At 72.3% G+C, this 49,511-nt stretch carries 33 protein-coding genes (1 of these 33 only partly in view); 10 read left to right on the top strand and 23 right to left on the bottom strand.

The window, feature by feature from the left end:
• Positions 1-93: 93 nt before the first annotated feature.
• From AB0878_RS27770 to AB0878_RS27730, 9 genes are all read right to left on the bottom strand, one after another.
• Positions 94-5,391, bottom strand: coding sequence for a type I polyketide synthase (locus AB0878_RS27770; protein ID WP_366583176.1), 5,298 nt, complete (start codon positions 5,389-5,391; stop codon positions 94-96).
• Positions 5,388-21,239 carry a type I polyketide synthase gene (locus AB0878_RS27765; RefSeq protein WP_366583175.1) on the bottom strand — a complete coding sequence of 5,284 codons (15,852 nt, stop codon included), beginning with the start codon at positions 21,237-21,239 and terminating at the stop codon, positions 5,388-5,390. The genes AB0878_RS27770 and AB0878_RS27765 overlap by 4 nt, the downstream gene beginning before the upstream one ends.
• Positions 21,240-21,347: 108 nt before the next feature.
• Positions 21,348-22,544, bottom strand: coding sequence for a cytochrome P450 (locus AB0878_RS27760; RefSeq protein WP_366583174.1), 1,197 nt, complete (start codon positions 22,542-22,544; stop codon positions 21,348-21,350).
• Positions 22,541-23,809 carry a methylaspartate mutase gene (locus AB0878_RS27755; RefSeq protein ID WP_366583173.1) on the bottom strand — a complete coding sequence of 423 codons (1,269 nt, stop codon included), beginning with the start codon at positions 23,807-23,809 and terminating at the stop codon, positions 22,541-22,543. The genes AB0878_RS27760 and AB0878_RS27755 overlap by 4 nt, the downstream gene beginning before the upstream one ends.
• A complete protein-coding gene (locus AB0878_RS27750) occupies positions 23,806-24,294 on the bottom strand; it encodes a cobalamin-dependent protein (RefSeq protein WP_366583172.1) in 489 nt (162 codons plus the stop codon). Before AB0878_RS27750 ends, AB0878_RS27755 begins: the two co-directional genes overlap by 4 nt.
• Positions 24,291-25,505 carry a type III PLP-dependent enzyme gene (locus AB0878_RS27745; RefSeq protein ID WP_366583171.1) on the bottom strand — a complete coding sequence of 405 codons (1,215 nt, stop codon included), beginning with the start codon at positions 25,503-25,505 and terminating at the stop codon, positions 24,291-24,293. The genes AB0878_RS27750 and AB0878_RS27745 overlap by 4 nt, the downstream gene beginning before the upstream one ends.
• Positions 25,502-26,953, bottom strand: coding sequence for an AMP-binding protein (locus tag AB0878_RS27740; protein ID WP_366583170.1), 1,452 nt, complete (start codon positions 26,951-26,953; stop codon positions 25,502-25,504). The genes AB0878_RS27745 and AB0878_RS27740 overlap by 4 nt, the downstream gene beginning before the upstream one ends.
• A 170-nt stretch (positions 26,954-27,123) precedes the next feature.
• Positions 27,124-27,513, bottom strand: a complete 390-nt coding sequence (locus AB0878_RS27735; RefSeq protein WP_366583169.1) for a type II toxin-antitoxin system VapC family toxin — start codon at positions 27,511-27,513, stop codon at positions 27,124-27,126.
• Between the two features lie 5 nt (positions 27,514-27,518).
• Complete coding sequence (locus tag AB0878_RS27730; RefSeq protein WP_366583168.1) at positions 27,519-29,018, bottom strand: AMP-binding protein; 1,500 nt, start codon at positions 29,016-29,018, stop codon at positions 27,519-27,521.
• A 131-nt stretch (positions 29,019-29,149) separates the two neighbouring features.
• Between AB0878_RS27730 and AB0878_RS27725 the strand changes: the two genes are divergently transcribed.
• Positions 29,150-29,395 carry a phosphopantetheine-binding protein gene (locus AB0878_RS27725; RefSeq protein ID WP_220243495.1) on the top strand — a complete coding sequence of 82 codons (246 nt, stop codon included), beginning with the start codon at positions 29,150-29,152 and terminating at the stop codon, positions 29,393-29,395.
• Here the strand turns inward: AB0878_RS27725 and AB0878_RS27720 are convergent.
• Entirely contained in the window at positions 29,388-30,341 is a 954-nt protein-coding gene (locus tag AB0878_RS27720) for an ACP S-malonyltransferase (RefSeq protein WP_366583167.1), read from the bottom strand. The two genes, AB0878_RS27725 and AB0878_RS27720, sit on opposite strands and share 8 nt — an antisense overlap.
• Complete coding sequence (locus AB0878_RS27715; RefSeq protein WP_366583166.1) at positions 30,334-31,272, bottom strand: proline iminopeptidase-family hydrolase; 939 nt, start codon at positions 31,270-31,272, stop codon at positions 30,334-30,336. Before AB0878_RS27715 ends, AB0878_RS27720 begins: the two co-directional genes overlap by 8 nt.
• A gap of 271 nt (positions 31,273-31,543) precedes the next feature.
• Here AB0878_RS27715 and AB0878_RS27710 point away from each other — a divergent pair, with 271 nt between their 5' ends.
• From AB0878_RS27710 to AB0878_RS27700, 3 genes are read left to right on the top strand one after another with little or no spacing between them, the layout of a single operon-like run.
• Entirely contained in the window at positions 31,544-32,791 is a 1,248-nt protein-coding gene (locus tag AB0878_RS27710) for a nucleotide disphospho-sugar-binding domain-containing protein (protein WP_366583165.1), read from the top strand.
• Positions 32,782-33,900, top strand: coding sequence for a sensor domain-containing protein (locus AB0878_RS27705; RefSeq protein ID WP_366583164.1), 1,119 nt, complete (start codon positions 32,782-32,784; stop codon positions 33,898-33,900). Before AB0878_RS27710 ends, AB0878_RS27705 begins: the two co-directional genes overlap by 10 nt.
• A 17-nt stretch (positions 33,901-33,917) precedes the next feature.
• Positions 33,918-34,571: a response regulator transcription factor gene (locus AB0878_RS27700; RefSeq protein WP_366583163.1), complete on the top strand. Its 654-nt coding sequence runs from the start codon at positions 33,918-33,920 to the stop codon at positions 34,569-34,571.
• A gap of 462 nt (positions 34,572-35,033) precedes the next feature.
• Here AB0878_RS27700 and AB0878_RS27695 read toward each other — a convergent pair whose 3' ends face one another.
• The 4 genes from AB0878_RS27695 to AB0878_RS27680 all read right to left on the bottom strand — a co-directional run bounded on the left by AB0878_RS27695 (position 35,034) and on the right by AB0878_RS27680 (position 38,569).
• Positions 35,034-35,201, bottom strand: coding sequence for an acyl-CoA carboxylase subunit epsilon (locus tag AB0878_RS27695; RefSeq protein WP_366583162.1), 168 nt, complete (start codon positions 35,199-35,201; stop codon positions 35,034-35,036).
• A gap of 11 nt (positions 35,202-35,212) precedes the next feature.
• Positions 35,213-36,814 (bottom strand): acyl-CoA carboxylase subunit beta, encoded by a 1,602-nt coding sequence (locus AB0878_RS27690; RefSeq protein ID WP_366583180.1) that lies wholly within the window; start codon positions 36,812-36,814, stop codon positions 35,213-35,215.
• Complete coding sequence (locus tag AB0878_RS27685; protein WP_366583161.1) at positions 36,780-37,541, bottom strand: alpha/beta fold hydrolase; 762 nt, start codon at positions 37,539-37,541, stop codon at positions 36,780-36,782. The genes AB0878_RS27690 and AB0878_RS27685 overlap by 35 nt, the downstream gene beginning before the upstream one ends.
• 173 nt (positions 37,542-37,714) lie before the next feature.
• Positions 37,715-38,569 (bottom strand): LysR family transcriptional regulator, encoded by an 855-nt coding sequence (locus AB0878_RS27680; RefSeq protein WP_366583179.1) that lies wholly within the window; start codon positions 38,567-38,569, stop codon positions 37,715-37,717.
• 128 nt (positions 38,570-38,697) lie between these two features.
• Here AB0878_RS27680 and AB0878_RS27675 point away from each other — a divergent pair, with 128 nt between their 5' ends.
• A complete protein-coding gene (locus tag AB0878_RS27675; protein ID WP_366583160.1) occupies positions 38,698-39,402 on the top strand; it encodes an SDR family oxidoreductase in 705 nt (234 codons plus the stop codon).
• A 62-nt stretch (positions 39,403-39,464) separates the two neighbouring features.
• Positions 39,465-40,301 carry an alpha/beta hydrolase gene (locus AB0878_RS27670; protein WP_366583159.1) on the top strand — a complete coding sequence of 279 codons (837 nt, stop codon included), beginning with the start codon at positions 39,465-39,467 and terminating at the stop codon, positions 40,299-40,301.
• Here the strand turns inward: AB0878_RS27670 and AB0878_RS27665 are convergent.
• From AB0878_RS27665 to AB0878_RS27655, 3 genes are all read right to left on the bottom strand, one after another.
• A complete protein-coding gene (locus AB0878_RS27665; protein WP_366583158.1) occupies positions 40,288-40,767 on the bottom strand; it encodes a hypothetical protein in 480 nt (159 codons plus the stop codon). The genes AB0878_RS27670 and AB0878_RS27665 overlap by 14 nt on opposite strands.
• An 84-nt stretch (positions 40,768-40,851) precedes the next feature.
• The gene (locus AB0878_RS27660; protein WP_366583157.1) at positions 40,852-41,544 is read right to left on the bottom strand and encodes a GNAT family N-acetyltransferase; all 693 of its coding nucleotides are present in this window, start codon (positions 41,542-41,544) and stop codon (positions 40,852-40,854) included.
• Between the two features lie 98 nt (positions 41,545-41,642).
• Entirely contained in the window at positions 41,643-42,122 is a 480-nt protein-coding gene (locus tag AB0878_RS27655) for an SRPBCC family protein (protein WP_366583156.1), read from the bottom strand.
• Positions 42,123-42,236: 114 nt separating this feature from the next.
• On the opposite strand from AB0878_RS27655, the gene AB0878_RS27650 reads away from it, so the two are divergent.
• Complete coding sequence (locus tag AB0878_RS27650; RefSeq protein WP_366583155.1) at positions 42,237-42,965, top strand: VOC family protein; 729 nt, start codon at positions 42,237-42,239, stop codon at positions 42,963-42,965.
• Here AB0878_RS27650 and AB0878_RS27645 read toward each other — a convergent pair.
• Together AB0878_RS27645 and AB0878_RS27640 are read right to left on the bottom strand one after the other, a co-directional pair.
• Positions 42,943-43,887 carry a LysR family transcriptional regulator gene (locus tag AB0878_RS27645; RefSeq protein WP_366583154.1) on the bottom strand — a complete coding sequence of 315 codons (945 nt, stop codon included), beginning with the start codon at positions 43,885-43,887 and terminating at the stop codon, positions 42,943-42,945. The genes AB0878_RS27650 and AB0878_RS27645 overlap by 23 nt on opposite strands.
• A gap of 45 nt (positions 43,888-43,932) precedes the next feature.
• Positions 43,933-45,648, bottom strand: a complete 1,716-nt coding sequence (locus AB0878_RS27640; RefSeq protein WP_366583153.1) for a DUF6461 domain-containing protein — start codon at positions 45,646-45,648, stop codon at positions 43,933-43,935.
• A gap of 100 nt (positions 45,649-45,748) precedes the next feature.
• Here AB0878_RS27640 and AB0878_RS27635 point away from each other — a divergent pair, with 100 nt between their 5' ends.
• Positions 45,749-46,219, top strand: a complete 471-nt coding sequence (locus AB0878_RS27635; protein WP_366583152.1) for a GNAT family N-acetyltransferase — start codon at positions 45,749-45,751, stop codon at positions 46,217-46,219.
• Here the strand turns inward: AB0878_RS27635 and AB0878_RS27630 are convergent, their stop codons facing one another.
• The 3 genes from AB0878_RS27630 to AB0878_RS27620 all read right to left on the bottom strand — a co-directional run bounded on the left by AB0878_RS27630 (position 46,220) and on the right by AB0878_RS27620 (position 48,121).
• Complete coding sequence (locus AB0878_RS27630; RefSeq protein ID WP_366583151.1) at positions 46,220-46,621, bottom strand: hypothetical protein; 402 nt, start codon at positions 46,619-46,621, stop codon at positions 46,220-46,222.
• 136 nt (positions 46,622-46,757) lie between these two features.
• Positions 46,758-47,678: an NADP-dependent oxidoreductase gene (locus AB0878_RS27625; protein WP_366583150.1), complete on the bottom strand. Its 921-nt coding sequence runs from the start codon at positions 47,676-47,678 to the stop codon at positions 46,758-46,760.
• Positions 47,675-48,121: a nuclear transport factor 2 family protein gene (locus tag AB0878_RS27620; protein WP_366583149.1), complete on the bottom strand. Its 447-nt coding sequence runs from the start codon at positions 48,119-48,121 to the stop codon at positions 47,675-47,677. The genes AB0878_RS27625 and AB0878_RS27620 overlap by 4 nt, the downstream gene beginning before the upstream one ends.
• A gap of 93 nt (positions 48,122-48,214) precedes the next feature.
• Here AB0878_RS27620 and AB0878_RS27615 point away from each other — a divergent pair, with 93 nt between their 5' ends.
• Complete coding sequence (locus tag AB0878_RS27615; RefSeq protein ID WP_366583148.1) at positions 48,215-49,042, top strand: LysR family transcriptional regulator; 828 nt, start codon at positions 48,215-48,217, stop codon at positions 49,040-49,042.
• A gap of 122 nt (positions 49,043-49,164) precedes the next feature.
• On the top strand, positions 49,165-49,511 hold the 5' portion of the coding sequence (locus AB0878_RS27610; RefSeq protein ID WP_366583147.1) for an FCD domain-containing protein. Its footprint extends 340 nt past the window's final position; the window shows 347 of its 687 coding nt (coding positions 1-347); it begins with the start codon at positions 49,165-49,167; its stop codon lies off the right edge, out of view.

The following is a 49,511-nucleotide window of genomic DNA, read 5'->3' as shown; positions in this document are numbered from 1 at the left end:
CCCCGAGCGTCGAGCGCCGCCCGCTCCGCTCCCCCGGACACGACGACGGGCCGCCCACAGTTTCCACTGTGGACGGCCCGCTTCTCGTTGTCGCTAGTGTGCGCCGAGCTCCTCGTCCAGCATCGCGAACAGCTCGTCCGCGCTGGCGTCTTCGACCTCGTCGTCCCCGGAGAACTCGCCCACGACGGACTTCAGCCGGTCCACGACCTTGCCCCGCACGTCGGCGTCCGCGCTCCGCAGCGCCGCCACCAGCTCCTCCACGCGCACCTCGACGTCGGACGGGCCGTCCGCCACGGACTCCGCGAGGAACTCGGCCAGCACCTCCACCGAGGGGTAGTCGAAGATCAGCGTGGCCGGCAGCCGCAGCCCGGTCACCACGTCGAGGCGGTTGCGCAGCTCGATCGCCGTCAGCGAATCGAAGCCCAGCTCGATGAACCCCTTGCGCGGGTCCACCGCACCGGCGTTCTCGTGGCCCAGCACCACCGCGGCCGTGCCACACACCAGGTCCACGACGGCCCGCGGGCGTTCTCCCGCGGGCAGCGAGGAAATCCGGCCCCACGAGTCGTCGACCACCTCGGCCCGGCGTCGCGTCGACCGTTTGACCAGCCCCCGCAGCATCGCCGGCACGCTGTGCGCGTCGGCCCGCAGCCCGGACAGGTCCAGCCGCACCGGCACCAGCGCCGGTTCCGTGGTCCCGAAAACGGCGTCGAACAGCTCCAGACCGTCCGCAAAGGACAGCCCGAAGACGCCGGAGCGGGCCATGCGGATGAGGTCGGTGTCGCCGAGCTCGCCGGACATGCCGCCCTCGGACCACAGGCCCCAGGCCAGCGAAACGCCCGGCAGCCCGGCTGCGACGCGGTGCTGCGCCAGCGCGTCGAGGAACACGTTCGCCGCCGAGTAGTTCGCCTGGCCGGCCGCGCCCAGCGTGCCGCCGGCAGACGAGTACAGCACGAAGGCCGCCAGGTCCATCGACGCCGTCAGCTCGGACAGGTGCCACGCGGCGTCGATCTTGGGCCGCAGCACCGCGTCCATCCGCTCCGGCGTCAGTGACAGCAGCACACCGTCGTCGACCACCCCGGCCGTGTGGATCACCGCGGACAGGGAAACCCCGTCCAGCAACGAAACCACCGCGTCACGCGAAGCCAGATCGCACGCGACCAGCGAAACGGAAGCTCCCAGCTCTTCCAGCGACGCCACGAACTCGGGCGCGCCCGGCGCGTCGAGGCCGCGCCGGCTGGTCAGGAGCAGGTCCCGCACGCCGTACGACGTCACCAGGTGCCGCGCGATCAGCTTGCCCAGCACGCCGGTCGCGCCGGTGACCAGCACGGTTCCGCCGAGCTGCACCGGCTTTTCATCCGGCACGAACTTGGCCAGCCGGTGCACGAGCACCTGGCCGGCACGCACGGCGACGCCGGGCTCGTCCGCGTACATCGCCCCGAGCACCTCGGCGACCGGCACCGGGCCGCCGTCGAGGTCCACGATCAGGAAGCGGTCCGGGTACTCCAGCTGCGCCGTCCGCACGACACCCCAGAGCGCCGCGTGCGTCAGGTCGGCCACCGCCTCGTCCGGCCGGGTGCCGATCGCACGCCGCGCCACCACGACCAGCCGTGACGCAGCCAGCACGTCCTCGCCGACCCACGCCTGGGCGAGGGCCAGCAGGCGGTGCACGGCTTCGCGCGCTCCGGCCGGCGTGGCGACCTCGGGCGCGGCGAACGGCACGAACACCACGTCCGGCACGGCGTCACTACCGTGGATCCCGGCGACCAGTGCTTCGAAGTCCGCGAAGGTCTTCCCACCGAGACCGAAGACGTCCTCGCCGAGCACCGCCGACGTCACGGCCGCGGCCGGCTCACCGGACCACGCCGGCCATTCCACGCGGAACAGCGAGTCGTCCACCGCCGAACGCTCGGCCGCCGCGAACGCGTCGTCCGCGATCGGCCGCAGCGCCAGCGATTCCACGCTCAGGACCGGCGACCCGCTCGGGTCGGTGGCCGTGAGCGACACCGTGTTCTCGACGTCCGACGAGATCAGTACCCGCAGGCTCGACGCGCCGCCGGCGTGCAGCGACACCCCGGACCACGCGAACGGCAGCACCGGCTTGTCCTCCGTCGGCCCGGCGAGGCCGATCGTGTGCAGCGCGGCGTCGAGCAACGCGGGGTGCAGGCCGAACGCTTCGGCGTTCGCGTGCTCGGGTACCGAGACCTCGGCCGCCAGCCGGTCACCCACCCGCCAGACGCGGCGCAGCCCGGCGAACACCGGGCCGTAGTCGAAGCCCTGGGCGGCGAGGTCGTCGTAGCGGCCGGTCACGTCGATCTCGGCCGCGCCCGCGGGCGGCCACTCGGCGGCTTCCGGCCGTGCGTCCACAGTGGACGAAAGGCGGCCGCTACCGTGCTGAACCCACTCGTCAGCGCCTTCGGCCTGCGAGTAGATGCCCAGCGTTCGGGTGCCGTCCTCGTCCTGGGAGCCGACCGTGACCTGCAGCCGCACCCCACCCTGCGCGGGCAGGATCAGCGGCGCGGCCAACGTCAGCTCGTCGAGCCGCGCGCAGCCGACCTCGTCGCCGGCCCGCACGGCCAGCTCCACGAACGCCGTGCCCGGGAACAACGCCGCCCCCTGCACCACGTGGTCGGCCAGCCACGGCTGCGCGCTCAGCGAAAGCTTGCCGGTGAGCACCACACCACCCGAGTCGGCCGCGACCACCACGGCACCCAGCAACGGATGCCCGGCCTCGCGCTGGCCGACCTCGGCCACGCCCCGGACGCGGGCGCCGGTCGGGTTGTCGAGCCAGTAGCGCTTGCGCTGGAACGCATACGTCGGCAGCTCCACCCGGTGCGCGCCGGCGTAGAACGCCTCGAAGTCGACGGGCACCCCGGCCGTGAACAGCGTCGCGACCGCCGTGGCCGCACTCTCGGCCTCCGGCCGGTCCTTGCGCAGCACCGGCACGAACGTCGCCCGTTCGTCGCCGGCCAGGCAGCTCTGCCCCATCGCGGTGAGCACCGCACTCGGGCCGACCTCGACGAACGTGGTCACTCCGTCAGCCAGCACCGTGCGCATCGCGTCGGCGAACCGCACGGCCTCGCGCACCTGCCGGACCCAGTAGTCCGGAGTGGACAGATCGCCACCGGCTGTGGTCACGACGGGAATCGCCGGCGCCGAGTAGTTCACCTGCGCCGCCACCGTGGCGAACTCCGCCAGCATCGGCTCCATCAGCGGCGAGTGGAACGCGTGCGACACGCGCAACCGCGACGTCCGCGCGAACTTCTCCGCGACCGCCAGCACCGCGTCCTCGACCCCGGACAACACGACCGAATCGGGCCCGTTCACCGCGGCGATCCCGACGCCGTCGATGAGCCGGATCTCGTCCTCCCGCGCCTGCACCGCGACCATCGCGCCGCCACGTGGGAGCGCCTGCATCAGCCGCGCCCGCGCGGCCACCAGCCGGCACGCGTCGGCCAGTGAGAACACACCCGCGCAGTGCGCGGCCGCCAGCTCGCCGATCGAATGCCCGACCAGCCGATCCGCCCGCACGCCCCACGTCTCCAGCAGCCGGAACACCGCGACCTCGACGGCGAACAGCGCCGGCTGCGTGTAGCCGGTCTCGTCGAGCTTGTCCGCGTCCGCCAGCAGTTCGCGCAGCGGCGTGTCCAGGTGCGGATCCAGCTCGGCGGCGACCTCGTCCAACGCGGCGGCGAAGACGGGATGGGCCGCAGCCAGCTCCAGGCCCATCCCCGCCCGCTGCGCGCCCTGGCCGGTGAACAGGAACGCCGTTTTCCCCGGCGCCGCAACACCTTCGACAATTCCGGCCGGCGCGCGCCCGGCGGCATACTCCGTCAACGCCCGCACGGCACCCGCGCGATCGGCCGCCACGACCCCGGCCCGGTACTCGGCCAACGTTCGCGTGGTCACCAACGAGAGCCCGATGTCCGCCGCCGACCCCGAAACCTCGGCCAGCCGGCCCGCCTGCGCCCGCAGCGCCTGGGGCCCAGTGGCCGAGAACAGCCACGTCACGGGCCCGCCCTCGGCCGAAGGCTCGGGAGCCGGGTCACCCTGCTCCACGATCACGTGCGCGTTCGTCCCGCTGATCCCGAACGAAGACACCGCGGCCCGCCGCGCGCGCCCGGTCTCCGGCCACGCCCGCTCGTCGGCGAGCAGCGCGACCGTGTCGTCGGACCAGTCGACGTGCGGCGACGGCTCCTCGGCGTGCAGCGTGCGCGGCAGGACACCACGTCGCAGCGACTCCACCACCTTGATCACACCGCCGACGCCGGCCGCGGCCTGCGTGTGGCCGACGTTCGACTTGAACGAGCCGACGTACAGCGGCCGTTCGGGCGTCGTCACCTTGCCGTAGGTCGCGATCAGTGCCTGTGCCTCGATCGGGTCACCCAGCTTCGTGCCCGTGCCGTGCGCCTCGACGAAGTCCACATCGGACAGTTCGAGCCCGCCGTCGGCCAGCGCCGCGCGAATCACGCGCTGCTGCGCCGGGCCGTTGGGCACCGTGATGCCGCTCGATGCGCCGTCGGAGTTCACCGCGCTGCCGCGCAGCACGGCGAGCACGTGGTGACCGTTTCGGCGAGCGTCCGAAAGCCGCTCCAGCAGCAGCATCCCGGCGCCTTCCGAGCAGCCGACGCCGTCGGCGCCGCTGCCGAACGCCTTGCAGCGCCCGTCGGAGGACAGCCCGTGCTGCTCGCTGAAGTACACGAACATGTCCGGCGTCACCATCACCGTCACGCCGCCGGCCAGCGCCAGGGAACACTCGCCGCGCCGCAGCGCCTGCGCCGCGAGGTGCATGGCGACGAGCGAAGAGGAGCACGCCGTGTCCACCGACACCGACGGACCTTCGAGCCCGAGCGTGTACGAGACGCGCCCGGAGATGAGGCTGCCGTCGCTGCTGCCCGCGCCGTAGTCGTGGTACATCACGCCGGTGAACACGCCGGTGCTGGAGCCGCGCAGCGTCGCCGGCACGATCCCGGCGCGCTCCACCGCTTCCCACGCCGTCTCCAGCAGCACGCGCTGCTGCGGGTCGAGCGTGAGCGCCTCCCGCGGCGAGATCCCGAAGAACTCCGGCTCGAAGTCGGCGGCTTCGGGCAGGAAACCGCCTTCGTTCGAGTACGTCGTGCCGGGCCGGGAACCGCTGGGGTCGTGGATCGACGCCGTGTCCCAGCCGCGGTCGGCCGGGAACTCGCCGATCGCGTCGACGCCGCCCGCGACCAGCTGCCACAGCTCGTCCGGAGTCGTGACGCCGCCGGGGTAGCGGCAGCCCATGCCGATGATCGCGATCGGCTCGTGCAGCCGGGCGGAGAGCTTCTTGTTGTCCGCCTTGAGCCGTTCGTTGTCCGTCATGGACTGCCGCAGCGCGGCGACGATCTGCTCGGTCGACGGGGACTGGGTCACCGGGACTCACCTCGTTCGTCGGTCTGGTCGCCACCCATCGCGGAGCGGACCAGGTCGGCCAGGTCCATCGCCGCGACTGCGGACGCGGCTTCGTCGTTCTCTTCGAGCACACTGTCCTCTTCGGACTCCGGCAGCAGTTCCGCCAGGAGGTGGCGGGCCAGCGGGAGCGGGCTCGGGTAGTCGAAGATCAGCGTCGCCGGCAGCCGCAGCCCCGTCGCCGCCCCGAGCCGGTTGCGCAGTTCCAACGCCGCCAGCGAGTCGATGCCGAGGTCTGTGAAGCCCTTCTCGACCCCGACGGCCGAAGCGTCGTCGTAACCCAGCACCGCCGCCGCGTGCTCGCACACCAGCTGCAGCGCCGCCGCTTCCCGCTCGCTCGCCGCCAGCGCGGTGACCCGATCGGCGAAACCGGCCTCGGGTGCGGCGGTCACCGCGGCCGTCGCCGCCCGCCGGGACGGAGCCGTCAGGAGGCCACGCAGGAGCGGGGCCACGCGGTCGGCTTCCTTCAGGTCGGCCAGCTCCACCGGCACGAGTGCCGGCCGCCGCGCCGCGAGCGCGGCGTCGAACAACGCCAGCCCGTCTTCCGCGGTCAGCTCGGCGACGCCGTACCGGGCGATGTGCGCCAGGTCGACCTCGCCGTCGGTGCCTTCCCACGGACCCCAGGCCAGGGCGGTCGCCGGCAGGCCCTGTGCGGCCCGGTGCTCGGCCAGCGCGTCGAGGAACACGTTGCCCGCCGCGTAGTTGGCCTGCCCCGCGGCCAGCAACAGGCCGCCTGCCGACGAGTAGAGGACGAACGCCGCCAGGTCCCGCGACGCCGTGAGCTCGTGCAGGTGCCAGGCCGCGTCGACCTTCGGCCGCAGCACGGTCTCGACCTGCTCCGGAGTGAGGGCGCCCAGCACCGCGCTGTCCATCTGCCCGGCCGCGTGGACCACGGCGGTGAGCTTCGGCAGCGTCTCCAGCAGCCCCGCCAGGTCGGCGCGGTCGGTGACGTCGCACGCGGCCACGGTGACCTTCGCGCCTTGCCCCGCGAGTTCCTCGACCAGCTCCCGCGCACCCGGAGCGTCGAGGCCCCGGCGGCTCGTGAGGACGAGGTCGCGGGCGCCGCGGGCGACCAGGTGCCGGGCCAGCAGCCCGCCGAGCAGACCGGCGCCCCCGGTGATCAGCACCGTGCCATCGGGGTTCCACTCGACCGGCTCGCCGATCTCGGTCACCCGCACCAGCCGCGGCACCCGCACCTCACCGGCACGGACGACCGCCTCGGGCTCACCCGAAGCCGCCACCGCGGGCAGCGCCTGCGCGGACTCCGCCTTGCCGTCCACGTCGACCAGCTGAATCCGGCCCGGGTTCTCGGCCTGCGCGGCCCGCACCAGACCCCAGACCGGCGCCTGCGCCAGGTCCGGCGTGTCCGCCTCGACCGCACCGCGGGTGACGACCAAAAGCTTGCCGTCGTCGAACCGGCCGAGCCAGTTCTGCAGCAGCGCCAACGTCTTCCGCACCGTCGCGTGGACGCGGGCCGGCACGTCGCCGTCCTCGGTCGCGACCGGCAGCACCAGCACGTCGGCCGCCACCGGCTCGGCGTGCACGGGCAGGCCCAACCCGAGATCGTCGGCACCCAGCACGGCCCAGCCGTCGATCGACGGCGCCAGCCGCACACCCGACGCGGGCGACCAGTCGATGCGGTAGAGCGAGTCCGGCACCTTCGCGCCGAGCTGGCTCTCCGACACCGGCCGCGTGACCAGCGACTCGATCCACGCGACCGGCGCACCGGCCGCGTCGGCGAGCGCCAGCTCGGCCCCGTTCTCCGTCTTGCGCACCCGCACCCGCAGCGCCGTGGCACCCGCCGCGAACAGTGAGACCGCGTTCCAGGCGAACGGGATCGTCGTCTCGGTCAGCGCCTTCGGGCCGCCCGGCACGAGGAAGTCCGTCGCGCCCAGCGCGGAGTCGAGCAGGCCCGGGTGGAGGCCGAACTCGCCGGCCGCTGTGCCCTCGGGCAGCGCCACCTCGGCGAACACCTCATCCTCGTGCAGCCAGACCGCGCGGAGGTTCCGGAACGTCGGGCCGTAGCCGAAGCCGAGGCCCGCGAGGTCGTCGTAGAGCCCGGTCAGGTCCACGGCCTCGGCGCCCGCCGGCGGCCAGGCCGCCAGGTCGAACTGCGCCGCCGGAGTTCCCGTGGTGAGCGTGCCCGCCGCGTGCTGCGTCCAAGCACCGCGCTCAGCGGCTCGCGAGTGCACCGAGAACTCCCGGCGGCCACTGGCGTCCGGAGCCCCGACGACCACGCGCAGGTCCACGCCGTCTTCGGGCAGCAGCAGCGGTGCCTGCTGGGTCAGCTCTTCGAGCAGGCCCGCCCCGACCTGGTCGCCGGCGTGCGCGGCCAGCTCGACGTACGCGGTGCCGGGCAGCATCGTGCGGCCCATCACCACGTGGTCGGCCAGCCACGGCTGCGTCGCCGTGGACAGCCGGCCCGTGAGCACCGCGCCGCCGTCGGGCAGCTCCACCAGCGCACCCAGCAGCGGGTGCGCGGCGGACTTGGCGCCCAGCGAACCGACGTCGCCGGTGCCCTTGGTCGCGTCGAGCCAGTAGGACTTGTTCTGGAACGCGTACGTCGGCAGGTCCACAGTGGACGCACCGCGGCCGGCGAACAGCGCCCGCCATTCGAGGGCCGTGCCCCGCGAGTACAGCGTGCCGAGCGCGGTGAACAGCGTGGTCACCTCGTCGCGGCCGCGCCGCATCGCCGGCACCTGCACCACGCGGTCCGGCCGTTCGGCGGCCGCGGTGTCGCTCTCGCGGGCCATGCCCGTGAGGACCGCGTCCGGGCCCAGCTCCACGAACCGCGTGACGCCGGCGCCCAGCAAAGTCGTGATCCCGTCGGCGAACCGCACGGCCTCTCGAACGTGCCCCACCCAGTAGTCGGGCGAGCACAGCTCGGCGGCCGTGGCGATCCGCCCGGTCACGTTGGACACCACCGGAATCGCCGGGGCCGAGTAGCTGAGGCCCTCGGCAACCGCGCCGAACTCCGCCAGCATCGGCTCCATCAGCGCCGAGTGGAACGCGTGCGACACGACCAGCTGCTTCGTGCGGCGCCCGGCGTCGGAGAACGTGGCCATGGCCGTCCGGACCGACGCTTCCGGCCCCGAGATCACGACCGAGCGCGGCCCGTTGACCGCGGCGACGTCCACTTCGGACGGCAGCGCAGCGCGCACCTCGTCCTCCGTGGCCGCGATCGCGGCCATGGCGCCCCCGCTCGGCAGCGCCTGCATCAACCGGCCGCGAGCGGCGACCAGCGTGCAGGCATCGGCCAGCGACAGCACCCCGGCCACGTGGGCCGCGGCGAGCTCACCGATCGAGTGCCCGGCCACGTAGTCGGGCGCGGCGCCCCACGACTCCACCAGGCGGTAGAGCGCGACCTCGATCGCGAACAGCGCGCACTGCGTGTAGGCGGTCTGGTTGACCAGCTTCCCGTCGTCGGAGCCCTTCTCGGCCCAGATGACCCGCTTGAGCGGCACGTCCGTCTCGGAGAGACCGCGGATATCGCCGTCGAACAGGCCGCAGATCTCGTCGAACGCGCCGGCGAACACCGGGAAGGCCTCGTACAGCCCGCGGCCCATGCCCGGCTGCTGCGCGCCCTGCCCGGTGAAGAGGAACGCGGTCAGGTCGGCCGCGCTGATCGTGCCGGTCACGGTGCTCGCCGGGGTTCCGCCGGTGGCGAGCCCGTCGAGTGCCTTCAACGCGGCCTCGCGGTCTGCGGCCAGCACCACCGCGCGGTGGTCGAGCGCCGCGCGACCGGTGGCGAGCGAGTACCCGACGTCGGTCAGGTCCAGCTCCGGGTTGGCCCGCAGGTGCTCGGCGAGCCGGGCGGCCTGGTCGGCCAGCGCCTGGCCCACCGATCCCGCGAGCGGCAGCGGCACCACCGGCAACGCCGGAGCACTGGCGCGCGGCGCCTCCACAGTGGACGGCGGCGCCTCCTCGATGATGATGTGCGCGTTGGTCCCGCTGATGCCGAAGGACGAGACCCCGGCACGGCGCGGCCGCCCGTTCGGCAGCCACGGCCGGGCCTCGGTCAGCAGCTCGATGTCGCCCGTCGTCCAGTCGACGACCGGCGACGGCGCGTCGACGTGCAGCGTCCGCGGCAGCAGGTTGTGCCGCAGCGCCTGCACCACCTTCATCACGCCGGCCGCACCACCGGACGCCTGCGCGTGACCGATGTTCGACTTCACGGAGCCCAGGTACAGCGGGTGTCCCTCGGGCCGGTCCTGGCCGTAGGTCGCGAGCAGGGCCTGCGCCTCGATGGGGTCACCGAGTCTCGTGCCCGAACCGTGCGCCTCGACCGCGTCCACTTCGGACGGACGCAGTCCACCGGCGGCCAGCGCCGCGTGGATCACGCGTTCCTGCGAGGGGCCGTTCGGGGCGGTGAGCCCGTTGGACGCGCCGTCCTGGTTCACCGCGCTGGAGCGCACGACGGCGAGCACCTCGTGGCCGTTGCGCTGCGCGTCGGACAGCCGCTCCAGCAGGAGCAGGCCCGCGCCCTCGGCCCAGCCGACGCCGTCGGACGCGGCGGAGAAGGACTTCGAGCGGCCGTTGGGCGAAAGCACCCCCTGGCGGCTGGAGTCGACGAACAGGTCCGACTGCGAAAGCACCGTCACGCCGCCGGCCAGCGCCAGCCCGCACTCGCCGGCCCGCAGTGCCTGCACCGCGAGGTGCAGCGTGACCAGCGAAGACGAGCACGCCGTGTCCACCGTCATGCACGGACCTTCGAGCCCCAGCAGGTAGGAGATGCGACCGGAGACGACCGCGCCGGAGCTGCCGTTGGGGATGTAGGCGGCGACGTCGGCGGGCGCGCCGGGGGCCCGGCTGCCGTAGTCGTCGTACATGGCGCCGGTGAAGACGCCGGTCAGGCTGCCGCGCAGCGCGGTCGGGTCGATGCCGGCGCGTTCGATGGCCTCCCACGCCGTCTCCAGCAGCAGCCGCTGTTGCGGGTCCATCGCCATGGCCTCGCGCGGGCCGATGCCGAAGAACGCCGGGTCGAACTCGGCGGCGTCGTGCAGAAACCCGCCCTGGTTGGCGTAGGTCTTGCCACGCTTGCCGCGTTCGGGGTCGTAGATGCCCTCGGTGTCCCAGCCGCGGTTGGTCGGGAAGCCGCTGACCGCGTCGACCTCGTCGACGAGCAGCCGCCACAGGTCCTCGGGCGACCGCACGCCGCCGGGGTAGCGGCAGGCCATGCCGACGATCGCGATCGGTTCCTGCATCGAAACACCGGCGGCGTTGGTGCGCGTGGTCGACTTCTTGGTGACCGCGCCGAGCAGCTTGCCCTTCACGAAGTCGGCGACGGCCTTGGCGGTCGGGTGGTCGAAGATGAGCGTCGCCGGGAGCGAGAGCCCGGTGGCGGTGCCAAGCAGGTTGCGCAGCTCCACCGCCGCCAGGGAGTCGAACCCGAGCTCCTTGAACGCCCGGGTGCCGTCCACTTCGGACTTGTCCGCGTAGCCGAGCACGGTGGCCACCTGCGTGCGGACGAGATCCAGCAGCACACGGTCGCGCTCGCTCTCGACCAGGGCGGCCAGCTCGTTCGCCAACGCGTTGTCCGCGCTGGCGGCCTTGGTTTTGGCGACACGGCGGGCCTTCGGCGGCACGAAGCCGCGCAGCAGAGCCGGCAGCTCGTCCGTGCGCGCCTTCAGCGCGGGCACGTCGACCCGCAGCGGCGCGACCACAGCGTCTTCCGTGGCCACCGCGGCGTCGAACAACGCGAGTCCCTGCTCCGCGGTGACCGCGGGCAGGCCCAGCCGAGCCATCCGGGCGAGGTCGGCCTCGGCGAGGTCGCCGCCGAGGCCGGTGTTCTCGGCCCACAGCCCCCACGCCAGCGCCGTCGCCGGCAGGCCCGCCGCGTGGCGGTGCTGTGCGAGGCCGTCGAGGAACGCGTTGGCCGCGGCGTAGTTCGCCTGGCCGGCGGGCAGGACCTGGCCGCCGGCGGAGGAGAACAGCACGAACGCGGACAGCTCACGCGAAGCGGTCAGCTCGTGCAAGTGCCAAGCGGCGTCGACCTTGGGCTTGAGCACGGAGTGCAGTTGGTCCGCGGTCAGCGAGTCGAAGACCCCGCTGTCAGCCGTGCCGGCCGCGTGAACCACAGCGGACAGCCGCGGCAACGCCTCGAGCAGCTCCGCGATGGCGGCGCGGTCGGCGACGTCGCACGCCGCGACGGTGACCGTGGCGCCGAGGTCCGTGAGGTCGTCGGCCAGCTGCGCGGCACCCGGGGCATCGAGGCCGCGGCGGCTCGTCAGCACGAGGTCGCGCACGCCGTGCTCGGCCACGAGGTATCGCGCCAGCAGGCTGCCGAGCCCGCCGGTACCGCCGGTGACCAGCACCGTTCCTTCGCCGAACGGCGAGACCCCGGTGGTCTCGGTGCGGGCGTACCGCGGCACGAGCACCGAACCCGCGCGGACCGCGGACTCCGGCTCCCCCGACGCGACCGCGGACGCGATGTCGCCGGGCGTGGTGGCGGTGTCGGCGTCCACGAGGAACACCCGGCCCGGGTGCTCGGCCTGCGCGGCGCGCGCCAGACCCCAGAGGGCGCCTTCGGTGACGTCCACTCCCGCGCCGCCGGCCGCCGTCGCGGAGTGCGTGACGACCGCGAGTTTCGTGCCCGCGAACCGCGGCTCCGCCAGCCAGGCCTGGATTTCCGCCAGCAGCCAGGCCGCGTGCTCGCGGGAGACCTCCGGCACCGCACCTTCGCGTTCCGGGACCGAGAGCGTGACCAGCTCCGGCACCGGCTCACCTCGATCGACGGCCCCGATCAGGTCCGCGAACCCGGCGTAGGTGGCGGCCACCCCGACCCGGCCGCGGCCGACGGCCACGACGGCAGTGGCGGCCGCCGGTGCGGTGCCGGGCTGCCAGGCGATCTTCAGCAGCGAACCGTCCACAGTGTCCGGTGCGGCCGAGAGCTCCTTCTGCACCGGCCGCGAGACCAGCGACTCGATCGTCGCGACCGGCCGGCCCTCGCTGTCGGCCACCTCGATGGCCGAGAGCTCGTCGCCGTCCAGCCGCACGATGCGCACCCGCAGGACCGCGGCGCCGACCGCGTGCAGCGTCACGCCGTTCCACACGAACGGAAGCAGCGTCGCGCCGCTCGGGTCGCCGAGGAGGTCGGCGTGCATGGCGGTGTCGAGCAGTGCGGGGTGCAGGCCGTAGGCGCCGGCCGTGGCCGCGGCCGGTTCCGGCAGCGCGACCTCGGCGAACACCTCGTTGCCCCGGCGCCACGCGGCCTTGAGGCCCTGGAACGCCGGACCGTAGCCGTAACCGCGGTCGGCGAGCAGCTCGTAGGCGCCCTCCACCGGGATCACGCTCGCCCCCGGCGGCGGCCATTCGGTGAGCCCGGCGGGCTCGGGCCGGGCGACGGCCGAGAGCGTGCCGAGCGCGTGCTGCGTCCACTCGCCCTCGGTGTCGGCCGGGCGGGAGAACACGGTGACCGGACGACGGTCGTCGGCGGCCGGGCCGACCACGACCTGCAGCGCGACCGCACCGTCGGGCGGCAGGACGAGCGGTGCCTGCAGCGTCAGCTCCTCCACCACCGGCAGGCCGACCTGGTCGCCGGCCGCGACGGCCAGCTCCAGCAGACCGGTGCCGGGCACGAGGATCGCGCCCTTCACCACGTGGTCGGCCAGCCACGGCACCGACGCGGCCGACAGCCGGCCGGTGAGCACCGTGGTGTCCGAACCGGACAGCGGCACCACCGCACCCAGCATCGGGTGCGCCAGCGGCTGCTGGCCGACGGCCGTGACGTCGCCGGACGGCGTGGCGTCGAGCCAGTAACGCTTGTGCTGGAAGGCGTACGTCGGCAGGTCGAGGCGCACCGGACCGTCGCCGAGCAGCAGGCCGAGCTTGGCCGCACCCCGCGCGTGGAGGCGGCCGACGGCGGCGAGCGCCGTGCGGACCTCGTCCTGGTCGCGCCGGCCGAGCGGGACGAACACTGTGTTGCCGTCGCTGTCTTCGGCGCTCTGCGGCCCGAGCACCGACAGCACGCTGTCGGGCCCGAGCTCGAGGAACGTCCGGACGCCGCTCTGTGCCAGCGTCTCGACCGCCGCGCCGAAGCGCACGGTCTCGCGGACGTGCGTGACCCAGTACTCCGGCGAGCGCAGCTCCTCGTCGGTGGCCACGCGGCCGGTGACGGTGGAGACGATCGGGATCCGCGGCGCCGCGTACGTGAGCCCGGCGGCGACCGCGGCGAACTCGTCGAGCATCGGGTCCATCAGCGGCGAGTGGAACGCGTGGCTCACGCGCAGCCGGCGCGTCTGGATGTCGCCGGCCAGGCGCTCGATCTCCGCGACCACGTCGGCGGCACCCGAGACCACCACGGCGGCGGGCCCGTTGACGGCGGCGATGCTCACGTCGTCGTGCCCAGCCAGCAGCTCGCGCACGGTCGCCTCCGGCGCCGCGAACGCGACCATCGCGCCCGGCCGCTCCGAAAGGGCCCCCATCAGGCGGCCGCGGGCGGCGACCAGCTTGGCGGCGTCGTCGAGCGAGAGCACCCCGGCGACGTGCGCGGCGGCCAGCTCACCGATGGAGTGGCCGGCGAGCGCGTCGGGGACGATCCCCCACGACTCGGCGAGCCGGAAGAGGGCGACCTCGACCGCGAAGAGCCCGGTCTGCGTGTACTGCGTCTGATCCAGCAGCCCACGGTCGGCGAGCGCAGTGGTGCCGAAGACGACGTCGCGCAGCGGCACGTCGGTGTGCCGGTCGACGGCCGCGCACACCGCGTCGAAGGCCTCGGCGAACACCGGGTAGGCCTCGGACAGCTCGCGGCCCATGCCCACGCGCTGCGCGCCCTGGCCCGAGAACAGGAAGGCGAGCTTCCCGTCGGTGACCTGGTCGGATGCGGCCTCACCGGTGGCGACGGCGTCGAGCCCGTCGGCCAGCTCGGCCACCGTCCCGGCGACGACCACCGCGCGATGCTCCAGCGAAGCCCGCGTCGCGGCCACCGAACGCGCGATCTCCGCAACCGCGGCGTTCTCGTGCTCGGCCAGCCACGACCGCAGCCGCACCGCCTGCCCGCGCACCGCGGCGGCGGACCGGCCGGACAGCGCGACCGGCACCACGGCCTGCGTCTCCGCCGGCTGCGCGCGCTCGATCTCGGGAGCCTGCTCCAGGATCACGTGGGCGTTGGTGCCGCTGATGCCGAACGACGACACGGCCGCACGCCGCGGGTGGCCGTCGGCCGACCAGTCCTGCTGCTGAGTGAGCAGCCGCACCGAACCCGCCGCCCAGTCGACCACTGTGGACGGACGGTCGACGTGCAGCGTGCGCGGCAGCTGCTCGTGCTGCATCGCCAGGACCATCTTGATGATGCCCGCGACACCGGCGGCGGCCTGCGTGTGGCCGATGTTGGACTTGATCGAACCCAGCCACAGCGGCTCTTCGCGCTCCTGGCCGTAGGTGGCCAGCAACGCCTGAGCCTCGATCGGGTCACCCAGCGTGGTGCCGGTGCCGTGGCCTTCGACGGCGTCCACTTCGGACGGCGTGAGCCCGGCGTCGGCCAGCGCGCGAGTGATCACCCGCTGCTGCGAGGGACCGTTGGGGGCGGTGAGGCCGTTGGACGCGCCGTCGTGGTTCACCGCGGATCCGCGCAGCAGCGCGAGGACCGGGTGACCGTTGCGGCGGGCGTCGGACAGGCGCTCGACGAGCAGCATGCCCGCGCCCTCGCCCCAGCCCGTGCCGTCGGCCGCGTCGGCGAACGAGCGGCAGCGACCGTCGGCGGAAAGGCCGCGCTGGCGGGAGAAGTCGACGAAGGTGTCCGGAGTGGACATCACCGTGACCCCGCCGGCGAGGGCGAGCGTGCACTCGCCGCGGCGCAGCGCCTGCGCCGCCCAGTGGAGGGCGACCAGCGACGACGAGCAGGCCGTGTCGACCGTGACCGTCGGGCCTTCCAAGCCCAGCGCGTAGGACACGCGGCCGGAGACGACGCTGGCGAGGCTGCCGTTGCCGAGGTAGCCGGCGATGTCGTCGGACACCGTGCCGAGCCGCGTGCCCCAGTCGTGGTACATCACACCGGCGAAGACACCGGTCGCGCTGCCGCGCAGGGAAACCGGGTCGATGCCGGCGCGTTCGAACGCCTCCCAGGACACCTCCAGCAGCAGCCGCTGCTGGGGGTCCATGGCGGCGGCCTCACGCGGGCTGATCTCGAAGAAGTCGGCGTCGAACTCGGCGGCGTCGTGCAGGAAGGCGCCGTGCTTGACGTAGGAGTGGCCGGGCTTGCCGGGCTCCGGGTCGTACAGCGCGTCGACATTCCAGCCGCGGTCGGCCGGGAACGGCGTCAGCGCCTCCTCGCCGTCGGCGACCAGCCGCCACAGGTCCTCCGGCGTGGTCACACCACCCGGGTAGCGGCAGGCGATGCCGACGATCGCGATCGGCTCCTCCGGGTCGGCGGTCGTGACCGGCGCGATCGGCCGCGTCGGTGCGAGCCCGGCCAGCCGGCCGACGAGGTACTCGCCCAGCGCCCGCGGCGTCGGGTAGTCGAAGACGAGCGTGGCGGGCAGGCGCATGCCGGTGACGGAGTCGAGGATGTTGCGCAGCTCGACCGCGGCCAGCGAGTCGAACCCGATCTCGCCGAACGGGCGGGCCGGGTTGATCGCGTCGGCGCTGTCGTGGCCGAGTACGGCCGCGACGTGCGTGCGCACCAAGTCGAGCACCGCGCGGTCGCGGTCGGCCTCACCGAGGTGGGCGAAGCGGCCGGCGAACTGCTGCTCCGGCGTCAGCTCACCGGAGACGACCGCGGCGGCGGCCCGGCGACGACCGGCGGGGGCGAGTCCCCGCAGCACGGCCGGGACGTCCTCGCCCCGGGCCCGCAGCGCGGACCGGTCGATGCGCGTCGGCACCACGGCCGGCGCGCCCGAGGCCAGCGCCGCGTCGAGCGCGGCCAGGCTTTCGGCGACCGTCAGCGGCGCGAGGCCGAGCCGCGCGATGCGGCTTCGGTCCACTTCGGACAGCGTGGTCCCCATGCCGAGGTCGCCGTCCCACAGGCCCCACGCGAGCGACGTGGCCATCTTGCCTTCGGTGCAGCGGTGCTCGGCCAGCGCGTCGAGGAAGGTGTTGCCGGCCGCGTAGTTCGCCTGGCCCGCGCCGTCGGCGAGACCCGCCGAGGACGAGAACAGGACGAACGCGGAGACGTCACCGACCAGCTCGTGCAGGTGCCAGGCCGCGTCGACCTTCGGCGCCAGCACGGCGTCGAGCCGCTCTTCGGTCAGAGCGCCGATCATGGCGTTGTCCAGCACACCGGCGGTGTGCACGACGGCGGACAGCGGCTGCTCGGCCTTCTTCAGCGCGGCGGACAGCGAGCGCCGCTTGCTCACGTCGGCGGCGGCCACGGTCACGCTCGCGCCCAGCTCGCGCAGGTCCGCGACCAGCTCGGCCGCGCCCGGGGCGTCGGCACCGCGGCGGCTGACCAGCAGGAGGCTGCGCACGCCGTGGTTCGTCACGAGGTGGCGCGCGACCTGCGCGCCCAGGCCACCCGTGCCGCCGGTGATGAGCACGGTGCCCTCGGCGGACCACGCCGGCCGCTCGGCGTCGCCGGTGAGCCGCACCAGGCGGGCCGCGTGCACCGCGTTGCCTTCGATGCGCAGCTCCGGCTCCCCCGAGCCGAGCGCGGTGGCGAGCGTCGCCGCCGTGACCGCGCCTTCGATCAGCACCACGCGGCCCGGGTGCTCGGCCTGAGCCGAACGCACGAGGCCCCGCACCGCGGAGTCGGCCAGCTCACCGCGAGTCAGCACGACCAGCCGCGAAGACTCGTAACGCTCGTTCTCCAGCCACTGCCGCAGCACGGCCAGCACGCGGTGCGCGGCCTGCTTCGCGGCGGTGGCGACGTTCTTGCCCCGCACCGAAACGGGCAGCAGCACGGCCTGCGGAACGTCCACCAGCGACACCAGCGCGTCGGCGACCGGCACGTCGAGGCCGGCGACCGAGCCGAGCGCGGCGAGCGTCGGCAGTTCGGCGCCGGACGTGACCGGCGTCCACTCCACGGTGTAGAGCAGGTCCCGCGCCTGCGTGCCGAGATCGGCACCGCGCACGGCCCGCGAGCGGAACGACTCGACCGACAGCACCGGCGCGCCGGCCGGGTCGGTGATCTCCAGCGTGACCCCGCCGGTGGCGGGCGACGTGATCCGCACGCGCACCTCCGTGGCGCCCGACGCGTGCAGCCGCACGCCGGTCCACGCGAACGGCAGCCGGATCTCGTCGGCCTCCCGCGCTTCGCCCGGGGCGAAGTCGGTGGCGTGCAGCACGGCGTCGAGCAGCGCCGGGTGAATGCCGAACGCGGCGTCCTTCTCGGCGGGCAGTGCGACCTCGGCGTACACGACGTCGTCTCGCCGCCACGCCGTGCGCAGGCCCTGGAACAGCGGGCCGTAACCGTAACCCTGCTCGGCCAGCTCGCCGTACAGCTCGGCGGTGGCGACGACCTCGGCCCCGGCGGGCGGCCACTCGGTCAGGCTCGCCGGCTCCACGACGGGACCGGTCGCGAGGACACCCACGGCGTGGCGGGTCCAGGCGGCGTCGGCGTCGTGGTCGGGACGCGAGTGGAACTCGATGGTGCGGCGGCCGTCCTCCTCCGGACCGACCACGGCCTGCAGCGCGACCCCGCCGGACTCCGGCAGCGCGAGCGGCGCCTGCAGCGTCAGCTCGTCGAGCACCCCGCAGCCGGCCTGTTCGCCGGCGTGCAGCGCCATCTCGACGAACGCCGTGCCGGGCAGCACCGCGGTGCCGGCGATGGTGTGGTCGGCCAGCCACGGGTGCGTCCTCAGCCCGACGCGGCCGGTGAACACGAGCCCGTCGCCCGCGAGGCCGATCTCCGCGGCCAGCAGCGGGTGGCTCGACGCGAGCTGGCCGAGGTCGGCCGCGTCGCCGTGCGAAACGGGAGCGGTGAGCCAGAAGTGCTTGCGCTGGAAGGCGTACGTCGGCAGATCCACGCGGCGGGCCGGGCCGAAGAACGCGGTCCAGTCGACGGCCACGCCGCGCGTGTGCAGCTTGCCCAGCGCACCGGCGAGGGTGGTGACCTCGGCGTGGTCGCGGCGCTGCGCGGCGGTGAAGGTGATGGTGTCGGCGTGCGGGCCGGTGGCGGCCATCGCCGAAAGGACGGCGTCGGGGCCGACCTCGATCGCGGTCGTCACGCCGGCTTCGGCCAGCGTCGCCACGCCGTCGGCGAAGCGCACCGCGCGGCGGACGTGCCACAGCCAGTAGCCCGGTGAGCACAGCTCCTCGGGCTTCGCGAGGCGGCCGGTCACGTTGGACACCACCGGAATCGCCGGCGGCGCGTAGTCCACGACCTCGAGGATCTCGCGGAACTCCGCCAGCATCGGCTCCATCAGCGGCGAGTGGAACGCGTGCGACACGCGCAGCTCACTCGTCTTGCGGCCCTGCAGCCGGAACACGGTGGCGACGTCCTCGACCGCGTCGCGCTCACCCGAGACCACGACGGACGACGGTCCGTTGACGGCCGCGATGCTCAGGCGGTCGTTGAGCAGCGGCTGCACCTCGTCTTCGGTCGCGGCCAGCGCGACCATCGCGCCTCCCTCCGGCAGCGCCTGCATCAGGCGACCCCGGGCGGCGACGACCAGGCACGCGTCGGCCAGCGACCAGACGCCGGCGATGTGCGCGGCGGCGAGCTCACCGATCGAGTGGCCGAGCAGCACGTCGGGCTTGACGCCCCACGACTCCAGCAGCCGCGCGAGCGCGACCTCGACGGCGAACAGGGCGCACTGCGCGTACTGCGTGTGGTTGAGTTCGTCGGCGTTGTCCCCGAAGAGTACGTCGCGCAGCGGCTGGTCCATCTGCACGTCGAGGTTGTCGAGGGCCTCGTCGAAGACCTCGGCGAACACCGGGTACGCGAGGTAGAGCTCCCGGCCCATGGCCAGGCGCTGCGAACCCTGGCCGGTGAACAACATCGCGAGCTTGCCCGGCGTGCGCTCGCCGGTGACCACGGCGGCGTCCTGCTCCCCGGCGGCCAGCGCGGCGAGCCCGCGGACGGCGTCGGCGGTGTTCTCGGCGACCACCACGGCGCGGTGGTCGTGCGCGGCACGCGTGGTGGCGAGGGAAAACCCGAGGTCCGCAAGGTTCTCGGACTCCACAGTGGACACCAGCTTGGCGGCCTGCGCACGCAAGGCGTCCTCGTCCCGAGCGGACACCACCAGAGGCACCACCGGCAGCTTCTCGGCCGGCGTTTCCTCAGCTTCGACGGCCGGGGCCTGCTCGATGATCACGTGGGCGTTGGTGCCGCTGACCCCGAACGACGACACCCCCGCGCGCCGCGGCCGCTCGACCGGCGGCCACTCGCGCGCCTCGGTCAGCAGCTCGACGGCGCCGGCCGTCCAGTCGACGTGCGGGGTCGGCGCGTCGACGTGCAGGGTCTTCGGCAGCACGCCACGGCGCATGGCTTCGACCATCTTGATCACGCCGGCCACACCGGCGGCGGCCTGCGTGTGGCCGATGTTGGACTTGATCGAGCCCAGCAGCAGCGGCGTCTCGCGCTCCCGCCCGTAGGTGGCGAGCAGCGCCTGCGCCTCGATCGGGTCCCCGAGCCGCGTGCCGGTGCCGTGTGCCTCGACGGCGTCCACTTCGGACGGATCAAGTCCGGCATCCGCCAGCGCTCGCGTGATCACGCGCTGCTGCGAAGGACCGTTGGGCGCGGTGAGGCCGTTGGAGGCGCCGTCGGAGTTGATGGCCGAACCGCGGACCACGGCGAGCACGGTGTGCCCGTTCGCCACGGCGTCGGACAGCCGCTCCAGCACGAGCACACCCACGCCCTCGGCGAACCCCGTGCCGTCGGCCGCCGCGGCGAACGCCTTGCACCGACCGTCCTCGGCGAGGCCACGCTGACGGCTGAACGCGGTGAACGTGCCGGGTGCGCCCATCACGGCGACACCGCCGGCGAGCGCGAGGTGCGTCTCGCCGCGCCGCAGCGCCTGCACGGCGAGGTGCAGGGCCACCAGGGAACCCGAGCACGCGGTGTCGACCGTCAGCGTCGGGCCTTCGAGACCCAGCGAGTAGGCGACGCGCCCGGAGACGACGCTCGGCGCGTTGCCGGTGAGGAGGTAGCCGTCGAGGCCGTCGGGAGCTTCGTGCAGACGCGGACCGTACTCCTGGGCCTCGGCGCCGATGAACACGCCGGCGGGCGTGCCGCGCAGCGTGGTCGGGTCGATCTTCGCCCGCTCCAGCGCTTCCCACGCCGTCTCCAGCACGAGCCGCTGCTGCGGGTCCATCGCCGACGCCTCACGCGGCGCGATGCCGAAGAAGCCGGCGTCGAACTCACCGGCGTCGGGCAGGAAGCCGCCGGACGCGACGTAGCTGCTGCCGGGCCGGTCTGGGTCCGGGTCGTAGAGCTTGCCGAGGTCCCAGCCGCGGTCGGTCGGGAAGCCGCTGATCGTGTGCACTTCGTCCGCGACCAGCTGCCACAGCTGCTCGGGCGAAGCCGCGCCACCCGGGTACCGGCAGCCGATGCCGACGATGGCCACCGGCTCGTCGTCGTTGCCGCTGCGCGCGCTCAGTCCACTGTCGACGGTCTCCTCCCCGAACACCTGCGCGTGCAGGAACCGCGCGACGGCGGCCGGGGTCGGGTGGTCGAACGCGAGCGTCACGGGCAGGTCGAGCCCGGTGGCGTCGGTGAGCTGCGCGTGCAGCTCCACCGCCGCCAGCGAGTCGAACCCGTGGTCGGAGAACGCCTTCTCCGGGTCGAGGACGGCCGGCACCTCCGGGAGCACGGCCCGGAGCGCGGCCCTGGTGGCGCTGTGCACCACGTCCGCGACGAACGCCGCCCGATCGCCCGGCGGCAAGTGCGTCAGCCGCTGGCCGAAACCGGATTCCGGATTCTTGTCTAACTCACGCATAACGCACTCCACCGCTGTAGCAAGGCAGCATTCATGGTCGTCGGAGGGATCGTAAGTCGGCTCAGTGCCGGCCCGGATCCCCAGAAAAAGCCGCTAGGGGCAGGGAAATCACCACGCGATGCGCAGGAGCGAAGGCCCGCGCACGATCACGCCGTATTCCCACTTCACGCCTTCCCGCCCGTCCGCGAGCCGCAGTTCCGGGAAGCGCGCGAGAATCGCCTTGAGCGCTTCCTGCAGTTCCAGGCGCGCGAGCTGCGCGCCGATGCAGTGGTGCGGGCCGTGCCCGAACGCCACGTGCGGGTTGGGGCTGCGGGTGAGGTCGACGGTGTCCGGGTTCGCGAACACCTCCGGGTCGCGGTTGGCCGCGTGCAGCGCCGGCAGCACCGGGTCGCCCGCGCGCACCACGACGTCGCCGAAGCGCACGTCTTCGGTGGCGTAGCGGGCGAACATCGCCGCGGTGTTGATCGGCACGAACCGCAGCAGTTCCTCGACGGCGGTCGGCATCAGCTCCGGGTCCGCACGCAGCTGCGCGAGCAGTTCCGGCTGGGTCAGGAGGGTGAACAGGAAGCTCGGCAGAGCCGTGGACACCGTCTCCACGCCACCGGTGAGCAGGCCCGCGCCGGCGATGGAGATCAGCTCGTTCTCGGTGAGCTTGTCGCCGGCGTCGCGCGCATAGACCAGCGCGCCGAGCAGGTCGTCGGTCGGCTCCTCGCGCCGCTGCGCCACGAGCCCGGCGACGTAGCTGTCGAGCTGGTCACCGTAGACGTCGAGCACGTCGCCCTTGGCCGTGGCGTCGCTGACCAGCGCTTGGGTCCACTCGCGGAAGATCTTGTGGTCCTCCTGCGGCACGCCGAGCAGGTCGCAGATCACGGTCACGGGCAGCGGGCGCGCGAGCTCCTCGACGACGTCGGCCGAGTCGCCGCGCGCGACCATGCCGTCGAGCAGGTCGTTCACGAGCGTTTGCACGCCTTCGCGCATCTGCTCGAGCCGGCGCGCGGTGAACGCCTTCGACACCAGGCGGCGCAGGCGCGAGTGGTCGGGCGGGTCCATGCCCATGATGCCGTCGCCCATCTGCTGGCGGCGCATCCGCGGCTGGTCGAGACCCTGCGCCAGCTCACGGCTGAAGCGCTGGTCGGTCATCACGAGCTTCACGTCGGCGTACTTGGTGGCGAGCCACGCCGGTTCGCCGAAGGGCATCTGCACCCGGCTCATCGGCTCTTCGCGCTGCAACGTGTGGTACAGCTCGGAAACGGAGATCTCCTGCATGTCGAACGGGTAGGCCCGGACGGTCCGGCGCGTACTCATCGCGAATCCCCTCCAATCGCGGTCATCGGCTGCTCCAATGCCTGGGCGTCGTGGGTGTGCTGCACGTACGAGAGCGCCGACATCAACGTCGACGAGGTGATCGCGCCGCCGGGACCGCGCTCGACCACGCGGCGCAGCGGCAGGGAACCGAGGTCGGACCAGCAGAGCCGGCCGGCCGGGTCGAGGTAACTGCGGGCCTGCCCGGCGTTGTCCGGGTGCAGGCAGAACGGCACGTCGAGCAGGCCGCGTTTGAACGCGACCACGATCGCCCGGCCGAGGTCTTCGTGGCTGTTGAGCACGGCGTCGACCAGCGCGTAGGCCTCGCGGTAGACCTGGTTGTCCGCCTCCACGGCGACCTTCCTGGTGCCGCGCACGGCGCCCGCGTGTTCGAGCGCCTGCACGTTCTCCGCGACGGTCGGGATCCGGTGCGCCTCGGCGACGGTCTTCACGATCAGCCGCTCCGAGCCGGTGCTCAGCGCCAGCTCGGCCGCCGTGCCGAGCAGGCTCAACGAGCCTTCCGGCGTGCGCGGGAACAAGCCCATGTACGCGTAGATCACCACGTGCCACGACGCGCCGGGGAGCAACTCGGTGCACAGCCGGCGCAGCGCCGCGACGGCTTCCTGGTCCTGGCGCAGGTTGGTCTGCTGCGCGTAGCTCACCGAGATGCTGCGCAACCCCTTGCGGTAGAAGAACAACGCCTCCAACGCACTGAGGGCCACGAGCTCGCTCGGCGGGCAGAGCTGGCCCATCATGCAGCCGCCGAACGTCTCCAGGTGCGCACGGCCGCCGGGCAGCTCGGCGTCGGCCAGCAGTTCACAGCAGTACGACCAGTTGCGCACGGACTCGTCCAGTGGCGTGCGGCTGTAGGGCAGGCAGTAGGACACCGGCCCGCCCTCGGTGGCGTGCAGGCCGGCGGCGAGCATCGCGCGGAAGATGTCCGCCGGGCGGGCCGAACCATGGCGCACCTGCACCGGGAAGTCCGGGCCTTCGAGGCCGTCGAGCATCGCTCGGGTGACCTCGGCCGGGTGGTTGACGATGGGGTAACCGTTGAGTGCGATGCCGTGGGCCAGCGCGTGCGCGACGGAATCGGTGTCGCCGACGCGGGTGTAGCTGTCGAGCGTGACGGTGCCGACGGTCGTGGCGGCCGCGTTCCTGGTCGCCGCGAGCCCGGCGCGCATCGCCACCGGGTCGGCGAACCCCATGCGGGGTTGCACGACCAGCTGCCCGGCCGCGTGCCTGCTCGCCACGAACTCTTCGAAGCTCACACCCCCTCCACCCGCACGGGGAGCTGGGCGGAGCCGGCGGTCAACGTCGCGGCGAACCGGCGGAAGGACGCGTTGTTCTGCTGGTCGTCGAAGACCCCGTCGAAGCCGGCGAGCAGCAGCCGCGCCGTCTCCTCTTCGGTGAGCGGACCGCCGACGCCGAGCTTGCCGCCGATCACCACCGGCAGGGCCCGCAGCTCGGGAAAGGACCGCAGGCGCTGGATCACGCGCAGGCCGTCCTGGTAGCCGTGGCCGTTGACGCTGCTGAGCACGAGCATCGTCGGGAGCCGGCTGAGGCATTCGGACTCCAGCAGCTCGTCGGGCACGCACGCGCCGAGGTTCACCACGTCGAAGCCGAGCTCGCCGACCAGCAGCTCCAGGTACACGAGGTTCCACGTGTGCGAGTCCGACGCCATGCTGCTCACGATCACCGTGCGCGGCGGTTCCGTGACCACGCCGCCGCGGTAGGCGTTCATCTCCTCGCTCACGGCGAAACCTCGTACGCGCGCTGGTAGTCCAGCCGCGACACGGACACGACCTCGTCGCCGCGCACCACGACCTCCGTCGGCGCGGGCCGGCCGAGGAAGCTGATCAGGCTCGCTGTCACACCGTATGCACCGACGTTCGGCACCGTCACCACGTCGCCGGGCGCCAGCTCGGGCAGCTTCGCGGCCTTCGCGAGCGAGTCACCGGGAGTACACAGTGGACCGACGAGGCTACCGGTCTCGCCGTTCGGATCGGTGTCCTCGATGCCGACGGCCGCGGGCAGCAGCCGGCCGATGCCGGACAGCCCGCCGACGACGTTGATGCCCGCGTCGAGGATCACGAACCTGCTGCCGCGGCTCTCCTTGACGTTCACGACCCCGGCGAGCAGCGAGCCGCAGCTCCCGGACAGGTACCGGCCCGACTCGCAGGCCAGCTCGACCTCCCCCGTCCGCCATTCCGGCAGGTACAGGTCCAGCAGTTGCTCCAGCCCGGCGCGCAGCTTCGGGTAGTCGGTGCGCGGTCCCGGCACCGCGTACGGCGAGGAGAAGCCGCCGCCGATGTCGAGCAGCTCCAGCGGCAGGCCGGCCTCCTGGTGCAGCTGCGCGGCCGACTGCAGCACGAATTCGTACTCGCCGAGCAGGCTGTCCTCGTCCTTCGCGTTGCTCATGGTGAAGAAGTGCGCGCCGGCCACGCGCGTGCCGGGCACGGCCTTGAACGCGGGCATCAGCGACGGCAGCGTCTCGGCGTCGATGCCGAACTGCGAGGGCCGGCCCATCATGCGGATGCCGGTCGACGCGCTGCCTTGCGTGGTGTTCACGCGCAGCAGGCACGAAGCGACCACACCGTGCTTCTCGGCTGCTACGCCGACGTGCTGCAGGTCGGTGAGAGACTCCACGGAGAACAGCCGCACGCCGGTCGCGATCGCCTGCTCCAGCTCGGCGTCGGTCTTGCCCGGGCCGGTGTAGAGGATCTCGCTCGGGGCGAAGCCCGCCTGCAGCGCGTTGGCCAGCTCGCCGGTGGAGCTGATCTCCGCGCGGCAACCACCGTCGTGCAGCTCTCGTGCGATTTCGGGGTGCGGGTTGGCCTTCAGCGCGTAAAAGACCTGGAAACCCTCGGGCAGCAGGCCGAACAGCTGGTCGCGCGATCGGGCGACCACGTCGAGGTCGTAGACGTAGGTGGGGGTGCCGAAGCGTTCGGCCAGGGACTCGGTCATTTGCGCGCGCCTTCCACGAGCAGGGCCAGTTCCTTCGTGGCGTTCTTGCCGTGCGCCGTGAGCGGGAACTCGTCGACGACGTGACACAGGGACGGGACCTTCTGCGGTTCGAGGCGCTTCGCCAGCTCCCGCAACACGGTCGTGGGCGGCAGGTCGGTCTCGACGCAGATCGCGAGGTCACGCGTGTCGCTCGGCGGGATCGCGCCGGCCGCGCGGACGCCCGGGATGTCCATGGCGGCCGCCTCGATCTCCAAAGTGGACATCCGGATGCCCTTGCGCTTGAACATGTCGTCGCGCCGGCCTTCGAAGTAGAGGTAACCGTCGGCGTCGAGACGGCCGTAGTCGCCGGTGTGCAGGCGCAGCTCGCCGGTCGCCTCGTCGCGGCGGAACGCGCGCGCGGACAGCTCCGGTGCACGCCAGTAACCCGGCATCACGTGCGGTCCGGCGGCCACGATCTCGCCGATGTCTCCGGCGGGCAGCTCCGTTCCGTCGGCGGCGAGGATGAGCACGGACGTGCCCGGCAGCGGCAGCCCGGACGCGCCGGGCCGCTGGTCGTCCTCCTCAGGCGGCATGATCGTGATGCGCTTGCACTCGGTCTGGCCGAACTGGCGCACCACGCGGGCACCGGGGAACGCGGCGCGCAGCTGCGCGATCGTGCTCTCGGGCAGCGCGGCGCCGGTGTTGGTGAACAGCCGCACGGGCGCGGCCGGCTCCGTCTCACGGCCGGCGAGGGTGGCGATCATCGTGGCGAGTGACGGCACGATGGGCACGATCGTCGCGCCGACCTCGCGCATCCGCTGCAGCAGCCGCAGGTCGGACTCCGCGTCGGCGAGCACGATCTCGCTGCGGCCGAGCGTCGAGAGCAGGACCTTGTAGAGGCCGTAGTCCCAGGACATCGGGAAGCGGCAGAACACCACGTCGTCGCCGCGGTAGCCCAGCACGGCCTGGATCGCGCCGGCCGCGAAGGTGACCTGGCGATGCGGGCCGATCACGCCCTTGGGCGCGGCGGTGCTGCCGGAGGTGTAGATGAGCACGGCGACGTCGTCGGGATCGACGTCGGTCGCCTCCACGTGTTCGCCGTAGCCGGCTTCGACCTCGGTCCACAGTAGACTGTAGTTGTCGTTGGTGATGGTGAGCACCGGTTCGGCGTTGGCCACCACCGAGTCGAAGTGGAACGCCTTCATCGCCGGGTTCACCGGCACGAACACCGCGCCGCGGCGCGTGGTGCCGAAGAACAACGCGACCAGCTCACGCGTGGTGGGCAGCTGCACGACCACCCGGTCACCGCGCCCCACCCCGCGCCGGGCGAGCACCACCTCCACCGCGTGGCTCCACGCGGCCAGCTCGGCGTAGGTCCACGCGCCGGCCCGGTCGCGCACGGCCGTCGACCCGGGTGCGTCGGCCACCGCCTCGTCGAGCAGGGAATGGACGAGCGAAGTACCGTTCACGACTGCTCCCACCAGAACTCGAGAACCGGGGCCTCGATCCGCCCCTCGACTCCGGGAAAACTAGCCGCGGCGGCGCGCGTGGCCACACCCCTAACCGCCCCTAAGCGCGCACGCCAAAACGGCCTGCCGCGCCCGGAAACCCAGGCGTAGCAGGCCGTTTCAGACGGGCTTCAGCTCAGCGCTTCGAACCCCGCGACCGGCACGACGCCGTCGAGGTCACGCGCGAGCTGCTCGTCGAGCGTCACGAACGCGTCGCCGTGCAACCGCGTCAACGCGACATACTCGGCGACGTACGTGTCCGCCCAGCCGAGTTCTTCGGCGACCTGCCACGCCGTCGCCTGCAGCACCCGGTCACCGAGCAGCCGGATCTTCAACGCCCGCACGCGATCGAGCCGCACGGCCGCGTCCTTCTTCGTCAGCTCACCGCGGCGCACCTGCGCGTAGAGCGCGGACAACGCGTGCGAACGGATGAGCGTGGGCGCCAGCAACCGGTGCCCCACCACACCCTGCTCCTCGGCCAGCCGCAGCGCGACCTCCGGCCCGATCACGTACTTCGCCACGCCGGTCAGGCTACCGGTGTCAGCAGCCCTTCCGCCTCCGCTGCCAGGGCTTTCCGGTCGATCTTCCGGTTCGAGTTCAGCGGGAACTCGGCGACGTGGCGGTAGTGGCGCGGGATCACGCCCTCCGGCAGGACCTCGCGCAACGCGCGCACCAGCTCGATCACCGGCCGCTCGCCGCCGGTGTAGAAGACGAACAGTTCCGTGCCGGCGTCGCCGGAGACGCCGAGGGCCACGGCGTCGCGGACGCCGGTCGCGCGCAACGCGTGTTCGACCTCCGTCAGCTCGATCCGCCAGCCGAGCACCTGCACCTGGGAGTCGAGGCGGCCGAGGTAGGCCAGGTCGTCGCCGAGCCGCCGGACGCGATCGCCCGTGCGGTAGAAGCGGCGGCCGCCGCGGTCGAGGAACCGGCCGTTTTCGTCGGCCGGGTCGAGGTAGCCCGGGGTCAGCTGCGGACCCGCGATGGCGAGTTCACCCTCTTCCGCTTCCTCGACGTCATCCTCGCCGAGCAGCAGGTGGTCGTGGCCCTCGTGGACGGCGCCGATCGGCACCACCCCGTTGACCGCGACGCGCGGCGTCTCCACGTCGTCCCAGCGGTAACCGGCGACGGTGATGGTGAGCTCGGTGGGGCCGTAGAGGTTCTCCGCAAGCGAGTTCACGGCCGCGGCGCGCCAGTCGGCCGTGTCGCGCACGGTGAGCGCTTCGCCCGCGAAGAAGCTCCACCGCAGGCCGGGCAGCGCACCCGGCTTGAGCCCACCCGTGCGGCGCACCAGGTCGATCGCACTCGGCGTGGAGAACCACACCGTCAGCCCGCTCTCCGCGGCGAACGCCGGCAGGTCGCGGTAGGCGCGCCCGGGCAGCACCACCGCGGGCGCCCCCGCGCCCCACGCGCAGAACAGGTCGAACATCGCGCAGTCGAAGTTCAGGTCGAAGGTCTGGGAGAACACGTCGTCGGGGGTGAAGTCGTAACGCGCGTCGAGCAGGCCGAAGTAGTGCTCGGTCGAACCGTGGCCGATCCGCACGCCCTTGGGCCGGCCGGTGGAGCCGGACGTGAACAGGATGTACGCGGAGTCCTCCGGCCGCACCTCCCGCGGCGCGGCCAGACCCTGCGCCCGCGTCTGAAGGGTGAGCACGGGAACCCCCCGCGCGCCGAGCACGTCCGCCGGCAGCGCCTGGCCGCGTTCGTCGACCACCAGCGCGTCGACCCCCGCCGCCTCGACCATCTGCGCGGTGCGGGCCGCCGGGAAGTCGGGCCGCAGCGGCACCACCGTGGCGCCCGCGTACAACCCGGCCAGGATCCCCGCGTACGCGCTGATTCCCTTGCCCGCCAGCACCCCTACGGTGCGCGCCCCCGCGTCGGCCAGCGCGCCGGCCCAGAGCAGCGCCTGCTCGTGGAGCCGGCCGTAGCTCAGCTCCTGGTCGCCGACCCGGACGGCGGTGCCGTTCTCGGAAAGCGCCAGGCCACGCAGGAAGCGCGAGTGCAGCCCGCCGGTGAAGCTCGTATCCATCGTCTTCCTCCGCGTTGAATAGGGGTCCCGATGCGTCGATCCGGAACGGCGACGCGAGGTAGAGTCCAAAACCGAACCGGGCGGTCGGTTTTCCTGCCTGGTAGATACCGATCTAGCCATCCGGAGTAGTCATGTGGGACAGCTCTTTCGACGAGACCCTTCGCACGTTCCTCCCGTTCCTCCCCGCCGAGGAGGCACTCACCGCCGAGACCCCGCTGCGGGAGTACGGCCTCGACTCACTCGCGACTGTGGAACTGCTCGCCGTGCTGGAGCAGAACTACAACGTGCGCTTCGAGGACGACGCCCTCAACCTCGAGACCTTCGAGAACCCGGGCCGGCTCTGGGCCACGCTCGCCGAGCTGCAGCCGGCTAGCTGACCCGCGAAGGTCCTGCGCCCCGCCTCCGGGGTTGCAGGGCCAGGCGCGGGTTCACCGTGACCACCTCGAAGCGGCTCGTGGTCGCGCGGACGCGGCCGAACAGCGTGTCCGGGCCGGCCACCCAGAGCTTGCGCACGCCCAGCTGTTCCAGGGAGGAGACGACGTGCGGCCACCGCAACGGCTTGACGATGCTGTCGAGCAGCATCGTGCGCACCTGCTCCCCGGACCGCAGGATCGAGCCATCCTGGTCGGCGACGATCGGGAGCAGCGGGTCGTGGAAGTCGAGGTCGCCGATGACCTCGTCCTCCGCCTTCCGCCGCAGCGCCGCGAAAGCTCGGGAGTGCAACGGCGGACGCATGGTGTACAACGACAACCCGCCCATGCTGCGCACGGTCTGCTTGAGCCAGTCGAGGTTCCGCTCGCGCAACGAGACCATGTAGAAGTCGTGGTCGATGTAGCACGAGATGTCGGACCACTCGCCGCGCCCGTCGAGGTCGTTGAGCGCGTCCAGGAGCTTCTCCTCGGGCGTGCGCACGAACGAGTGCGTGACCACGTCGGTGTACTCGGTGGCGAAGAACTCGGTGAGACAACGCGCGAGCTCCGCGGTCATCCAGACGGCGTCGGGGAACGTCAGCGCGCCGGCGTACACACTGGCCGGCTTCTCGCCGAAGCTCGGGCCGGTGCAGTAGTCGGGGCTGATGTCGTACTCCTGCTCGGCCCACTCGGCGAGCGCGAGGCACGTGAGCATGAACCCGACCTGGGCGTATTCGGAGTAGTCGCCCTCCGTCTCGCGGAACCGGTCGACCAGCGAGTAGCCGAGCCGGTCGTTGGCCTCTCCGATCAGGCGGCGGGCGAACGGGTTGATGAGCAGGAACTTGCCGAAGTCGGCGAAGCGGCAGGGGCTCATCCCGGGGAAGACCACCGCCGATCCTCTGGCCTCATCCATGGCTGGTTGCCTCACTTTCGGCGTTGGCGGCGGGGTGGACTTCCTGCAGGAAGCTCAGCAGGACCTCGTGGAACCGTCCGGGTTCCTCGAGGTGGGGAACGTGGCTGGAGTCCTCGAAGATCTCCCAGCGTACGTCGTGGATCCGGTCGAAGTAGGGCTGGACGGTCCTGGGGGTGGCTTCGTCGTGCCGGCCGGAGATGAGCAGCGTCGGCACCTCGATGTCGTCGAGCTCGTCGATCACGGAGTGGTCCTTCAGCGTGCCGGTGACGGTGAACTCGCTCGGCCCGTTCATCACGGAGTAGACGGTGTTGTTGTCCGCCATCTCCATGAACGAGGCCAGGTAGTCGCCCGGCCACGGCAGCACGCGGCAGACGTGGCGGTCGTAGAACACGCGCATGGCGTCGAAGTACTCCTGCGTGTCCGTGGTACCAGCGGCCTCGTGCGCCCGCAGCTGCTCGTCGACGCCGGGCGGGAGCTGCGCCCGGAGCACGTCCATTTCGGAGCGCCAGAGTTCGTACGACGCGGGCGAGTTGGCGATCACGAGCCCGCGCAGCCCGTCGGGCCGCTGCGCCGCGTGGCGCGCGACGACCAGGCCGCCCCACGACTGTCCGTAAAGGACGTAGTTGTCCTCGATGCCCAGCCGGTGCACGAGGTTGTCGAGCTCGTCGCCGAACAGCTCGGGCGTCCAGAAGTCCGCGCCCTCGGCCGGCAGCCGCGTGGAACCGCCGCTGCCGAGCTGGTCGTAGTGCACCACCGGAAACCCGTGCTCGGCGAGCGAGCAGAGGTTCAGCAGGTAGTCGTGCGTGCTGCCCGGTCCCCCGTGGACCACGACGACGGCGGGCAGCTCGCCGCCGACGACGCCGGTGACCCGGTACCACGTGCGGTGCTCGCCGAAGGGAACCCAGCCCTTCGCGGTGGGCGCCACGGCCATGCTCATCACCTCGTTCGTTTCCCTCGGCCGGCGGGTGGTTGCCGCCGGACCCACGTTCATGTCTAGCCGCACCGGCGTCGTCGTCACCAGCCCCTAAGGGGCGTCTAAAGCCGGTCTAAGTCTTCGTTCTCCTTAGTCCACAAGGACTTTTCGAGGCAAGGGCGGTAGGGGTGCGCGACCCCTAGCGGCGCGTTGCCGGGTCGGCCGCGCGCGGCGTCCGCACTAACGTTTTTCCCGCCAGCAGGTCGAGCCAGTTCGGAGAGTGCGTCCCATGCGAGTCATGTTGATGGTCTTCCCGACGAGGACGCACGTCTACAGCATGGCGCCGGTCGGCTGGGCGCTCGCGGCCGCCGGCCACGAGGTGCGGTTCGTCGGCCAGTGCAACCCGCGCGAGGTGGCCTCGTTCGCCGAGACCGGTCTCGACGCGATGTGGTTCGGCACCGAGCTCGACATCGCGCGCCACCGGCAGCTGCAGGTCGAGGGCAACAACGCCATGCAGGGCGAGTTCCGCATCTCCGAGAGCCGGCCCGAGCGGTACACCGAGGAGTACGTGCGCAACGTCTACGAGCACTGGGTGGACGTGTTCCGCTGGACCACGCCCGATTCGCTGCTCGACGAGCTCGTGCGCTTCGCGCGGCAGTGGCAGCCGGACCTCGTGGTGTGGGACCCGATGATCTACGCCGCGCCGATCGTCGCGCACGCCATCGGGGTGCCGCACCTGCGGATGATGTACGCGATGGACCAGACGGCCCGCATCAACGCGCAGTACCGCGACCTGCGGTCCGACGCGCCGGATCCCTTCGTGGACTGGATGTCGGGCGCGGTCGCGCGGTTCGGCGCGGTCTACGACGAAACCCTGCGCCACGGCGTGAAGACCATCGACTGCCACCCGTCCTACCTGCGCTACGACGGCGTCGACGTCGACTACCTGCCGGCGCGGTTCATCCCGCAGAACAAGCCGATGGCGATCCCGCGCTGGGTGCTCGAGAAGCCGGCGCGCCCGCGGGTGATGCTGACGCTGGGGATCTCCAACCGGCAGGTGCTGGGCGTCGAGGAGACGTCGGTGTCCGACCTGCTCGACGGCCTCGCCGACCTCGACGTCGAGGTGATCGCGACGCTCAACGCGAGCCAGCTGGCGTCCGTGCGGAAGGTGCCGGACAACGTGCGCGCGGTCGACTTCGTGCCCATGAACGAACTGCTCGCGAGCTGTTCGGCCATCATCCACCAGGGTGGCGGCGCGACGATCGGCAACGCCGTGGTCAACGGCGTGCCGCAGCTCGTGATCCCCGGCACCACGTGGAGCGAGCGCGGTTCGGCCGTCGCGCAGGTCAAGCGGGGCAACGGGTTGCTGGTGGACCTGGAGGACGTCACACCGGGGAGTGTCCGAAAAGGACTGCTGAGACTCCTGGAGGAACCGTCGTTCCGCAGCTGCGCCCTGGAGGTCCGCGACGAGATGCTCACGACGCCGACGCTCGACGACCTCGTGCCCGAGTTCGAACGGATCGCGCGATGCCGGTGACACGGCGGCCCCACGCGATCCGCACGATCGGGTTCCTCATCGTGAACTTCCCGGTCCGGATCTTCGCGTTCGTGGTCGTCCTCGTGTCGATGATCGTCGGGGTCGCCACGACGATGCTGTGGGTGGGCATCCCCCTCTCGCTGATCGCGACGGGCGTGATGCGCAGCTTCGCGGACTTGGAGCGGAGGTCGGTGCGGACGTTGCTCGGTGTCGAAGTGGCCCAGCCGCGGCGGAAACAGCCCAACGGCAACGGCCTGCTGGCGGCGTGGCAGGCGCGGCTGGTGGACCCGGTGACGTGGCGCGAGCTCGTGTTCGTGCTCGTGGCGATGCCGCTGGGGATCGTCGAGTTCGTGGCCGGGATCGTCTCGGTGGCGGTGCCGCCGTTCGGGATCTTCGTGGCGCCGCGGATCGGGGCGCTGCACGCTGAGTTCACGCTGTCGATGCTGGGTCCGGACCGCACGGCGCAACTGGAGGAGCGCACGCAGCACCTGCAGCACTCGCGGGCGCGCGGCGTCGACGCCGTGGAGGCCGAGCGCAAGCGCATCGAACGCGACCTGCACGACGGTGCGCAGCAACGGCTTGTTGCCGTCGCGATGAGCTTGGGGCGCGCGCAGCTGAAGCTCGACTCCGACGATTCCGCGGCCGTGCGCGAGCTCATCGGCGCTGCGCACGCCGACGCCAAGCTGGCCGTGTCCGAGCTGCGCGACCTCGCCCGCGGGATCTACCCGCCGGTGCTGCAGGACCGCGGTCTCGACGCGGCTTTGTCGTCGCTGACCGCCCGCATGCCGATCCCGGTCGACGTCGAGGTCGCCGTGGATCCGCGCCCGCCGGCGCCGGTGGAGACCACGACGTACTTCATCGTGAGCGAGGTGCTCACGAACATCACCAAACACGCCGGCGCCGACCGCGCCTCGGTGCGCGTGACCCGCGACGACGACACCGTGGTCGTCCAGATCATGGACAACGGCCGCGGCGGCGCCTCGGTGCGCCCCGGCGGCGGGCTGGCCGGCCTCGCCGACCGCGCCGCCACGATCGACGGCGTGCTCACGGTGGTCAGCCCGATGGGCGGGCCGACCGTCGTGCGTGCCGATCTCCCTGTCCGCTGGTGATTTTGAGGAGCTGTTCCATGCGTGTCGTGATCGCCGAGGATTCCGTGCTCCTGCGCGCGGGTGTGCAAAGCCTGCTCGCCGACGTCGGCATCACCACGGCCGCCGCCGTCGACAACCCGGACGCCATGCTCGTCGCCATCCGCGAGCACCGCCCCGACCTCGTCATCGCCGACGTCCGCATGCCCCCGACCTTCACCGACGAGGGCATCCGCGCGGCGATCGCCGCCCGCCAGGAGATTCCCGGGTTGCCGGTCCTGGTGGTCTCGCAGTACGTCGAGGGCAGCTACGCGGTCGACCTCATCGCCGAAGGCACCTCCGGCGTGGGCTACCTGCTGAAGGAGCGCGTCGCCGACGTCGCCGACTTCCTGGAAGCCGTCCGCCGCGTCGCCGGCGGCGGCTCGGCCATCGACCCCGACGTGGTGGCCCAGATGCTCTCCCGCAGCCGCGATCCCCTGGAGGGCCTGACCGCGCGCGAAACCGAGGTCCTCGGCCTGATGGCGCAGGGTCTGTCGAACGCCGCCATCGCCAAGACCCTGGTGGTGACCCAGGGCGCCGTGGAAAACCACATCAGCAACATCTTCGCGAAACTCGGCCTGGAAGCCAGCCGCGACGAGAACCGCCGCATCCGCGCCGTGCTGACCTATTTGGACAGCACCGCCGTGCGCGCTTGATTCACTCGATCGATATCGTGCGGATGTTCGAGTGGGGTCGGTAGCTTGGGGGTATGGAGCTTTCGCCTGCCGGCCCGGTTCGGATCTCGACCATTGTGGACGGTGTGCTCGCCACGCTGTGGAGAGCACACGTCGCTTCTACGCGCCCCCGAAGACGGGTGCGGCTCGGTGCTGCTTTTGGTGCAGTGAGCCGCAAAACCGCACTGTCCTCGCAGCGGCTGTTTTCCTCGGGTGAGTCAGCGGGGAATGGCGTGACCGGGCCCGGCCGCGAGAGAGGCGGGGCGTTTGGTTCCTTGAATTCCCTCGCATCAAAGATAAGAGCCGCACCGGCACCGCCGGGAGAGCACGCAGTCCGTTCGCGCCAGGTCGCCGCGACCGTGCGCGCACACCCATCCGGTGCAAAGAAGAGAGCCGCACCCGCGCCACCAATCCGTGGCACAGACGCGGCCCCCAGCGCGACCCTCAGCGAACCCCTTGCCAACTCGTCGCCGGCACGAAGCGCACCGGCCGGCGTGGCCGTGGCACCTGCACCTCGACCACCGGCTCGGGCGGCGCCTGAAGCGCGGTCAGCACCGCCACCAAAGCCGCGAGTTCCTCGTCCGTCGGGTTCCCGCGCACGATCCGCACCACTGGCCCGCTCATCACACCGGCGGGTTTCCGTGCTTGCGCGCCGGGATGTCGGCGTGCTTGGTGCGCAGCATGGTCAGCGCGCGGATCAGCACCTCGCGCGTCCGGGCGGGCTCGATGACGTCGTCGACCAGGCCGCGCTCGGCGGCGTAGTACGGGTGCATGAGCTCGGTCCGGTACTCCTTGATCTTGAGCCGCCGGACGGTCTCCGGGTCGTCGGCCGCCTTGATCTCGCGGCGGAAGATCACGTTGGCGGCGCCCTCGGCGCCCATCACGGCGATCTCGTTCGTCGGCCACGCGAGCGACACGTCGGTGCCGATCGAGCGCGAGTCCATCACGATGTAGGCGCCCCCGTAGGCCTTGCGCAGGATGAGCTGCACGCGCGGCACCGTGGCGTTGCAGTAGGCATACAGCAGCTTCGCGCCGTGCCGGATGATGCCGCCGTGTTCCTGGTCCACGCCCGGCAGGAAGCCGGGCACGTCGACCAGCGTCACGAGCGGGATGTTGAACGCGTCGCACGTCTGCACGAACCGCGCGGCCTTCTCGCTGGCCTCGATGTCGAGCACGCCCGCGAGCGTCGCCGGCTGGTTGGCCACGATGCCGACCACGTGCCCGTCGAGCCGGGCGAACGCGCACACCACGTTCGTCGCCCAGCCGGCGTGCACCTGGAGGAACTCGCCGTCGTCCACGATCTCCTCGATCACGGCGCACATGTCGTACGCGCGCGCCGAGTCGGTCGGCACCAGGTCGAGCAGGCGGTCCGTCCGGCGGTCGACCGGGTCGGTGGTCGGCTCGACCGGCGGGGCCTCATTGTTGTTGGCGGGCAACAAGGACAGCAGGTACCGCACGTCCTCGAGGCACGACTGCTCGTCGTCGTACACGAACGCGGCCACGCCCGAGATGCCGGCGTGCACGTCGGCGCCGCCGAGGCCGTTCTGCGTGATCTCCTCGCCCGTCACGGCCTGCACCACGTCGGGGCCGGTGATGAACATCTGCGACGTCTCGCGGACCATGAACACGAAGTCCGTCAAGGCCGGCGAGTACGCCGCACCACCGGCACACGGGCCGAGCATCACGGAGATCTGCGGAATCACCCCCGAACACCGGGTGTTGCGCTGGAAGATGCCGCCGTAACCGGCGAGCGCGGTCACGCCCTCCTGGATCCGCGCGCCGGCGCCGTCGTTCAGCGACACGAGCGGCGCGCCCGCGGCCGCGGCGAGGTCCATCACCTTGTGGATCTTCTGCGCGTGCGCCTCGCCGAGCGCGCCGCCGAAGATGCGGAAGTCGTGGGCGTAGACGAAAACCGTGCGCCCGTGCACGGTCCCCCACCCGCACACCACGCCGTCCGAGTACGGGCGGCGGTGTTCGAGCCCGAAGGCCGTCGCCCGGTGGCGCCGCAGGGCTTCCAGCTCGGTGAAGCTGCCGGGGTCGAGCAGCAGCTCGATGCGCTCGTGGGCGGTCAGCTTTCCGCGCTCGTGCTGCCGGACGGTCGCCGCGTCGTCAGGACCGCGCCGCGCAGCCTCCTTGATCTCGCGCAGCTCCACGAGCCGGTTGCCGAACGCTCCCTCTACGGCCAGTGCCTCAGACATGTACACGCCCCTTGTCGACGAGCCGATCAGCCAGATACCGGAGAATCACGTCTTGGTGGCGGGTCAGGAAGAAGTGCCCGCCCTGCAGCGTCACCAGCTCGAAGCCCGCCGCCGTGTGGTCGGCCCACGAGCGGACCTCGGCCACGGAGGCGACCGGGTCGTCGGTGCCGGTGAACGCGACCACCGGCGTGGCGAGCGGAAGGCCCGGCACGTGCCGGTAGGTCTCCACGGCGCGGTAGTCGTTGCGCACCACGGGAAGGATCATGCGCACGACGTCCTCGTCGCCGAGCAGGTCCATCTCGGTCCCGCTCAGGCGGCGCAGCTCGTCGAGCACGCCTTCGTCGGTGCGCGTGTGCACGGACTCGTCGCGCTGCCGCGAGGGCGCGCGACGGCCGGACACGAACAGCGTGTCCACCGGGGCCCCCGACGATTCCAGCCGCCGCGCCACCTCGTAGGCGACCATCGCGCCCATGCTGTGGCCGAACAACGCCAACGGCCGGTCCGTCTTGTCGCGCAGCAGCTCGGCGACCGCGTCGGCCATGGCGTCGATCGTGGTCAGGAACGGCTCGTGCCGCCGGTCCTGCCGTCCGGGGTACTGCACGGCGAGCACCTCGACGTCCGGCGCCAGGGCCCGCGAAACCGGGAAGTAGAAGCTGGCCGACCCGCCCGCGTGCGGCAGGCACACCAACCGCGCCCGAGCCTCCGGCGCCGCGTGGAACCGCCGAAACCAGGCGTCTTCCGCGTGGGCGACCATGTCGTCCCACCGCCTTTCCGTCTGTCACAACGTCTGTCAGAACGTCTGTCACAACGGGACGAGGTCACGCCGACCGGGTCCCCCGACGCACCAAGCTAGCCCGCCCGGCAGCCGCCCAACGACCCCTAAGCGCCCCTAAAGGCAGCCTGAAAGGAGACCCTCCACAATGGACCTCAGACCTGGTCGGCCCCGCCCCGGAGCTGGTCCAGGAACGCCCGCGCGGCCGGCGAAGCGCTCGCGCTCACGGCCACAGCGACGGTCCGCGGCGTGCGCGGCACCAAGGGCCGCAGCACGGTGCCGTCGAGCCGCGGCACGCCGACCGACGGCAGGATGCTCACGCCCAGGCGCGCCCGCACCATCTCCAGCACGGCCGACATCTCGCGCGCCTCGAACGTCGCCTTCAGGTGAACCCCGGCCTTCTCCGCGGCGGCCGAGAACACCTGCGCGCAGCCGCCCGTCGGGCGGACGAACGGCTCCTCGGCGAGGTCCGCGTAGGACACGGCCTCGCGCTCCGCCAGCCGATGGCCGGCGGGCAGCACGGCGCACATCTCGTGGCTGTCGAGCAGCACCGTCCGCAGGCCGGGCGCGGGCAACGTGACCACGGCGGCGTCGGCGACCCCCAGGTCGAGCCAGTCGCGCACCTCCTGGTCGCTGCCCTCGATCAGGCGCACCGCGACGAGCGGGTGGCGTTCGGTGAACGCCCGCAGCTCGGCGGGCAGCCGTGTGCCCGTGGCGGTGGGCAGGCTGGCGATCCGCAGCGTCCCGGTGATCTGGCCGGCGACCTCGGCGACCTCCGCGCGCAGCAGGTCCACCTGCCGCACGGCCTCGCGCGCCCGCCGGACGGCGCGTTCGCCGGCTTCGGTGAGGGTGACGCCGGTGCGCTGGCGGGTGAGCAGCGGCGCACCGAGCTCGGCTTCGAGCGAGGCGATCGAGCGGCTCACCGCGGGCTGCGCCATGCCGAGGCGCTCACCCGCCGCCGTGAAACCGCCGTGGTCGGCCACGGCCAGGAGCACCTTGAGCTGCTGCATCGTCGTCACGAGGACCTCCCACCATGATCGCCGCGGCATACAGCCATAACGCGAAGGACATTTCCCACGGCTCGTCCAGAACATTACCGTCATGGAGCAACCGAGCAAAACAAGAGGAGTCATTAGTCATGCGAGTGCTGATCACCGGGGCGTCGAAGGGCATCGGCCGGACCGTCGTCGACCGGCTGGCCGCCGAGGGCCACCACCCGATCGGCCTGGCGCGCACCGCGCCGGCCGAATTCCCCGGCAGCTTCCACGCCGTCGACCTCGGCGACCGCGACGCCACCGCCGCGACGCTCGACAAGGTCCTCGCGGAAGGTCCCGTCGACGCGGTGGTGAACAACGTCGGCTTCGCCAAGCTGGCGCCGCTCGGGTCGATCGACCTCGACGACATCGCCCACGCCTACGACCTCAACTTCCGCACCGCGGTGCAGGTGACCCAGGCCGTGCTGCCCGGGATGCTCGCCGCCGGGCGCGGCCGGATCGTGAACGTCACGAGCATGGTCACCCTCGGCACCGCGAACCGCACCACCTACGCGGGGTCGAAGGCGGCGCTCGAGACCGCCACCGCCATCTGGGCCGGGGAGCTCGGGGCCAGCGGCATCACCGTGAACGCCGTCGCACCCGGGCCGACGGAAACCGAGCTGTTCCGCCGCGGCACCCCCGCCGGGTCCGAAGGCGAAGCCCGGTTCCTGGAGAAGCTGCCGGTCGGCCGGCTCGGGCGGCCGGCGGAGATCGCCCACGCCATCTGTTTCCTGCTTTCCGACGACGCCGGATTCATCACCGGCCAGGTCCTGCGCGTCGACGGCGGAGGGAGCATCGCCACGGCCTGAGGCCGCCACGGACTCGACAAAACGGCCACGGCGGCCCGCCCGATTCGGGCAGAATCGCCGAGATGGCACCCACTTTCGTCCTCGTCCACGGTTCGAACGCCCCCGGGCGCTGCTTCACCTCACTGCAGCGTGAGCTCGCGCTGCTCGGCCACCGCTCGCTCGCGGTCGACCTGCCCGGCCACGGTGCGGCGGGGTTCTCGGCGGCGTACCAGGCACAGGACCTGGAGACGTTCGCCACCGAGCCCTCGCCGCTGGCGGGCGTGACCCACGCCGAAGTGGTGGCCGCGCTGACGGACGTGGTCCGGCGGGTGCACGAGCACGGTCCGGTGATCCTCGTGGGGCACAGCCGGGGCGGGATGGCGGTCACGAGCGTCGCGAACGCCGTGCCGGACCTGCTGGCGCGCACGGTGTACCTGACGGCGTGGTGCTGCGTGACCGGCAACCCCGCCCGCTACCTGCAGGACCCGGCCCACGTTCCGACAGCGCTTCTCGAAGCGGCCACCGTCAGGGTCGGTGATCCGGGGCAGCTCGGTGTGCTGCGCATGAACTGGCGCACCGCCGACGCGACGCAGCTCGCCGCGTTGAAGCGGGCGATTCTGGCCGACGGCACCGACGCCGAGCTGCTGTCGTTCCTGGCCGGCATGGATCCGGACGAGAGCCTGGACGGCGGTGACGACGTCATCGACGCCGCCACCTGGGGCCAGGTGCCGCACACCTACGTGCGCTTCACCCGGGACGAGAGCATGCCGTTGGCCCTGCAGGACAATTTCATCAAGGAGGCCGACGCACGCACGCCCGACAACCCGTTCGACGTCCACTCGCTCGAAGCGTCGCACGTCGGGCCGCTCATCCACTCCGCGGAGCTCGCCTCCGTGCTGGCGAGCCTCACACTCCGGTAGACGAACCCGGCCGCACGATCATCAGCACCGTGACCACGGCCCACAGCAGGTTGAACACCCCCGTCGTCATGGCCAGCCGGCCGGCGACGCGGGTGTCCAACGCGGTCGCCACAGACGACCCGGCTGCCTCGGCCGGCACCGCGCCGTCACCCGAAGGTCCCGCCAGCGCGGCCCGCTGACCCGGCAGCACGAACATCAGAAGCACCACCGCGGCCACCGCGGTCAGGGCGATCGAGACGAGCACCCACGTCTGGCCCGTCACCTTCATCGTCCCGGCGACGGCGAAACCGAACACCGGCACGGCGATCGACACCCACGCGTACACGCGGCAGATGCGGTGCAGCAGCGCCAACGTCGAGCGATCACCCCGCTTCAGGGCGGCGGGGAACATACTGGCGGCCACGGCCACGGGCCCGACGGCGAGGATCGCCGCCAGCACGTGGATCGACAGGAAGACTTTGCTCACGGCCTTGACGCTAGCCCTCGCGTTTCACCGCCCGGAACCGGCTGGATCGCCGTCTTCCGCCGGATTCACGCCAGTCGCCGGAAACTAGCGCTTGTCCGATTCGGGCACCCGCACCGCGAGGAACACCAACGTCCGGTTCAGCTTGAAGCCCAGGTGCTCGTACAGCCGGATCGCGCCGACGTTCGACGCGGCGGCGTGCAGGAACGGCAGCTCCCCGCGTTCGCGGATGCCCGCCGCGACCGCGCGGATGAGCCGCGCCGCCAAGCCCTGGCCGCGCAACGCCGGGTCGGTGCAGACCGCGCTGATCTCCGTCCAGCCCGGCGGGTGGAAGCGTTCGCCGGCCATCGCGACGAGGGCGCCGTCGCGCCGGATGCCCAGGTAGGTGCCCAGTTCGATGGTGCGCGGCAGGAACGGGCCGGGCTGCGTGCGGGCGACGAGGTCGAGCATCTCGGGCACGTCGGCTGCGGTCAGGCGGACGGCTTCCGCGTCGGGAGCCACGGTCAGGCCGGTGCCCTCGAGCTGCACGCCCGGCGTCTCGCCGAGCACGGTCCAGCCCGCGGGCGCGGGACCCGTCGCGCCGGCGATCACAGCCGTGGCACCAGGTCCGGCGAGGTCGGCGATGTCACGCCAGACTTGGTCGTCCGGCTGATCCGGCAGGGCGACGAAGGGCGCGACGTCCGCGGGGTAGCGCAGGACCTGGCCCTTCTGCTCGGCCAAGTGCGCGTGCGGTCCGGTCAGCGCTGCCCACACCGGGTTGTCGAGCGGCGACGAGCTCATCCTGCCTGCCATTTCGTAGTCGGAGCGACACTCCAGAATGCGGTGGCGGCCAGGCGTTGTGCCACCCGATCCCACATGCTGGGGTGTGACTCCCCGAACTACGCGCGCAACGCCTCGAACGACGCCTTCAGCGCCGGGTAGTACTCGTCGAACGACGGCCGCACCGAGTCGTCGCGCGCGGCGACCAGCAGGTCGAGGTAGTACTCCCAGCCGGGCCCGATCTCGCCGATCCCGTCGGTGCTCGTCAGGTGGTGCACCAGCCGCAGCTCGGTCCCGTCCTCCACTTCGGACACGAGCAGCTCCATCGGCCACCCGCCGGCGTCCTCCATGCCCAGCAACGCCAGCCGCCGCGGTGCCTCACACGCGTCGACGCGCATGTCGATCCACGGCTTGCCCTCCTCGAACACCATCTGCACCCGGACCGTTTTCCCGGGCGCGCCTTCGCCTTCCCACGGCCCGAACCACAGCGCCGTGCGGTGCGGCTGCGTCACGTCGGCCCAGACGTCTTCGGGTGACGTCGCGAACGTGCGGCGCAGCACGAGGTCGAAGCCGCCGTCGGTGCGTACCAGCTCTGCCATGAGGGACCCCTTCCGCGTCGAGGACGCCAGGGTAGCCGCGAACCGGGCAAATCAGGCCGGAAACTGGCCGGATGGGGTTCTACCGTTCGCAACCACGACGTCGAAAGGATTCCGATGAGCCCCGTCGAGACCAACCAGCCGCTGGGCACGCCGACCTGGATCGACCTGGCCGTGCCCGACCTCGATCGCGCGCGGGCCTTCTACGGCGCCGTCTTCGGCTGGGACTTCGACGGCGGCGACTGCCTCCTGCGCGGCCTCCCCGTCGCCGGTCTGCACCACGCGGCCGACCCCCTGCCCGGCTGGCAGGTCCACCTCGCGACGGACGACTGCGCCGCCACCGCCGAAGCCGTCACCGCGGCCGGCGGGACGCTGCTGCGCGAACCGCACGACGTCGGGGACCGCGGCCGAGCCGCGCTCGCCGTGGATCCGTCCGGCGCCCCGTTCGGTCTGTGGGAGGGGCACGCCTTCCCCGGCGCCCGCCTGGTCAACGAGCCCGACACCCTCGTGCGCAACGACCTCGTCACTCCCGACGCGACCGACGCCCGCAAGTTCTACTGCACCGTCTTCGGCTTCACGCTCGACGGCAACGCCGACCTGCCCGACGCCGACTTCACCTTCCTGCGCCGGCCCGACGGCCACGAGGTCGGCGGCATCTTCACCCTCCGGGACGCCACCACTTCGGCCTGGGCCACCACGTTCGAAGTCGCCGACGCCGACGCAGCAGCCACCAAGGTCCGCACCGCGGGCGGCGAAGTCGCTTCAGTGGAGGGGACGCCGTACGGGCGGATGGCGACCGTGACCGACCCGTTCGGCGCCGGCTTCACGATGATCGCGCGCCCTTGACCAAATCACGGCGGACGTGGCCGGGCACCCAGCTCGCTCCGGCCGGGCCGGCCCACCCGCGCCGCACGAACGCGACCAGCTCGGCCAGCCCGCGGTGACCGGTCCCCGGACGCCACACCAGTGACCACGGGTAACACGGCACCGGCTCGACCACCGGAATGCGCTGCAGTTCGTGCCGCTCGGGCCACGCGATGCGGATCTTCTCGCCGACGAACGTCAGCAGCGTGCGCGACTCCGCCAGCGTGTCGAGCAGCGCTTCGAGCCCGAAGTTCGGCCCGGCGGGGTCGACGTCCACGCCGAACTCCGCCGACAGCTCGGCGTAGAAGCCCTCCCACTCGCTGCCGCGCCGGATCCCCGGCACCCACGCGCGGTGCTCGGCGACCTCGGCCAGGCGCACCTCCCGCCGCCCGGCCAGCGGGTGCTCCGGCCCGACCACGATCTGCAACGGCTCTAGGTACGCGTACACGTGCTTCAGGCCCTCCGGCGGCTCACGCAGGTACGTGAACCCGGCGTCGACCGCGCCCGCGCGCAGCTCCCGCAGCGTCTCGGCCGCGCCGCCGGACGTGAGCATCTCCATCGGCACCTCACGGTGGTCGCGGTGGAACTCCCGGAACAGCTCGGCCGCCGCCAGCCGCCGCCCGAGCACGTCGACCCGCAACGGCCGCGTCTCCCGCTGCACCGACTCCACCGCTTCGGCGACCGCACTCAGCACGGCTTTCGCGCGCGGCAGGAACGTCCGCCCGTCCGCCGTCAGCGACGCCCCGGCCGCGACCCGCTCGAACAGCACGACCCCCAGCTCGCCCTCCAGCCCCGCCACGCGCTTCGACACGGCCTGCTGGCTGATCCCCAGCCGCCCGGCCGCCAGCCGGAACTGCCCCTCCTCGGCGACCGCGACGAAGGCACGGAGTGCTTCGAAGTTCATGCCCTCCAGTGTCACCTCACCCCGATGGCGTGACCCGCCCGGCCGTCACAGGTCCGCCAAGGGATAACCCATGCCGGCCTCCTGGATCTCGTCGAAGTCCTCCACCGTGAGCCCCCGGCCGGTGAACCGCTCGACGGCCACCAGGCCCTTCTCATACCGGTCCCGCCAATCGTGGAAGTCCAGCCCCTCGACGGCGGCGGCCACTTCCGGATCGTCGCCGAGCGAGCGGCCGAGTTCGTCCGAGGCGAGGAGTTCGCCGTCGCGAGCGAAGGAGAGCCGGCTGACGGCGTTGACGTTCCAGAACATGCTCGCGGCGCGTCCTTCTCGCGACAGTTCGGCCAGCACCTCGCGCTGCGCGCCACGAATCCCGTTCTCCTCGATGGCCAGCACGATTCCGTCCACTTCGGACGCCGTCACCCAGGGGCCGAACTCGAGGTCCGAGTCGAGCAGGTCCTCGATCGGTTCCGGCTCCCGGATGTCCGCGCCGAACGCCTGCAAGACCTCCCGCAGCGTCAGCCCCACGACCACAGTCACGGTCGCCCCCTCCGACAGTGCACTCTGGCTGACCCACCGGTACGCCGCCTCGGGTAGGTCGACCCCTGGGGGCTCCGGCTCGCCGCGCAGCCGGTGGCCCAGCCGGTCGGCTCGCGCGTGGACCACGGCCGGTGCCGGCGGCGCTTCCCACACGACCAGCTCGTAGTTCTCGGTCTCGACGTCGTCGCGGCCGTACGCGTACACCCGCACCCGCAGGTCACCCGGCCGCGGCGGTGTCGCGATCCGACGGTGGTTGTAGTGCTTCGGTCCCACGAAGGTCGCGTCGCCGCGGCGAGCCGGCCAGCTGACCTCCGCAATCTCGTGCCAGCCCTGCGTGTCGATCTTCGCCGGTGGCTCGGCGAGCACCCGCATCCGGACTTCCAGCACCCCGGTTTCCCGCCCGGTCCGCACGAGCACTCCACCGTCGACGACTTCGACCAGCCCGTTGTCCGCGAATTCGCCTGGCTCGGCGACCGGTCCCTCGGCCAGCGCGAACACGTGGTCGCGCACGGCCACCTGCATAGAGCCGAAGGCCGGCAAGCGGTACTCGGCGCGCTTCTTGGCAAGCACCGCCTCCTCGTACACCACGGGCATGCTCCGGCTCGGCAGAAGAGCCGACGCCACGCCCAGCCCGAGCCCGATGTGCGCGGCCACCTTGTCGTACGCGGCATCGCCCAGCACGCCGGCCGCCGTCACCACGGCCACCGCGAGGTACGCCGCCCCGTGCGCCGCGGCGACCGCCTCTTCGTCGCCCGCTGCGTCCGCACCCAGCGACCCGGCCACGGCCTCGTGCTCGACCAGCCGCGACACCAGGCCGGCGATCACCTCCACCGCACCCGGCCGGGAAGTATCGAAGAATCGGGCTTCGCGCAACGCCTCGGCCTCGGTGTTCAAGGACCCGAAGGCGAACGTCCCGGTAGCGCGGTCGCCCAGACCCGCCGCGGCGCCCGCCACCGGCGGCAATGCGCGCACGGTGAGCTCCAGCGCCCCGTGCACGCGTTCCACGATCCAGACCGGCAGCCCCCGCAAGGCCCGGATCGCTTCGGGCTCCCCGGGCCGCGCGCGGTGTTCCTGCCCGCCACGCCACCGGCCGAGCGCGGCCGCGGCCGTCACCGGCACCGCGGCCGCCACGCGCGGCGCCTCCCGGACGATGGCTTGGACCAAAGCCGGCATCACCTCGTCTTCGCGAGCTGTCCCGGGCGTGCGGTCGGAATCGTTGTCCCCCATGGCACCCATCCTGCCCGATCACCGTCCGCCGCGGGGACCGTTCCCGAACGCCGCTCGAACTCGATTGCGCTGCCGGCCTCCCGACCGCTAAACAGGCATCGTGAACCTCCGCCTCCTCGAAGCGACCGCCGACGACGCCGCCGAACTGATGGTGCTGCAGCGGTGCTGCTGGGTGCAGGAAGCCCTGCTCAACAACACCTTGGAGATCCCCGCGCTCCACGAGACGCTCGACGAGGTCCGCGAGTGGATCCGCACGTGGCGGGTGTGGGTGTTGCGGCAGGGTCCGCGCCTGGTGGGCGCGGTGCGCGGGCGGCTCGAGGACGGCGCCTGGGAAGTCGGGCGGCTGATGGTCGCGCCCGACCTCGCCGGGCACGGCCTGGGCCGGCGGCTGCTGGAGCAGGTGGAGAGCCAGGCGCCCGCGTCGGCGGACCGCTTCGAGCTCTTCACGGGCGCCGCGAGCAAGCGCAACATCACGATGTACGAACGCGCGGGCTACCGCTTGACCGACCAGTCCGGCCCGGTCGACGGCCACATCCAGCACGCGGTCTTCCTGGTCAAACGCCGGGCGTGATCACCCCGTGTGCAGGTGCGCCGCCAGCCGGATCCGCAGCCCGCGCACGTCGGCCAGCGCCACCGAGAACGTCTCCGCCGGCCGGTGCCCCGCGGTGTTGTTCCACCGTCCACACGGTCCGGTGACGTACGTGAACCCGTTACGCGTCAGGGGAACCGACCAGATCTGCTCGCTGCCGCGCCCCGCTCCGGACCGCGGCGCGTGCCAGAACTGCGCCGTCGCCATCACCTCACCCAGCGCCCCCACGAACGCGGGCACGTCCTCGTCGCGCAGCCCGAGCCCCCGCCCGGCCCACACCCGCGGCAGGTCCGGTTCGCCCTCCCCGGGCCGCAGCGCACGCCCGAACACCACCTCGTCGTCCCCGACGTCAACACTCCAGCCCGGCGCCGTGATGCGCACCATGGTTCGACTCGCTTCCTGAGTTCCGGCGCCGAGTGAACCACGCCCGCGCCGAACCCGACTGAGCGATCACCGCTTCAGGAAGCGTGTTCCGCCTGACTCCCCTCACCACAGCCCCGGTCCGCGCCGCCTCGCCGGGTCAGTCGCACACCAGCACTACCTTCCCCGGCGCGTGACCCTCAGCCAGCAACCGCTGCGCCTCGGCCGCCTGGTCCAGAGGGAACGTCCGCGCCACGCGCACCGAGAGCGTGCCCGCCTCGGCCAGCTCCACCAACGTCAGCAGGTCCCGCCCGTCGAGGCGAGCGAACACCGGAATGGTGCCGGGGAAAGAGAACTCCGCGATCGACGCGACCCGCACGTCCGGCGCGGCCAGGTCCGGAGTGGACGAAAGGGCGCCCCGGCCGGTGGTGTCGAGCACGGCGTCGACACCACCCGGAGCCAACGCGCGGACCCGCGAGGCAAGGCCCGAGCCGTAGCCAACCGGCGAGGCACCCAGCGACCGCAGATACGCGTGATTCGCCTCCGAAGCCGTCCCGATCACCCGCACCCCCCGCGAAACCGCGAGCTGCACCGCGAGCGAACCCACGCCACCCGCGGCCGCGTGCACCAGCAGCGTCTCACCCGCGGACAAGCCGAGAGCCCGAACCGCCTGCAACGCGGTCAGCCCACCCAGCGGCAACCCGGCCGCCTCGGCCCACGACAGCCGAGAAGGCTTGCGCGCCAACATCCGCACGTCGGCGGCCACCTTCTCCGCATACCCACCATTGCGATGGGCGACGTCCCCGCGGACGTACCCGATCACCTCGTCGCCAGGGGAGAACTCGGGCGCCGCCGGACCCGCTCGCTCAACGACGCCCGCGATGTCCCACCCCGGCACCGCCGGGAAGTACGTCTCGAGGGCGTCGGCCTGCACGCCGGCCTGCACGCCGAGGTCCGCGGGGTTCAGCGCCGCCGCCCTCACCCGCACCAGCACGCCGTCGAGGTTCGTCTTCGGGTCCGGCAGTTCGGCGAGCTCCAGCACCTCCGGCCCGCCGAACCGGTGGTGCACCACGGCTTTCACGCCTCCGGCTCCAGCGGAAGATCGCCCAGCACGTCGTGGCGGGAGATCTTCCACTCGCCGTCGACGCGGCGCAGCTCGGTTTCGTAGTAGCCCGACTCGATCGGCCGCACCACCGGCGACGGCAGCGTGCGCGTCTCGAACACCACGTACTGCGCCGACAACCGCGCCCGGTCGCCGTCGACCTCGATGAGGTGGTCCGCCGTCACGTGGTGCCCGGTGCCGCCTTCGGGGTGTGGCTTCATGAAGTTCTCCACCGCGTACTGCACCCCGGCGCCGCCGATCAACGGCTCGCCGATCTGCTCGTACGCGCCGGGGCCGGTCCGGACGTGGATCCGGACCTCGGCGTCGTCGGTGAACAGCGCGCCCTGCGCGGCGCCGTCACGCCGGTCGGTCGCGCGGACATAGCGGGCCAGGACCTCCTGGACCGCGCGTTCGTCACTCACGGAAATGGCCTTTCTCTGGGGGACGATTCCAGCCAACCCCCGCGTGACCTGCGGAACGATGACCGTCCGGGCGACGATCATTACCCTGGAGGTATGGATCGCCTGGAGACGCGCGAGCTGGCCTACTTCGTCGCGGTGGCCGAGGAGCTGCACTTCGCCCGTGCCGCCGAGCGGCTCGGCATCGCCGCGCCGCCCCTCTCGCGTGCGATCGCCCGGCTGGAGCGGCGCATCGGCGTGCGGCTGTTCGACCGCACGAGCCGTCGCGTCTCCCTCACCGAAGCCGGCGAGGTCTTCCTCGCCGAGAGCCGCGCGGCGCTGGCCGCCGTGGACACCGCGGTGCGGCGCGCCCAGCGCGCGGCCCGGCCGGCGAGCCTCGTGGTCGCCGTCCGCTCCGGCACCGGAGCGGGCCTGCTGTCCGACCTGCTCGAGGCCTACGCGCACCGCCCCTCCGCCGCACCGGTCGAGCTGCTGTTCACCACCGACCAGACCCGAGCGCTGCGCGAAGGCACCGCCGACGTCGCCGTGCTCTGCGCGTCCTCGGACACCACCGGACTCGCGACCACGGAGCTCGCCGTCGAATCGCCGGTCGCCCTCCTGCCCGCATCCCATCCCTTCGCGACGCGCGCGGCCGTCCCCCTCGACGAGCTGCGCCGCGTCGACGCCTACCGCGCGACGTGCCCGCCGGTGTCGCTCGACGAGATCGTCGACCGCGTCGCGCTCGGCCAGCTCGTCGTCGTTGTCGGCGAGAGCGCCGCGAGCCGGATCGGCGACGCCGTGGTGGCCGTTCCGGTCGTCGGCCAGGCCGGCACCACGCTCGTGCTGGGCCGCGCCGCGGGCGCGCCGACGCCGGACCTGAAGGCCTTCGAACGCACCGCGAAGGACGTCGCCGCGCGGCGCCTCGCCACCGCCGGCACGGCGTAGCCCGCGCGCTCGAAGATCGCCCCAAACCCTCCCGAACTGCGCTTATGCACGTTCGTCGCGAAATCCTTGACTTCAAATTGAGCAAGTGATTTAGTCAATTCACTCGCAGAACGGAGTCACCGATGACCGAAGCGCACCCGAAACCCGGGCTGTCCGAACAGCTCGTGGCGGGGCTGCTGGAGCTGATCGCCGACGAGCGACTGGCGCCGGGCGACAGCCTGCCGACCGTGCGCGTGCTGGCCGAGCGGTTCTCCGTGACCACGCCGACGATCCGGGAAGCACTGCGCCGGTTGCAGACCACCGACGCGGTCCGCATGCGCCACGGCTCGGGCATCTACGTGGGCGACGGCATCCACCGCACGCTCATGCCGAACCCGAACTCCGCGCCGATGAAGGACGAGCTGATCCTCCAGCTCGTCGATGCCAGGCTCACGATCGAGCCCGGCATCGCCGCGCTGACCGCGGTCAA

The sequence above is a fragment of the Amycolatopsis sp. NPDC047767 genome (assembly GCF_040704195.1).
GTDB lineage: Bacteria > Actinomycetota > Actinomycetes > Mycobacteriales > Pseudonocardiaceae > Amycolatopsis.
The sequence above is the reverse complement of the archived record's forward strand: the minus strand, read 5'-3'. Positions and strand labels throughout refer to the sequence as shown.

Excerpts from the sequence above, each read along its gene's own strand:
- AB0878_RS27765 (WP_366583175.1), bottom strand. The coding sequence starts at position 21,239 with ATGCGTGAGTTAGACAAGAATCCGGAATCCGGTTTCGGCCAGCGGCTG.
- AB0878_RS27760 (WP_366583174.1), bottom strand. The coding sequence starts at position 22,544 with ATGAGTACGCGCCGGACCGTCCGGGCCTACCCGTTCGACATGCAGGAG.
- AB0878_RS27745 (WP_366583171.1), bottom strand. The coding sequence starts at position 25,505 with ATGACCGAGTCCCTGGCCGAACGCTTCGGCACCCCCACCTACGTCTAC.
- AB0878_RS27730 (WP_366583168.1), bottom strand. The coding sequence starts at position 29,018 with ATGGATACGAGCTTCACCGGCGGGCTGCACTCGCGCTTCCTGCGTGGC.
- AB0878_RS27725 (WP_220243495.1), top strand. The coding sequence starts at position 29,150 with ATGTGGGACAGCTCTTTCGACGAGACCCTTCGCACGTTCCTCCCGTTC.
- AB0878_RS27720 (WP_366583167.1), bottom strand. The coding sequence starts at position 30,341 with ATGGATGAGGCCAGAGGATCGGCGGTGGTCTTCCCCGGGATGAGCCCC.
- AB0878_RS27715 (WP_366583166.1), bottom strand. The coding sequence starts at position 31,272 with ATGGCCGTGGCGCCCACCGCGAAGGGCTGGGTTCCCTTCGGCGAGCAC.
- AB0878_RS27710 (WP_366583165.1), top strand. The coding sequence starts at position 31,544 with ATGCGAGTCATGTTGATGGTCTTCCCGACGAGGACGCACGTCTACAGC.
- AB0878_RS27705 (WP_366583164.1), top strand. The coding sequence starts at position 32,782 with ATGCCGGTGACACGGCGGCCCCACGCGATCCGCACGATCGGGTTCCTC.
- AB0878_RS27700 (WP_366583163.1), top strand. The coding sequence starts at position 33,918 with ATGCGTGTCGTGATCGCCGAGGATTCCGTGCTCCTGCGCGCGGGTGTG.
- AB0878_RS27685 (WP_366583161.1), bottom strand. The coding sequence starts at position 37,541 with ATGGTCGCCCACGCGGAAGACGCCTGGTTTCGGCGGTTCCACGCGGCG.
- AB0878_RS27680 (WP_366583179.1), bottom strand. The coding sequence starts at position 38,569 with ATGCAGCAGCTCAAGGTGCTCCTGGCCGTGGCCGACCACGGCGGTTTC.
- AB0878_RS27675 (WP_366583160.1), top strand. The coding sequence starts at position 38,698 with ATGCGAGTGCTGATCACCGGGGCGTCGAAGGGCATCGGCCGGACCGTC.
- AB0878_RS27670 (WP_366583159.1), top strand. The coding sequence starts at position 39,465 with ATGGCACCCACTTTCGTCCTCGTCCACGGTTCGAACGCCCCCGGGCGC.
- AB0878_RS27660 (WP_366583157.1), bottom strand. The coding sequence starts at position 41,544 with ATGAGCTCGTCGCCGCTCGACAACCCGGTGTGGGCAGCGCTGACCGGA.
- AB0878_RS27655 (WP_366583156.1), bottom strand. The coding sequence starts at position 42,122 with ATGGCAGAGCTGGTACGCACCGACGGCGGCTTCGACCTCGTGCTGCGC.
- AB0878_RS27650 (WP_366583155.1), top strand. The coding sequence starts at position 42,237 with ATGAGCCCCGTCGAGACCAACCAGCCGCTGGGCACGCCGACCTGGATC.
- AB0878_RS27645 (WP_366583154.1), bottom strand. The coding sequence starts at position 43,887 with ATGAACTTCGAAGCACTCCGTGCCTTCGTCGCGGTCGCCGAGGAGGGG.
- AB0878_RS27640 (WP_366583153.1), bottom strand. The coding sequence starts at position 45,648 with ATGGGGGACAACGATTCCGACCGCACGCCCGGGACAGCTCGCGAAGAC.
- AB0878_RS27630 (WP_366583151.1), bottom strand. The coding sequence starts at position 46,621 with ATGGTGCGCATCACGGCGCCGGGCTGGAGTGTTGACGTCGGGGACGAC.
- AB0878_RS27615 (WP_366583148.1), top strand. The coding sequence starts at position 48,215 with ATGGATCGCCTGGAGACGCGCGAGCTGGCCTACTTCGTCGCGGTGGCC.